Annotated in this window: 54 protein-coding genes and 3 tRNA genes; 28 read left to right on the top strand and 29 right to left on the bottom strand. The window is 41.9% G+C overall.

What is annotated here, in order from left to right; all coding sequences use genetic code 11:
• The first annotated feature begins 80 nt into the window (after nt 1–80).
• Together ACFQ3Q_RS12745 and ACFQ3Q_RS12740 are read left to right on the top strand one after the other, a co-directional pair.
• Nucleotides 81–1,724, top strand: coding sequence for an amidohydrolase (locus ACFQ3Q_RS12745; RefSeq protein ID WP_380746449.1), 1,644 nt, complete (start codon nt 81–83; stop codon nt 1,722–1,724).
• A 56-nt stretch (nt 1,725–1,780) separates the two neighbouring features.
• The gene (locus ACFQ3Q_RS12740) at nt 1,781–2,713 is read left to right on the top strand and encodes a peptidylprolyl isomerase (RefSeq protein ID WP_380746447.1); all 933 of its coding nucleotides are present in this window, start codon (nt 1,781–1,783) and stop codon (nt 2,711–2,713) included.
• 76 nt (nt 2,714–2,789) lie between these two features.
• On the opposite strand, the gene ACFQ3Q_RS12735 is transcribed toward ACFQ3Q_RS12740, so the two are convergent.
• Nucleotides 2,790–3,425 (bottom strand): peroxiredoxin, encoded by a 636-nt coding sequence (locus tag ACFQ3Q_RS12735; RefSeq protein WP_380746445.1) that lies wholly within the window; start codon nt 3,423–3,425, stop codon nt 2,790–2,792.
• Nucleotides 3,426–3,682: 257 nt separating this feature from the next.
• On the opposite strand from ACFQ3Q_RS12735, the gene ACFQ3Q_RS12730 reads away from it, so the two are divergent.
• Entirely contained in the window at nt 3,683–4,018 is a 336-nt protein-coding gene (locus ACFQ3Q_RS12730; protein WP_380746444.1) for a tRNA-binding protein, read from the top strand.
• 3 nt (nt 4,019–4,021) lie between these two features.
• On the opposite strand, the gene ACFQ3Q_RS12725 is transcribed toward ACFQ3Q_RS12730, so the two are convergent.
• From ACFQ3Q_RS12725 to ACFQ3Q_RS12705, 5 genes are all read right to left on the bottom strand, one after another.
• Entirely contained in the window at nt 4,022–4,729 is a 708-nt protein-coding gene (locus ACFQ3Q_RS12725; RefSeq protein ID WP_380746442.1) for a potassium channel family protein, read from the bottom strand.
• Between the two features lie 11 nt (nt 4,730–4,740).
• Nucleotides 4,741–6,531 carry a TrkH family potassium uptake protein gene (locus tag ACFQ3Q_RS12720; protein WP_380746440.1) on the bottom strand — a complete coding sequence of 597 codons (1,791 nt, stop codon included), beginning with the start codon at nt 6,529–6,531 and terminating at the stop codon, nt 4,741–4,743.
• A gap of 201 nt (nt 6,532–6,732) precedes the next feature.
• Complete coding sequence (locus tag ACFQ3Q_RS12715) at nt 6,733–9,243, bottom strand: M14 family metallopeptidase (protein WP_380746438.1); 2,511 nt, start codon at nt 9,241–9,243, stop codon at nt 6,733–6,735.
• 85 nt (nt 9,244–9,328) lie between these two features.
• Nucleotides 9,329–9,709, bottom strand: a complete 381-nt coding sequence (locus ACFQ3Q_RS12710; RefSeq protein WP_380746436.1) for a PUR family DNA/RNA-binding protein — start codon at nt 9,707–9,709, stop codon at nt 9,329–9,331.
• Between the two features lie 74 nt (nt 9,710–9,783).
• Nucleotides 9,784–11,541 carry an ABC transporter ATP-binding protein gene (locus ACFQ3Q_RS12705; protein ID WP_380746434.1) on the bottom strand — a complete coding sequence of 586 codons (1,758 nt, stop codon included), beginning with the start codon at nt 11,539–11,541 and terminating at the stop codon, nt 9,784–9,786.
• Between the two features lie 134 nt (nt 11,542–11,675).
• Between ACFQ3Q_RS12705 and ACFQ3Q_RS12700 the strand changes: the two genes are divergently transcribed.
• The 4 genes from ACFQ3Q_RS12700 to yajC all read left to right on the top strand — a co-directional run bounded on the left by ACFQ3Q_RS12700 (nt 11,676) and on the right by yajC (nt 14,628).
• Nucleotides 11,676–12,779, top strand: a complete 1,104-nt coding sequence (locus ACFQ3Q_RS12700; protein ID WP_380746432.1) for a Glu/Leu/Phe/Val family dehydrogenase — start codon at nt 11,676–11,678, stop codon at nt 12,777–12,779.
• A gap of 84 nt (nt 12,780–12,863) precedes the next feature.
• Complete coding sequence (nusB, locus tag ACFQ3Q_RS12695) at nt 12,864–13,808, top strand: transcription antitermination factor NusB (protein WP_380746430.1); 945 nt, start codon at nt 12,864–12,866, stop codon at nt 13,806–13,808.
• Nucleotides 13,809–13,858: 50 nt separating this feature from the next.
• Nucleotides 13,859–14,326, top strand: coding sequence for a DUF1573 domain-containing protein (locus tag ACFQ3Q_RS12690; RefSeq protein WP_380746428.1), 468 nt, complete (start codon nt 13,859–13,861; stop codon nt 14,324–14,326).
• Nucleotides 14,327–14,331: 5 nt separating this feature from the next.
• Entirely contained in the window at nt 14,332–14,628 is a 297-nt protein-coding gene (gene yajC / locus ACFQ3Q_RS12685) for a preprotein translocase subunit YajC (protein WP_380746426.1), read from the top strand.
• 70 nt (nt 14,629–14,698) lie between these two features.
• Here yajC and ACFQ3Q_RS12680 read toward each other — a convergent pair whose 3' ends face one another.
• Nucleotides 14,699–15,292, bottom strand: coding sequence for a YdeI/OmpD-associated family protein (locus ACFQ3Q_RS12680; RefSeq protein WP_380746424.1), 594 nt, complete (start codon nt 15,290–15,292; stop codon nt 14,699–14,701).
• Nucleotides 15,292–16,536 carry a peptidase T gene (gene pepT / locus ACFQ3Q_RS12675; RefSeq protein ID WP_380746422.1) on the bottom strand — a complete coding sequence of 415 codons (1,245 nt, stop codon included), beginning with the start codon at nt 16,534–16,536 and terminating at the stop codon, nt 15,292–15,294. The genes ACFQ3Q_RS12680 and pepT overlap by 1 nt, the downstream gene beginning before the upstream one ends.
• A 111-nt stretch (nt 16,537–16,647) precedes the next feature.
• Between pepT and ACFQ3Q_RS12670 the strand changes: the two genes are divergently transcribed.
• From ACFQ3Q_RS12670 to guaB, 8 genes are all read left to right on the top strand, one after another.
• A complete protein-coding gene (locus ACFQ3Q_RS12670) occupies nt 16,648–17,670 on the top strand; it encodes a quinone-dependent dihydroorotate dehydrogenase (protein WP_380746420.1) in 1,023 nt (340 codons plus the stop codon).
• 267 nt (nt 17,671–17,937) lie between these two features.
• The gene (locus ACFQ3Q_RS12665; protein WP_380746418.1) at nt 17,938–18,597 is read left to right on the top strand and encodes an HAD family hydrolase; all 660 of its coding nucleotides are present in this window, start codon (nt 17,938–17,940) and stop codon (nt 18,595–18,597) included.
• The gene (locus ACFQ3Q_RS12660) at nt 18,598–19,461 is read left to right on the top strand and encodes a hydroxymethylglutaryl-CoA lyase (protein ID WP_380746416.1); all 864 of its coding nucleotides are present in this window, start codon (nt 18,598–18,600) and stop codon (nt 19,459–19,461) included.
• A gap of 140 nt (nt 19,462–19,601) precedes the next feature.
• Nucleotides 19,602–20,813 (top strand): DUF4856 domain-containing protein, encoded by a 1,212-nt coding sequence (locus tag ACFQ3Q_RS12655; protein WP_380746414.1) that lies wholly within the window; start codon nt 19,602–19,604, stop codon nt 20,811–20,813.
• A 71-nt stretch (nt 20,814–20,884) separates the two neighbouring features.
• Nucleotides 20,885–22,009 (top strand): imelysin family protein, encoded by a 1,125-nt coding sequence (locus tag ACFQ3Q_RS12650; RefSeq protein WP_380746412.1) that lies wholly within the window; start codon nt 20,885–20,887, stop codon nt 22,007–22,009.
• A 16-nt stretch (nt 22,010–22,025) separates the two neighbouring features.
• The gene (locus tag ACFQ3Q_RS12645) at nt 22,026–23,390 is read left to right on the top strand and encodes an HTTM domain-containing protein (protein WP_380746410.1); all 1,365 of its coding nucleotides are present in this window, start codon (nt 22,026–22,028) and stop codon (nt 23,388–23,390) included.
• Nucleotides 23,371–25,845: a TonB-dependent receptor domain-containing protein gene (locus ACFQ3Q_RS12640; protein WP_380746408.1), complete on the top strand. Its 2,475-nt coding sequence runs from the start codon at nt 23,371–23,373 to the stop codon at nt 25,843–25,845. Before ACFQ3Q_RS12645 ends, ACFQ3Q_RS12640 begins: the two co-directional genes overlap by 20 nt.
• A 90-nt stretch (nt 25,846–25,935) precedes the next feature.
• Nucleotides 25,936–27,408 carry an IMP dehydrogenase gene (gene guaB / locus ACFQ3Q_RS12635; protein ID WP_380746407.1) on the top strand — a complete coding sequence of 491 codons (1,473 nt, stop codon included), beginning with the start codon at nt 25,936–25,938 and terminating at the stop codon, nt 27,406–27,408.
• A gap of 75 nt (nt 27,409–27,483) precedes the next feature.
• Here guaB and ACFQ3Q_RS12630 read toward each other — a convergent pair whose 3' ends face one another.
• Nucleotides 27,484–28,020 carry an OmpH family outer membrane protein gene (locus ACFQ3Q_RS12630; protein WP_380746405.1) on the bottom strand — a complete coding sequence of 179 codons (537 nt, stop codon included), beginning with the start codon at nt 28,018–28,020 and terminating at the stop codon, nt 27,484–27,486.
• A gap of 81 nt (nt 28,021–28,101) precedes the next feature.
• Entirely contained in the window at nt 28,102–28,548 is a 447-nt protein-coding gene (locus ACFQ3Q_RS12625) for an SRPBCC family protein (protein WP_380746403.1), read from the bottom strand.
• Nucleotides 28,549–28,736: 188 nt separating this feature from the next.
• Between ACFQ3Q_RS12625 and ACFQ3Q_RS12620 the strand changes: the two genes are divergently transcribed.
• From ACFQ3Q_RS12620 to ACFQ3Q_RS12600, 5 genes are all read left to right on the top strand, one after another.
• On the top strand, nt 28,737–29,603 hold the full coding sequence (locus ACFQ3Q_RS12620; RefSeq protein WP_380746401.1) for a peptidyl-prolyl cis-trans isomerase: 867 nt from the start codon (nt 28,737–28,739) through the stop codon (nt 29,601–29,603).
• Nucleotides 29,566–31,020 carry a peptidylprolyl isomerase gene (locus tag ACFQ3Q_RS12615; RefSeq protein WP_380746399.1) on the top strand — a complete coding sequence of 485 codons (1,455 nt, stop codon included), beginning with the start codon at nt 29,566–29,568 and terminating at the stop codon, nt 31,018–31,020. The genes ACFQ3Q_RS12620 and ACFQ3Q_RS12615 overlap by 38 nt, the downstream gene beginning before the upstream one ends.
• Nucleotides 31,021–31,028: 8 nt before the next feature.
• Nucleotides 31,029–31,982, top strand: a complete 954-nt coding sequence (locus ACFQ3Q_RS12610) for an AAA family ATPase (RefSeq protein WP_380746397.1) — start codon at nt 31,029–31,031, stop codon at nt 31,980–31,982.
• 259 nt (nt 31,983–32,241) lie between these two features.
• Nucleotides 32,242–34,509 (top strand): aconitate hydratase, encoded by a 2,268-nt coding sequence (locus ACFQ3Q_RS12605; protein WP_380746395.1) that lies wholly within the window; start codon nt 32,242–32,244, stop codon nt 34,507–34,509.
• 129 nt (nt 34,510–34,638) lie between these two features.
• Complete coding sequence (locus tag ACFQ3Q_RS12600; RefSeq protein WP_380746393.1) at nt 34,639–35,205, top strand: TlpA family protein disulfide reductase; 567 nt, start codon at nt 34,639–34,641, stop codon at nt 35,203–35,205.
• A gap of 1 nt (nt 35,206) precedes the next feature.
• Here the strand turns inward: ACFQ3Q_RS12600 and ACFQ3Q_RS12595 are convergent, their stop codons facing one another.
• From ACFQ3Q_RS12595 to ACFQ3Q_RS12560, 8 genes are all read right to left on the bottom strand, one after another.
• Nucleotides 35,207–36,343 (bottom strand): lycopene cyclase family protein, encoded by a 1,137-nt coding sequence (locus tag ACFQ3Q_RS12595; protein WP_380746391.1) that lies wholly within the window; start codon nt 36,341–36,343, stop codon nt 35,207–35,209.
• 30 nt (nt 36,344–36,373) lie between these two features.
• Nucleotides 36,374–36,823, bottom strand: a complete 450-nt coding sequence (locus tag ACFQ3Q_RS12590) for a sterol desaturase family protein (protein ID WP_380746389.1) — start codon at nt 36,821–36,823, stop codon at nt 36,374–36,376.
• A 12-nt stretch (nt 36,824–36,835) separates the two neighbouring features.
• Nucleotides 36,836–37,675, bottom strand: a complete 840-nt coding sequence (locus tag ACFQ3Q_RS12585; protein ID WP_380746387.1) for a phytoene/squalene synthase family protein — start codon at nt 37,673–37,675, stop codon at nt 36,836–36,838.
• Between the two features lie 4 nt (nt 37,676–37,679).
• Nucleotides 37,680–39,143, bottom strand: coding sequence for a phytoene desaturase family protein (locus ACFQ3Q_RS12580; RefSeq protein ID WP_380746385.1), 1,464 nt, complete (start codon nt 39,141–39,143; stop codon nt 37,680–37,682).
• Nucleotides 39,144–39,151: 8 nt separating this feature from the next.
• Nucleotides 39,152–40,045, bottom strand: a complete 894-nt coding sequence (locus ACFQ3Q_RS12575; RefSeq protein WP_380746383.1) for a MerR family transcriptional regulator — start codon at nt 40,043–40,045, stop codon at nt 39,152–39,154.
• Between the two features lie 290 nt (nt 40,046–40,335).
• A tRNA-Leu gene (locus tag ACFQ3Q_RS12570) sits at nt 40,336–40,419 on the bottom strand.
• 85 nt (nt 40,420–40,504) lie between these two features.
• Nucleotides 40,505–40,577 (bottom strand) — tRNA-Lys (locus tag ACFQ3Q_RS12565).
• 39 nt (nt 40,578–40,616) lie between these two features.
• Nucleotides 40,617–40,689: transfer RNA gene (locus tag ACFQ3Q_RS12560), tRNA-Lys, on the bottom strand.
• A 126-nt stretch (nt 40,690–40,815) separates the two neighbouring features.
• Here ACFQ3Q_RS12560 and ACFQ3Q_RS12555 point away from each other — a divergent pair.
• Nucleotides 40,816–41,337: a shikimate kinase gene (locus ACFQ3Q_RS12555; RefSeq protein WP_380746382.1), complete on the top strand. Its 522-nt coding sequence runs from the start codon at nt 40,816–40,818 to the stop codon at nt 41,335–41,337.
• Here the strand turns inward: ACFQ3Q_RS12555 and ACFQ3Q_RS12550 are convergent.
• Genes ACFQ3Q_RS12550 through ACFQ3Q_RS12540 form a run of 3 tightly spaced genes read right to left on the bottom strand, consistent with a single transcriptional unit; the run spans nt 41,329 to nt 42,813 of the window.
• Nucleotides 41,329–41,829 (bottom strand): phosphoribosyltransferase family protein, encoded by a 501-nt coding sequence (locus ACFQ3Q_RS12550; protein ID WP_380746380.1) that lies wholly within the window; start codon nt 41,827–41,829, stop codon nt 41,329–41,331. The genes ACFQ3Q_RS12555 and ACFQ3Q_RS12550 overlap by 9 nt on opposite strands.
• A complete protein-coding gene (locus tag ACFQ3Q_RS12545; RefSeq protein WP_380746378.1) occupies nt 41,829–42,416 on the bottom strand; it encodes a methyltransferase domain-containing protein in 588 nt (195 codons plus the stop codon). The genes ACFQ3Q_RS12550 and ACFQ3Q_RS12545 overlap by 1 nt, the downstream gene beginning before the upstream one ends.
• Nucleotides 42,403–42,813: an RNA-binding S4 domain-containing protein gene (locus tag ACFQ3Q_RS12540; RefSeq protein ID WP_380746376.1), complete on the bottom strand. Its 411-nt coding sequence runs from the start codon at nt 42,811–42,813 to the stop codon at nt 42,403–42,405. Before ACFQ3Q_RS12540 ends, ACFQ3Q_RS12545 begins: the two co-directional genes overlap by 14 nt.
• Before the next feature lie 79 nt (nt 42,814–42,892).
• On the opposite strand from ACFQ3Q_RS12540, the gene ACFQ3Q_RS12535 reads away from it, so the two are divergent.
• On the top strand, nt 42,893–43,789 hold the full coding sequence (locus tag ACFQ3Q_RS12535) for an FKBP-type peptidyl-prolyl cis-trans isomerase (RefSeq protein WP_380746374.1): 897 nt from the start codon (nt 42,893–42,895) through the stop codon (nt 43,787–43,789).
• Between the two features lie 67 nt (nt 43,790–43,856).
• On the opposite strand, the gene ACFQ3Q_RS12530 is transcribed toward ACFQ3Q_RS12535, so the two are convergent.
• The 3 genes from ACFQ3Q_RS12530 to ACFQ3Q_RS12520 form a co-directional block, all read right to left on the bottom strand.
• Nucleotides 43,857–44,453: an outer membrane beta-barrel protein gene (locus ACFQ3Q_RS12530; protein WP_380746372.1), complete on the bottom strand. Its 597-nt coding sequence runs from the start codon at nt 44,451–44,453 to the stop codon at nt 43,857–43,859.
• A gap of 123 nt (nt 44,454–44,576) precedes the next feature.
• On the bottom strand, nt 44,577–45,530 hold the full coding sequence (locus ACFQ3Q_RS12525) for a transketolase family protein (RefSeq protein WP_380746370.1): 954 nt from the start codon (nt 45,528–45,530) through the stop codon (nt 44,577–44,579).
• A 51-nt stretch (nt 45,531–45,581) separates the two neighbouring features.
• The gene (locus ACFQ3Q_RS12520) at nt 45,582–46,427 is read right to left on the bottom strand and encodes a transketolase (protein WP_380746368.1); all 846 of its coding nucleotides are present in this window, start codon (nt 46,425–46,427) and stop codon (nt 45,582–45,584) included.
• 174 nt (nt 46,428–46,601) lie between these two features.
• Between ACFQ3Q_RS12520 and tgt the strand changes: the two genes are divergently transcribed.
• The 6 genes from tgt to ACFQ3Q_RS12490 all read left to right on the top strand — a co-directional run bounded on the left by tgt (nt 46,602) and on the right by ACFQ3Q_RS12490 (nt 53,328).
• Nucleotides 46,602–47,732, top strand: a complete 1,131-nt coding sequence (gene tgt, locus ACFQ3Q_RS12515; protein WP_380746366.1) for a tRNA guanosine(34) transglycosylase Tgt — start codon at nt 46,602–46,604, stop codon at nt 47,730–47,732.
• Between the two features lies 1 nt (nt 47,733).
• Nucleotides 47,734–48,810, top strand: coding sequence for an LptF/LptG family permease (locus ACFQ3Q_RS12510; protein ID WP_380746364.1), 1,077 nt, complete (start codon nt 47,734–47,736; stop codon nt 48,808–48,810).
• A gap of 101 nt (nt 48,811–48,911) precedes the next feature.
• Complete coding sequence (locus ACFQ3Q_RS12505) at nt 48,912–49,865, top strand: acetyl-CoA carboxylase carboxyltransferase subunit alpha (RefSeq protein ID WP_380746362.1); 954 nt, start codon at nt 48,912–48,914, stop codon at nt 49,863–49,865.
• A 157-nt stretch (nt 49,866–50,022) separates the two neighbouring features.
• The gene (gene dnaB, locus ACFQ3Q_RS12500) at nt 50,023–51,585 is read left to right on the top strand and encodes a replicative DNA helicase (protein WP_380746360.1); all 1,563 of its coding nucleotides are present in this window, start codon (nt 50,023–50,025) and stop codon (nt 51,583–51,585) included.
• A gap of 61 nt (nt 51,586–51,646) precedes the next feature.
• Nucleotides 51,647–52,903, top strand: coding sequence for an asparagine synthetase B (locus ACFQ3Q_RS12495; protein WP_380746911.1), 1,257 nt, complete (start codon nt 51,647–51,649; stop codon nt 52,901–52,903).
• Nucleotides 52,903–53,328 (top strand): secondary thiamine-phosphate synthase enzyme YjbQ, encoded by a 426-nt coding sequence (locus tag ACFQ3Q_RS12490; protein ID WP_380746358.1) that lies wholly within the window; start codon nt 52,903–52,905, stop codon nt 53,326–53,328. Before ACFQ3Q_RS12495 ends, ACFQ3Q_RS12490 begins: the two co-directional genes overlap by 1 nt.
• Before the next feature lie 82 nt (nt 53,329–53,410).
• Here ACFQ3Q_RS12490 and rplT read toward each other — a convergent pair whose 3' ends face one another.
• The 5 genes from rplT to ACFQ3Q_RS12465 form a co-directional block, all read right to left on the bottom strand.
• Nucleotides 53,411–53,755, bottom strand: a complete 345-nt coding sequence (gene rplT / locus ACFQ3Q_RS12485; protein WP_380746909.1) for a 50S ribosomal protein L20 — start codon at nt 53,753–53,755, stop codon at nt 53,411–53,413.
• 129 nt (nt 53,756–53,884) lie between these two features.
• Complete coding sequence (rpmI, locus tag ACFQ3Q_RS12480; protein WP_011708523.1) at nt 53,885–54,082, bottom strand: 50S ribosomal protein L35; 198 nt, start codon at nt 54,080–54,082, stop codon at nt 53,885–53,887.
• A 32-nt stretch (nt 54,083–54,114) separates the two neighbouring features.
• Complete coding sequence (gene infC, locus ACFQ3Q_RS12475) at nt 54,115–54,666, bottom strand: translation initiation factor IF-3 (protein WP_380746907.1); 552 nt, start codon at nt 54,664–54,666, stop codon at nt 54,115–54,117.
• 22 nt (nt 54,667–54,688) lie between these two features.
• Nucleotides 54,689–56,635 carry a threonine--tRNA ligase gene (thrS, locus tag ACFQ3Q_RS12470; RefSeq protein ID WP_380746356.1) on the bottom strand — a complete coding sequence of 649 codons (1,947 nt, stop codon included), beginning with the start codon at nt 56,633–56,635 and terminating at the stop codon, nt 54,689–54,691.
• 317 nt (nt 56,636–56,952) lie between these two features.
• A partial coding sequence (locus ACFQ3Q_RS12465) for a hypothetical protein (protein WP_380746354.1) occupies nt 56,953–57,221 on the bottom strand: 269 nt, incomplete at its 5' end.

The following is a 57,221-nucleotide window of genomic DNA, read 5'->3' as shown; positions in this document are numbered from 1 at the left end:
TAAGAATAAATTTTATTAAAGCTTAAAAATGCGTCTTTATAAGGCGCATTTTTTATTTTTATGCTAAATCTCAAATCTTTATGAAAAAAATACTCCTCAATTTAAGCCTGCTGATCCTTCTGATCTCCTGTAAGGGGAACCAAAAAGAAGAGGCAGATCTTCTCGTGTTTAATGCTAATGTTTATACCGTAGATAAGGACTTCAGCAAGATAAGTGCTTTTGTGGTGAAGGATGGGAAATTTGTCGCAACCGGAACTAAGGAACAGCTTTCCGAAAAATATAATGCCGCTGAAAAACTGGATGCGGGTGGAAAAAGCATTTATCCCGGCTTCATTGATGCCCACGCTCATTATTATAATCTCGGGCTGCAGCAACAAAAGGTAGATCTTACCGGGACTAAAAGCTTCCGGGAGGTGGTAGCCAGGATCAGCGAATTTCAGAAAGAACATAATACCGGATTCATAACCGGAAGGGGATGGGACCAGAATGACTGGGAAGTAAAGGAATTCCCGAACAAGGATACCCTGGACCGGCTATTTCCGGAGACACCGATAGCGGTCACCAGGATAGATGGTCACGCCTTACTGGCTAATCAGGCAGCGCTTGATAAGGCCGGTATCACTGTAGACACCAAATTTGAAGGTGGTGATATTGAACAGAAGAACGGAAAACTTACCGGGATTATCGTAGACAACCCTATGATGCTTATTGAAAAAGCCGAACCTGAAGCCGATATCAAGACAAATACCGAAGCGCTGCTGGCTGCGCAGGAGATCTGCTTAAGCTATGGACTTACCACGGTTGATGACGCCGGGATAGACAAGGAGATCATTGATCTTATGGACAGCCTGCAAAAGCAGGAGGAACTCAAGATCAGGATCTATGCGATGATCAGCAATACTCCTGAGAATCTGGACCACTATCTTAGTCAGGGACCTTATAAAACCGACAGACTTAATGTGCGTTCCGTTAAATTTTACGGAGACGGGGCCCTGGGTTCCAGAGGGGCTGCACTTAAGGAGGAGTATTCTGACCGTCACGGCCATTTTGGAGCTTTGCTTTCTCCCATAAGTGAATTTAAAAAGACAGCAGAGCGGATTGCAAAAACCGAATTTCAGCTGAATACCCACGCGATTGGCGATTCTGCTAATTTTGTGGTGCTGAAGACTTATGATTCCCTGTTGAAATCTAACCAAAACCGAAGATGGAGGGTGGAACATTCGCAGGTAATAGATTCAGCCGATTTCCATTATTTCAGTAAGAATATCATTCCTTCGGTACAACCTACTCACGCAACAAGCGATATGTACTGGGCCGAAGACAGGCTGGGGAAAGAACGTCTCAAAGGGGCATATGCCTATAAAAGGCTTTTAGATCAGGCCGGGCTTGTAGCCCTGGGTACCGATTTTCCGGTTGAAAAGGTAAGCCCTTTCCTAACCTTTTATGCAGCGGTGGCAAGACAGGATACCGATAACTTTCCCGAAGGAGGATTTATGAAAGACCAGGCTCTTAGCCGGGAAGAGACCCTGAAAGGGATGACCATCTGGGCGGCTTACAGCAATTTTGAGGAAGAAGAGAAAGGAAGCATTGAACCCGGGAAATTTGCCGATTTCATTATCCTGGACCAGGATATTATGGAAATTCAGGAAGATGAGATTCCTGCCGTAAAGGTGCTGAAGACCTTTGTAGGCGGAGAAGAAGTATATACGGCTTCGAAGGAATAGCCCTGCTTTTAATGTTAAAAATAGGTATCTTTGCACCTCAATAAAATTTTAATAGAATGAACGAAGGATTATATGCTAAATTTCACACTACAAGAGGTGAGATTTTAGTGGAACTTGAATATGAAAAAGTGCCGGGGACGGTAGGAAACTTTGTTGGACTTGCGGAAGGGAACCTCGAAAATGAGGTTCTGCCCCAGGGTAAACCTTATTACGACGGACTTAAATTTCACCGTGTAATTCCTGATTTTATGGTACAGGGAGGGGATCCTAAAGGTACCGGTGTAGGTGGTCCTGGCTATAAATTTGATGATGAGATCCATCCGGACCTAAAGCACGATGCTCCGGGGAAATTGTCGATGGCCAATGCAGGCCCGGGAACCAACGGGAGTCAGTTCTTTATCACTCACGTAGAAACTCCCTGGTTGGATGGTAAGCACACCGTATTTGGAAGTGTGGTAAAAGGTCAGGAAGTGGTAGACAGCATCAAACAGGGCGATAAAATAGAGAAACTCGAGATAATCCGTGAAGGTGCCGATGCTGAGAATTTCAATGCTGTGGAGTCTTTCAGGCAATTTAACGGAGCCAAGCAGGAAAGAGAAGCAGCCGCTAAGAAAAGACAGGAAGAACTGGTAGGTAAATTATCTCAGGGCTTTGAAGTGACCAAAAGCGGACTTCGTTATAAGATCGAAAAAGAAGGTGAGGGAGCCAAAGCCGAAAAAGGAAAGACTGTTGCCGTTCATTATAAGGGAATGTTGGCTGACGGTACCGTTTTCGATTCTTCTTATAAAAGAAATCAGCCTATAGAATTTCCACTGGGTGTGGGCCACGTGATCTCGGGATGGGATGAAGGCATCCAGCTTCTAAAAGTGGGAAGCCAGGCCAGATTCGTTATTCCTCCGCACTTGGGTTATGGAGAAAGAGGCGCCGCGGGCGTAATTCCTCCTAATGCCACTCTTGTTTTTGACGTGGAACTTGTTGAAGTGAAATAAAATAAGAAGGCCTGTTTTTTACCTTGGGCATCGGATTGATGCTATTGGCAAAAACAGGCCTTTTCTTTTCAAAGTGTTATTCCGGCTGAGGGGTTAACCTTAAGTACGGTCTTACTTCTTTATAACCTTTAGGGAATAATTTGTCTGCCTCTTCATTGCTTAATGAAGGGCTTATGACCACTTCTTCCCCGTGCTTCCAGTTTGCAGGCGTCGCTACCTTCTTGTAAGCGGTTAACTGCAAAGAATCTATAACCCTTAACAGCTCATCAAAATTCCTTCCTGTACTTGCAGGATAGGTGATCATAAGTTTTATGGTCTTATCAGGTCCAATCACATATACCGAACGAACGGTAGCAGTATCGTCTGCTTTTGGATGGATCATTCCATAAAGGTCAGAGACCTTTTTGTCTTCATCTGCAATGATCGGAAAATTCACCTGCGTATTTTGAGTCTCATTAATATCCTCTATCCAGCCTTTATGAGATTCAAGTCCGTCCACACTTAAAGCCATTACTTTTACATTGCGCTTCTCGAATTCATCTTTATACTTGGCCACCGTCCCAAGCTCTGTAGTACAGACCGGAGTATAATCGGCAGGGTGGGAGAACAGGATTCCCCAGCTGTCCCCGAGGTAATCATAAAAATTTATTTTTCCTTCTGAGGTTTGAGCATCGAAATTCGGTGCTTTGTCTCCTAATTGTAATGCGCTCATAATTTTCGTTTTTTAGTGAAACAAGGATTAAAATTATATAAATCTAATTTTATATTCCTACTAAACCAATAGGAATAATATAGTATAATATAAAGCTTATTTATAATTTGCAGACTACCGGCTTCCCGGGAATCTCAAATAACCTATTTGGGGGGAGTTTTGGGGTATTCGCAGAGTATATTATTTTGCGCCTTTTAAAAATACAATATGTAAGCGATGCATCACAATTTTTTTTATTTTCAGATAAAAATTAACATATGGAGATTTCCTGGAGCGATTTCGAAAAAGTACAGATGCACGTTGGGACAATTCTGGAAGCAGAAGACTTTCCGGAAGCCCGAATTCCTGCCTATAAATTATTGATTGATTTCGGAGAAGAGATAGGCCGGCGCAAGACCTCGGCGCAAATCACCGATCTTTATAAAAAGGAAGATCTTGTTGGACATCAGGTGGTTGCCGTGATCAATTTTCCGAAGAAACAGATCGCCAATTTTATGAGTGAATGCCTTGTGCTGGGAGCCGTAGGAGCTAAAAAGGAGGTCACTTTGCTCCATCCGGGGCTTAAGGTGAAAAATGGACTCAGGATAAGCTAAGCTCTATAACTTGTCCTTCAGCTTTTCGTGATCATCAAGCAGGTTTTTAATATCCTTATTGTTGCCATAGATCACCATAATATCGTTTTCATACAGTTTTGTTTCAGAATTGGCCACTCCCTGAACGCTGGTGATTTCGTGGGAGGCTCCGAGCTCATTTTTTTGGCTGGAAATCTTCATAGTTGTCAGGACTATAAGGTTATATTTATCCCTGAAATCCAGTTCTCCAAGCGTCTTTTCTTCATATTCCTTGGGGACCTTGGTTTCTATAATGCTGAAATCGCCGTTTAGTTCGAATGAATCTACCACCCCGTGAAGGTTCAGTTTCTTAGACCAGCGTTCGGCCGTTTCTTCTTCGGGGTGTATGATCTCTTCGATACCCATTGCCTGCAATACCATTTCCTGTAAGGGATCTACGGCCCGACTGATCAGTTTTTTGACATGCATTCTTTTCATAAGGGCAGTGGTCATAATATTTGCACCTTTATCTTCTCCAATGGCAATAATGACAATATCTGTTTCTCGAAGCGGAAGGTTGGAGACCGCAGCGGGATCTGTAGCATCCAGGTTTACGGCGTGGGTGATCTTGTCCTTAATATGTTCTACCCGTTCCATTTTTATGTCGACACCAAAAACTTCATTGCCTTTTTCGGTAAGCTTTTCGGCTAAAGACGATCCAAAATGTCCTAGTCCAATAATGATATATTTCATAATAATAGCTTTTAGTTGATTAAGATTTCTTCTTTTGGGTATTGATAATTAAGGTGCTTTACTCTTCTTAAGAGCGCGATCAGTATGGTGAGCATACTTACCCTTCCTATAAACATAGTACAAATAAGAACCAGCTTTGAAGCTGAACTCAGGTTTGACGTAATTCCCAGGCTCAGACCCACCGTGCTATAGGCTGAAAAGCATTCGAAAGCAATGCTCAATAGGCTTTTGTCACTGTCAAAAGCAGCGATCATAAATATCGCCATCCCTATGACTGCCAGTGAAAGTGAAATTATAGAAAAAGCCCTTCTTATGGAAATCTGTGCAATCTCACGCTTGTAGATCTCTATACGGTCTTTTCCTCTGGCCAGGCTAAAGAAGTTAAAGGTGGCAATGGCAATTGTGCTGGTCTTGATACCACCTCCTGTAGAGACAGGGGAAGCTCCCACCCACATTAAGAAGAAGATCATCATAATGGTCGAAAAGTGCAGGCCTGAAGTTTCGACTACATTAAATCCCGCTGTTCTTGGGGTAGACGCACTGAAAAAAGCAGAGACTACTTTTCCAAGACTGCTATGCCCGGCCAGGGTATTATTGTACTCAAAAACATAGAAAATCACCGTTCCTACACTTGTAAGTATAATGCTGGTAATGATCACAATTCGGGTGTTAATGTTAATTACCCAGGGGTCATGCAGGGCTCTTTCTCCCTGTTTTATTCTAAGGACCTTATTTTTTACCAGGTATTTCAGGTATTTGGAAAGGTTGAATATGATTGGAAAGCCAAGTCCTCCAAGGATAAAAAGAACCGAGATTATAAGCTGAAGCGGATAATTGAAACGGAATGCGGGTTCATATAAACTATGTTGGAGTGTTGAAAAACCGGCATTGCAAAACCCGGATACCGTATGGAAAACAGAAAAGAAAAGCCTTTCGCCAAATTCAGGAATAACAGATTTTTCGAGGCTAAGGAAAATAAAGACCCCGCCAATTAATTCGATGGCGAAGGTGAGTAGGATGATCTTTTTAAGCACATTGAAAACTTCCCCTATTTTCTCAGAATTAGTGATGTCCTTGAGCATTAACTGGTTCTCATAAGAAGTCTTTCCTCTGAAAAAATAACTGAAATAACTCGCGAAGGTCATAATTCCCAATCCTCCCAGCTGAATTAAAATAAGAATAATGATTTGCCCAAATTCAGTGAAATAAGAGCCGGTGTCTACCACGATGAGTCCGGTAACACATACTGCACTGGTGGCCGTAAACAGAGCGTCCAATAATGAAATTCCTGCATGGGTTGCATTGGGGAGCAGGAGCAGGGCCGTTCCGGCAAGAATGATAAAAATAAAGCTGGAAATGAAGAGTTGTGCCGGGTTGAGGTAATCCCTGTCGAAATTTATGTTAATGACCGAAAGTTCCCTTATAAAATAGAGGCTTAAGGCAAGGTATACCCAGGCCATTTTATTGAAAAAGTCGGGCAAGGGCAGGAGTTTCCAAATGAAATCTATATGGATAATTAAGATTAAGCTGAATAAAATGAATAATATGGTGTCAAATATCTTAACCTTAAGTCCCAGCTTTTCTTTCTGCGCAAAATACCTGATGAGGATAGACGGAATCCCGATAAACAACACCAGGAAATAAAAGTCCTTGAGGGATTGGTTTAGACTCGGGGTTTGGTCAAAGCCTACATCATAGATAAGAATGATGGCGGTAATGAAACTTAGCCAAAATGAAAATTTTCTTATAGCGGTAAGCAGGGACGGATTACTCCAGATATCTTTCAACTGAAATTTACCCACATTGTAAAATTTTTATATAGTTTCTGTTTTAGGAGCAAGTATGCATTATTCTATTAAACTTAGGGTTAAAATACTCATAATAATTGGGAATAGCCACGAAATTGACTGGCTCTCGGCTTGTTGAAAATTAGAATAAAAAGATGATAAATAAAAAAGGATATGTCTTGACATATCCTTTTTCTTTCTTAAGCTTAACAAGAACTACATTTCATCTCCAAAGAAGATTACATTCATCAACAATTTGTTTGTCCCGTACCAGAATGCCCTGAAGTTGGTATTGTCAGTAAACAGCACGACATTTCCTTTGGCCATAGCCTTGTGTTTAAAGGGAACTGTTCCGGCAAGAGAGTCTAGATTAGGTTTACTTATGTACCCGCTTAGCAGCGGATCTTTAGTATACTTTATTGGGTTCTTATAACTCTGTTCATCGGCTTCCACAAAAATGGTGGTGTTTCTGAATAAGGCAATCTTATCATCGCTATATCCGAAGTTTACCGGGTGGGACCTGTCGATCTTTGCTTCAAATATGGCCCCGCCAATTCCCTGGGCACCTGTAAAATCACCACGATCCTCAAAACTTATATCTTCGGCTACAAGATCTGTTTCCTTGAACTTAAGGTCCAGAAGCTCATTTTTTTCGAGCCATTTCGCAACATTTCGATACCCTATAAGGGTACCACCGTCTTTGATCCATTCTTTTAATTTTTCAACAGCTTGTTGGTCTAGGGCATCGCCCCACATATTCGGAAGGATGATATCGGTATAAGGCTCAAGATCGGTTCTTTGCAAAGATCTTGTATCTAGCTTTGTGATCTTCATCTGGTAACGCTGGTCGAACAAGTGCCATACTTCTCCGGCATCGTAAGGTGTAATTCCGTCTCCTACGATCAATGCCACTTTCTGAGGTTCAAGCGCTCTGAACTGATTGCTTCCCAGGTTGATGCCACGGGTCATTCCGGTGCTTACAGCCTCTATCTTTACATTAGAAATTTCAGCCACCTCATTTAGAAAAGCCTGTAGCTCTTCCTTGTTGAGCTTTTGATTTTGTACCGGGATAAGGATGGTCCCGTAATCATATTTCTTATTTTCTGCCTTAAATGCCTGCATCCCTACTTTGGCCCTCAAACCTTTCTGAAGGATCATATTGAGCGCTTTTGGAGCATAGTAGTCGTGCCATTGCATGAGGTAGGCGTAGTCACTTTTTTGTACATCCGGTACTGAAGGTTTTGAAATTTCCTCCTCTGTGGCCGCAGGCTTTAAAGATGCGTCTTCGGTATAGTCAAGATTAAAGGCGAGTGGAAGGGTCCAGGCCGAAACATCATAAAAAAGGCTGTCTTCAAAACTTGTTCTCTTTTCGAACATAGCTTTAACCAACCTTTGCTGACGCTGATTTTTAGGGACAATATAGGAATAGCCTTTTCTGAATTGTTTTTCATCCGTCCTAAAATCCGTCTTGGTTCCATAGACTTCAATTTTGTGACGTTTAAGGATCTCTGCCAGATGGTAGGCTGAAGAGGCGTCGTTTTCACTACCAAAAGCATAAGCCCCGTTTGATGCATTCTTTCTGGAATTGTTGTAGAAATCGCGCTGATAATTAAGCAATTTAACCCGCATATTTTTGGCTGCCTCCAATGTGGATAGCGCTGCGGTAAACTGATTTCGAATGGTAAACGGGAAGGTGAGAAGTCCGTTGTCAGTTTCCTGGGCGTGCCCCCTGGAACTTCCCTGTTCAAAAAGAATTCCGATACTCCCGTTTACATCCGGGAACGTCGATCCTTTTCCGTAGTAGAAATCGTCATAATTCTCTTCAGTATAATAAAGCGAGCCGATCTCATCTAAAGCTGAAGCATGATAGGTCCCGATCTCTTTGGTAAGATCCTGGTTAAGCTCCGGAGTTAGCGGGTGCGTTCTGGATGGGATTCCTGGCTGGAAGAAAAAGGTGGAATTGGATCCCATTTCGTGATGATCTGTAAGAATGTTCGGGTACCATTTATGGAAGGTAGCGATCCTTGCTCTGGACTCGGGTAACTGCACCGGAAGCCAGTCCCGGTTCATATCGAACCAGTAATGATTGGTTCTTCCGCCCGGCCAAACTTCATTATACTCCCTGTCCTGCGGATCGGGATTGATGTTTGCACTTTTATTGGTGTTGGCCCAGTAGGAAAATCTTTGCAATCCGTCAGGGTTAAAAGAAGGATCAAAAAGGATAACGGTATTGTCTAAAAGATTCTGGATTTCAGGTCCTCCTGCAGCAGCCAGGTGGTATGCAACAAGCAGCGCCGCATTGGAGCCGCTGGGTTCGTTTCCATGTATGGAAAAGCCCTGGTTCACCACAACCGGCATATCCTCGGTATTTAAAGAAGCTGCATTTTCCTGGGTAAGAGCAATATGCTTCTTCCTGATCTCTTCAAGGTTTTTATGATTTTCTGCTGAAGTGATGGTGAGCAGGATAAGCGGCCGACCTTCAAAGGTACTGCCCCGGTTTTCTATGCTTATCCTCGGGGAACGGTCTGCAAGCTCCCGCACATAATTAAGAAGCTGGTCGTGAGAAACGTGCCATTTACCCGGAACATAACCCAGAACTTCCTGTGGTGTCGGGATCTCAGAATTATAAGTTACATCTTCGGGCAGGTAATAATCCAGGCTGAGATCTTCCTGAGCCTGAAAATTGTAAAAACTTAAACAAAGAATTAAGGTTAAAAGCTGTTTCATAGATTTATTTTGGGTTTTTCTGAATATAAAAAAACCGTTCAACATAAAGAAGAACGGTCTTTTATTAAATCAAGTAGTAGTGTTTTTAGATGTCATCGAAGCTTACATCAGTAAACTTTTCAGGAGAAGGAGAGTTTGCAGTCTCTTTATCATTGTTATCGTAGTCTTTGGTGAAATTTTTCTGATGACGTTCACTTATAACTTCTTCTCCTTTTTCCTCAAGAATGTAATCGGTCATTTCTTTAAGGATCTCGTTAAAACCTGCAAAGTCTTCTTTGTACAAGTAGATCTTATGTTTTTTGTAGTAAAAAGAACCATCGTCGTTGGTAAATTTCTTGCTCTCGGTAATGGTAAGGTAGTAATCGTTTGCTCTGGTGGCCCTTACATCAAAGAAATAAGTTCTTCTTCCGGCTCTTAACACTTTAGAGAATATTTCTTCTTTCTCCATCGTTCCCTTGTCACTCATAAAATAAATTCTTTAATGGTTTAGTTTTGTAGTACCCAAAAATCTAAAAAATTTTAACATCTCACAAAATTTTTTCACATTTCTTTTTCATTTAGTTGTTTAGCATAAAGTTCTTTGTAATAACCTGATTGGTTTATTAATTGGGAATGAGTTCCTTGTTGCACAATAGCTCCGTCTTCAAGAATGATGATTTTATCGGCATTTTTAGCCGAAGAAACCCGGTGACTCACAATGATTGTGGTTTTATCCTTAGAGATTTTGAAAAGGTTGCTGAGTATTTCTTCTTCGGTTTCGGTGTCCACGGCTGAAAGACAGTCGTCAAACAGAAGGATCTTAGGATCGTGGATGATCGCTCTGGCAATGGAAACCCTTTGTTTTTGTCCACCGGAGAGGGTTATACCGCGCTCCCCGAGTACTGTTTCATATCCTTTGCTGAAACCAACAATATTCTTGTGTACCGAAGCAGTTTTTGCCGCTTCATAGATCTCTTCATCGGTGGCATCGGTTTTTCCGAACTTAATGTTGTTCTTTATGGAATCACTAAAGAGGAAGGCATCCTGGGGTACATAACCTATACTTTTTCTCAGGCTTTCAAGATTTAGCTTATGTATTTCTTTATCGTCTATAGTGATCTTTCCCTGGTGAACATCATACAAGCGGCCAATAAGCTCCAGAATTGTGGATTTACCGGCTCCTGTTTTTCCGATGATGGCAAGGGTTTCTCCGCTTTTAACTTCGAAGGAAACATTCTTTAAGGCAGTGATATTGGTGTCTTCATAGGTGAAGCTCACATTTTTGAAGGCGATACTTCCATTTATTTCATCTTCGGTTTCTTTAGGGTTGGTGATCTCCGGTTTCTCCTGCAGGAATTCGTTAATCCTTTCCTGGGATGCTGCAGCCTGTTGCACAAGGGAAGTCACCCATCCGATGGAGGCTACCGGCCAGGTAAGCATATTCACATAAAGCAGAAACTCAACGATCACCCCGAGGTTCTCAATTTGCCCGGTAATATATTGTCTGCCTCCAACATAGATCACCAAAACATTGCTAAAGCCAATAAGAAGCACCATAAGAGGGAAAAAGAATGCCTGAACCTTCACCAAGTCTATATTTTTATCCCGGCTGCCGTTAGAAAGTTCTGTAAAGTTGGTGTTGGTTTGGTTTTCGAGGCCATAGGACTTTATAACAGCTATCCCGCTAAAGCTCTCCTGTGTAAAAGTATTCAGCTTAGACAAGTATTGCTGCACCACGGTACTTCTTTTATGAATGGCCACACTTAGTTTGTAAATAGCAAAGGACAGGATTGGCAAAGGAATTACCGTGTATAAAGTAAGCTCCGGGGCGGCCTCTATCATAAAGATAAGGACTACTACGGTAGAGGTGACGGTGGTAACACTGTACATAATTGCAGGGCCCAGGTACATTCTTACTTTGGTAACATCTTCACTTATCCGGTTCATAAGATCTCCGGTCCGGTTCTTTTTGTAGAAATTAAGGGAGAGATCCTGGTAATGGCGATATACCTCGTTTTTAAGGTCATATTCTATATGTCTGGAGACTACAATAAAGGTCTGTCGCATTAAGAAGGTCAGAAAGGCGGCCGCAAGGGTAGCTCCGATTATGAGCATAATATTGTAAGCCAGTTCATTCCTAACTACAGATATTTGAGTAACTTCGCCATTAATGTAATCTTCTATGATATTTGTGGAATTCCCAATAAGCGGCACATAGTAAAGGGCGAAGATTCTCGCACCAATAGTGATGATAAGCCCAAGGATAAGTTTCCATTTATATTTGTAGAAGTATTTATTGAGGTGCTTTAGTTGCTTCATTTACAATACGTTCAAATTTTACGGATTTGACATTTTAACAGGTCAAAAAAGCCGTATCATTAAAATATTCATTATTTTTGCCAATCGATTTTCGTAATAATTGAAAATCTTAAATTTTTAAAACAACACAAGTTATGCAAGTTGACGTTCTAAATGCTAAAGAACTTAAAAAAGCTGCGCCGGTATTCGGGCAGCTGTCATTCGACAATCATGAACAAGTAGTTTTTTGTAACGACAAAGATACGGGATTAAAAGCAATAATCGGTATTCACAACACGGTTTTGGGACCTGCTTTGGGAGGCACGCGTATGTGGAACTATACCAGTGAATGGGAAGCTGTTAACGATGTTTTGCGACTTTCCCGTGGTATGACTTTTAAAAGTGCGGTTACCGGATTAAACCTTGGAGGAGGTAAAGCCGTGATCATAGGAGATGCCAAGACCCAGAAAACTCCGGAACTTATGAAGAGATTCGGGGAATTTGTGCACTCTTTAAGCGGAAAATATATCACTGCTGAAGATGTGGGTATGGAAACTGCCGATATGGATACGGTAAGAGAAGTGACTCCTTATGTTACCGGTATTTCAGAATCAAAAGGAGGCTCAGGCAATCCTTCTCCTGTTACCGCTTATGGGGTATTTATGGGAATGAAAGCAGCCGCTAAATTCAAATTCGGGTCCGATGATCTTGAAGGAAGATCTGTACTTGTGCAGGGAATTGGTCACGTAGGAGAAACCTTGGTCGAGCACCTTACCCAGGACGGAGCTAAGGTATTTATCAGTGATATTAATGAAGAACGTCTGGAAGAGATCAAGAGAAAATACGGAGCTATAATCTTTGAGGAAAGTGATATTTATAGTGCCGATGTTGATATTTATGCTCCTTGTGCGCTTGGAGCCACAGTAAATGACGATACCGTAAACCGCATCAATGCGAAAGTGATCGCAGGTGCAGCTAACAATCAGCTGGCCGATGAGGTTGCTCACGGAAAGATCCTTAGAGAAAGAGGGATTGTTTATGCACCAGATTTCCTTATTAATGCCGGAGGTATTATCAATGTTTATGCAGAGCTTGAGAATTACGACCGTCAGGAAATTATGCGTAAGACAGAGAATATTTACAATACCACGCTTCAGATTCTTGAAAGCGCTGAGAAGAATGATATTACCACGCATTTTGCTGCTCTTAAAATCGCTCAACAGCGAATTGATGACAGAAAAAATCAGAATTTGAGGTAATCAGTTTCAAAAGTTTGATATTTTTGCAGGGCGGAAGAATTTTCTTCCGCCCTTTATAATTTCTAAAAAAGTTCTTTTACAATTATGTTGACCAGAAGACATATCAGGGTTAAAGTAATGCAGTCCCTATACGCATTTAACCACAGCCAAAATGATAAACTAGCTACTGAAGAAAAGTTTCTCCTGAAGAGTATGGAAGAAATGTATGATCTTTTTCTTCTTCAGCTAAGCCTGATACTTGAAATAAGAGAGCAGGCAGAAACTTTTTTAGAAAAATCCCAGCAAAAACATCTTGCCACAAGTGAAGATAAAGATCCTAACAGGAAGTTTGTCGATAATCGTGTATTCGAGATCCTTAGGGAGAACGAAAGTTTGCAGGATGCTTTGGAGCGACGTAAGATCAACCACTGGAAACACGACGATGAATATGTGAGTATTTTGTGGGAAGAGATCAGGAACAGCGAGGTGTATAAAGAGTATATGCAAACCCGCGAATCTGGCTTTAAAGAGGATAAGGATTTTGTGATCACCATCTTTAAGGAAATCATTGCTCCTAACGATAAGCTTTATGAGTATCTGGAGGATAAAAAGCTTACCTGGTTGGATGACCTGCCTCTGGTAAATACTGCGGTTTTGAAAATGCTTCAAAAGCTGAAAGAAAATTCTGCAGAAAAACTGAAGATCGCTAAACTTTATAAGAGTGAAGAAGATAAGGAGTTTGCTGTAGAACTATTCCGTAAGACTTATCTGAACGATGAGATGCTTGCCGAAGAAATGCTTGGGAAGACGCCTAACTGGGATAAAGACAGGATTGCTGAAGTGGATATGGTACTTATAAAAATGGCGATTTGCGAATTCCTTAAATTTCCTTCTATTCCGGTAAAAGTTACCATTAATGAATACCTGGAGCTTGCCAAGGAGTACAGTACCCCTAAGAGTAGTATCTTTATTAATGGAGTTTTAGATAAACTCTCTAAAGAATATAAAGGAGAAAACAAATTAAATAAAATGGGGCGCGGCCTTATGTAGTAAAGTTTTTTTCTTAATTTTATCCGTTAAATATTTAAAACATAATAATCATGAAAAAAGGACTTTTATTAGTAGCAGCGGTAGGGGCACTGCTATTTACTTCTTGTAAAGACAACAATAACGCCTCTGAAAAGGTAAAAGCCGAAAACGTGGACTCTGCAGCAGAGAGAGATGCTAAGGAGACTGTATATCCTGAAATGACTTTTGATGTAACAGAGCATGATTTTGGGAATATTCCACAAGGTGAATCTGTAGAGCACGTATTTAGTTTTACAAATACAGGAAAAGCTCCTTTGGTAATTACTAACGCAAGCAGTTCTTGTGGATGTACAGTGCCAAGTTACCCTAAAAATGAAACCATTGCTCCAGGAGAAACCGGAGAGATGACCGTAAAATTCAATGGTTCAGGTAAAGGTCAGGTAACTAAGACCGTAACAGTATCTGCTAACACCGAAAATGGTAAAGAGCAATTAAAAATTAAGGCTTTCGTAGAAACTGAAGAGAACGCCGGTAAATAATCTATATGGATAAATTAACACAGTTTGCCCCAATTATTTTAATGTTTGTGGTGGTCTATTTCTTTATGATCATGCCACAGATGAAAAAAGCTAAAAAAGAACGCAATTTTGCTGCTGAACTTAAGAAAGGTGACCGCGTGGTTACCAAAAGCGGAATGCATGGAAAAATTGTAGATTTTAGTGAAAAAAACAATGCGGTAATTATTGAAACCGGAGCGGGAAAAATAACTTTCGACCGTTCTTCCATTTCGATGGAAATGAGTCAGAAGTTAAATGCACCTGCCAAGGAAGAGAAAAAATAAGAGCCGATTCTTATAATTAAAAAAAAAGCCTTTCCGTCAGGAAAGGCTTTTTTTCTGCCTTTATCAAAAATCAACAATTCTTGTACTTCTCATACAGGCCTTTTCCTTCTAGGATCATCGGGATGATCTTTTTAAGGCGCTTCTGTTTTGTGGCTTCCTTTTTTGCTTCATTAATATAATCGGCATATTCCCGTTGTTTTCCGGTGGTAAGCTTATCGAATGCTTTGAGTAAAGCAGGATTCTTGTCCAATTCAGCCAAAAACTCCGGCGGGATGATCAGCTTTTTATTGGTGTTTGGCTTGATTTCTTTTCCTTCCCGCTGATTTTGGATCGCTTCGTTTACATAGTTTATCAAAATCTCTGGCCTGATCTTATCTTCTTTTGTAAACTTTATTTGCCGAAGGGCTTTTGTCTTTCCTTCCTGTGCATTTTGAAGCAGTGCTGTGTTTTGCTTTAAAAGCGCTCCGTTAAAGAACCACAGAGCACAATGGTTTTTAAAGGCTGCGATGCCTGCCACATTTTTACCATTAAGGCAATACACCGGGCCGCCCCATTTTATGGTTTCTTCTAAAGGCGTGTCCAGCATCATTTCACGCAGAATTTTCAATTCTTCCTGCCAGTTTGGGTGCCTGTCTATATATTCTTCAACATTCTTTACGGGCATCAGGATTCATATTTTTTGGCGGTTAACTCGGCAATCTTTACGATAACTTCTGTTGCCTTTTGCATATTTTCTACCGGCACATATTCATATTTCCCGTGGAAATTATGACCGCCAGCAAATATATTTGGGCAGGGAAGTCCCATATAACTGAGCTGGGCTCCATCGGTTCCCCCTCTTATTGGCCTTACTATGGGTTTTACATCAACCTCCTTCATCGCTTCTTCGGCCAGGTCAACAATATGCATCACCGGTTCTATTTTTTCCTTCATATTGAAATACTGGTCCTTGATCTCTACCGAAATACAATCGGTTTCGTACTGTTCGCAAATATCTGAAGTGAGGTTCTTCATCATTTCCTTCCTCGCTTCAAAATGCTCTTTATCGTGATCTCTTATAATATATTCCAGCTTGGTCTCTTCTACATTACCTTTAATATTGTTCAGGTGGAAGAATCCCTGGCGCCCCTCGGTATGTTCAGGAGTTTCCAGGCGGGGCAGGGAATTGATGAAATCCTGAGCAATATAAATACTGTTCACCATTTTATCTTTGGCGTAGCCTGGATGTACACTTTTTCCTTTTACGGTAACCACTGCCTGGGCCGCATTAAAGTTCTCATATTCCAGTTCTCCTATCTGGCTGCCATCCATCGTGTAGGCCCATTCAGCTCCGAATTTCTCCACATCGAATTTATGGGCGCCTCGGCCTATCTCTTCATCAGGGGTGAAGCAGATCCTGATCTTCCCGTGAGGAATGTCGGGGTTATCTATCAGGTACTGCATCGCCGTCATTATCTCGGTGATCCCGGCCTTGTCATCGGCCCCAAGTAAGGTGGTGCCATCTGTGGTGATCAGGGTTTTTCCCTTGTAAAGCAACAGGTCTTCGAAATAATCGGGGGAAAGGATAATGTTCTTTTCCTCATTCAGGACGATATCCTTTCCGTCGTAGTTCTCAACGATCTGTGGTTTTACGTTTGTTCCGGTAAAATCTGGAGAAGTGTCAAAATGAGATACAAAGCCTATAACCGGAACTTTATGGGCTACGGTTGCCGGCAGGGTGGCCATTACATAGGCATTTTCGTCTATGCTCACCTCCTGCATCCCCATTTCCTTTAATTCATCTACCAGCTTATTGGCCAGTTCCCATTGTTTTTCGGTACTTGGGGTAGAGTTGCTTTCAGGATCGCTTTGAGTGTCTATGGTAACATAACTGATAAAGCGGTCTATAATATGATGTTTATTGGTCATTTTTGGTGGTGTTTTTTCAAAAATAAACATTCGCTCTCCGGGTTCAAAACCTTTTATGAAATAGGCTGTAATTTTTATGAAATCCTTTACTTTTGCACAAACCAAGCGCTTATGTACAAGTCCTTTATTCGGCCCTTACTTTTCAAATTTGACCCTGAGAAGGTTCATTATTTCACTTTCAGTTTTCTAAAAAAAATCTTTAAAATTCCCGGGGTTAAGTCTTTTCTGCGGAAGAAATTTCAGCTGGAGGATCCTGCACTGGAGCGGGAGGTCTTTGGTCTTAAATTTAAGAATCCTGTTGGTCTTGCCGCAGGTTTCGATAAAGATGCCAAACTTTATAAGGAGCTTTCCGGCCTTGGATTTGGGTTTATTGAAGTGGGGACGGTAACTCCAAAGCCGCAACCCGGAAATGAAAAGAAACGACTTTTCAGGCTAAAACAGGATGAGGCTATTATCAACAGGATGGGTTTTAATAATGGCGGCGTGGAAGAGATGGTGGAAAGGCTGAAAAAGAATAAGGATGTACTGATAGGCGGTAATATCGGGAAGAACAAGATCACACCTAACGCCGATGCCGTGGAGGATTATAAAATATGTTTTGATGCCCTCTATGATTATGTGAATTATTTTGTGGTGAATGTAAGTTCTCCAAATACACCCAATTTAAGGGAGCTTCAGGATAAGGAGCCTTTGACCCGGCTTTTGAAGACGCTTCAGGAAATGAACGAGCAGCGTCCGCTTCACAAGCCTATATTGCTGAAGATAGCACCGGACCTAATAGATGAGCAGTTGCTGGATATTATAGATATTGTAAAAGAGACCCGAATTGCGGGAGTGATCGCTACCAACACTACTATTTCCCGGGAAGGGCTGAAGTCAGATAGCAAAAACGAGATGGGTGGTCTTAGCGGAAAGCCTCTTAAGAACAGGTCTACCGAAGTGATACGTTTTCTTTCTGAAAAGAGCGGAAAAGCATTTCCTATCATTGGGGTTGGCGGGATACATTCGGCAGATGATGCCATTGAAAAGCTAAAAGCCGGGGCCAGCCTCGTGCAGCTTTATACCGGTTTTATTTATGAAGGCCCGGCACTTATCAGGGAGATCAATAAGAAAGTACTTGAGTCTAATCTTTAAGTTTAAAGTTTGGATGAACAAGTAATCCTTTTTTGACTCGTTCCATCCTTCTTACATTTCTTAAGCGTCCGGTATCATTTTATGTTATACTGCGGGGAATCACCAACAGAAATAGGCGCGGATTTTTCGCCTCGCCCGGTCCCGGGAAGAGAATTTGGATGATTTCGGTCTTGTGTTATTTGTGAGGATAGGACTCTGTCTACTTTTTGTGTGAAATTGAAAATTCTTTAATTATTCTGCTATCTTTACGCAAAATCTCAGTTTTTAATGCCTAAAAATGTTATTTTCGATATGGATGGGGTGTTGGTAGACAGCGAACCCTTGCATACAGAACTGGAAGTAATTCTCTTCGAAAAACTTGGCATTAATATCACTTCAGCTTATCACGACCAGCTAAAAGGAATGTCTCCTTTTGGAATGTGGAAAAAGATCAAAAAGGATTTTGGTTTGAAAACTCCTGTAGAAGAGTTTCTTGAGCAGGAAGAACAACTTAAGACTTCAGAGATAAGGAAAAGGGATATTAATACGAATCCCGGTGTATCTGAGCTCGTCAGGAATTTATATGAAAGTGATTTTCGGCTTTCGGTAGGTTCTTCTTCGCCAAGGGAGATCATTAGCTTGTTTATGGAAAAATCGGGACTCACGGCCTATTTTGATCACTTTGTGAGCAGTGAGGATGTGGAGCACGGGAAACCTGAACCCGATATCTTTCTGAAGATCTCAGATCTTTATAAGATAAGTTCTTCGCAATTTGTTGTTATTGAAGACAGTCATAATGGAGTGCTGGCGGCCAAAGCTGCAGGGATGAGCTGCGTGGGATACAGGAACCTAAATTCAGGAGAACAGGACCTTTCTTCAGCCGATCTTGTGATCGATGATTTTGAAGAACTGACGCCTGAGATCCTTCGGAAATTAAATCAGAAGTAAATGGAGAAAGTGAAACTTATAGAATGCCCCCGTGATGCCATGCAGGGTATCCGGGACTTTATTCCAACCGAAAAAAAAGCCCAGTACATTCAGTCACTGTTGCGTTGTGGTTTTGATACCATAGACTTCGGAAGTTTCGTTTCCCCAAAGGCCATTCCTCAAATGTCTGATACTGCTCAGGTGCTGGAGAAACTGGACCTGTCTAAAACCGAAAGTAAACTGCTGGCGATCGTTGCCAACACGCGAGGTGCAAACGATGCCTCGGTACATGAACAGATAGACTACCTGGGGTACCCGTTCTCTATTTCTGAGAACTTTCAAATGAGGAATACCCATAAGACAATTGAACAATCTGTTGAGATCCTGAAAGAAATTCTGGAAATAGCCAATAAGTCTGATAAAGAAGTGGTGGCCTATCTTTCTATGGGTTTTGGAAACCCCTACGGAGATCCGTGGAATGTTGAAATAGTAGGGGAGTGGACCGAAAAGCTTTCGGCTATGGGGGTGAAGATCCTTTCTCTTTCAGATACTATTGGTACATCTACCCCCGATATTATTGAATATCTTTTTTCAAACCTTATTCCGAAGTATACCGAAATAGAATTCGGTGCGCATTTACATACCACGCCTTCCAAATGGCACGAAAAGGTAGATGCTGCCTACAAGGCCGGGTGTCGTCGTTTTGATGGTGCGGTGCAGGGCTTTGGAGGCTGTCCTATGGCCAAGGATGAACTTACCGGAAATATGCCTACCGAGAAGATGCTTTCTTATTTTAACTCCAAAAAGGCCGACACCAATATTAAAATGACCAGTTTCGAGTCTTCATTCAATGAAGCCTCCAAGATCTTTTCTCAGTACCATTAAGCTTGTTTATGGAATTCCAAAACTTCATTATAAAACTTTATTTAAATTTAATCTAAATAAAGTTGCGGCACTGATCATGCCTTTCTATATTTGTTGCCGAATTTTAAACTACTATTTTAAACAAGTCTAAATAAACAATAATGAAAAGAATTCTTTTTGGATTAGCATTGGGAAGTTTAAGCCTTGCATCCTGCTCATCAGACGACGATAACATCAATCCAACCCCGGAACTCAATGTTCCTTCAACTTATACCTTCGAGAGAAATTCAAATTCAACCGTTAGTTATTCAGGCCAGACCCTGAGGTTGAGAATGACAAGTGAGCTTCTTTCTTCCTTCAACGATTTTGACAACCAGACCCAAGAGAGTCTTTCCAATATGTTTTCTAATGAGAACAATCCTTTTTCTGAAGCAGATCTTAACGAGACCTCTAAAAGTGTAAAGTCTAAGGTAGCTGCTTCACAACTTTATTTTTCAACGAATACCGTAGAGAGCAATGAACTGAAAGCTGATTTCGAATCTTATATCGATCAGCAAATGGGAGAAGTCAAGGCAAACCGCAATGAATTAGCCGCAGCGGGACAGGCCGGTCAGATCGCCGATGGTTCCAAGACCCGTTACGTGAATGCTAAAGGGCTGGAGTTGGACCAGGCTTTTGCAAAAGGTCTTATAGGAGCTCTATTAGCCGATCAGATGCTGAATAATTATCTTTCTTCAGCAGTGCTTGATGAAGGTGATAATGTAGAAAACAACAATAATAATGTAACCGAAGAAGGAGCCAGTTATACCACTATGGAACACAAGTGGGATGAGGCTTACGGATACCTTTACGGCGATCCTTCAATTCCTGCTGAAGACCCTAACTCGGTATTGAATGAAAGTGACGACCATTTGCTTTTCAATTATCTGGGAGAGGTTGATGCCGATTCTGATTTTGCCGGGATTGCTGAAGAAACCTTTGAAGCCTTTAAAAAAGGTAGAGCTGCGATAGAAGCCGGTGATTACGAGTTACGTGATGAGCAGGCCAATATCATTAGAGAGAATATCTCTAAGGTGATTGCTGTTCGTGCCGTTCACTATCTTGCCGAAGGAGCAGCATCTTTGGAAGAAGGAAATAATATGGGAAGCACCTTCCACGAACTTTCTGAAGGTTATGGATTTGTGTATAGTTTGAGATTTACCCATAACCCTGAGACCGGAGCGCCTTATCTTTCAGCTGAAACTGTAAAATCTTTCAGGGAACAGATGATGAACGAAAATGGATTCTGGAGTGTAAGTCCGGAAACTCTTGAGGGAATTGCTCAGGAGATCGCTGCCGAATTCGGATTCAGCGTAGAGATGGCTGCAGAATAAATTTGTTGAATTGCTTATATAATAGCCAGGGCTGAAGTATCTTCGGCCCTGGTTTTACTAATATTACGATTATGAAGAACTTTCTGAAATTAATGTTTTTACCGGTACTGCTTTTTGTGGCAGGCTGTAGCAGCAATAGCGATGATACCCCGGGTGGTGGAAATACCGATGATTTTGATCGTGGGGCAATGCTCAAGAATTGGTCAGATAATATAATTATCCCTTCTTTCGAGAATTTTTCTGTTGAAGTACAGACCTTGGAAGAAGTAAGCCTGAAGTTTACCCAGGATCCAACCGAGGCCAATCTTGCAGACTTGCGTTCGGCGTATAAAGAAGCATATATCCAGTTTCAGACGGTTTCGCCATTTGATATCGGGAAAGCTGAAACGCTTAATTACCGGAATAATTTAAACACCTATCCCGTAGACGCTGCTGCGATGGAAGAAAAGATTCAGGCCGGAGAATTCAACCTGGAATTGCCTTCTGCTATGGACGAGCAGGGGTTCCCCGCGCTGGCTTACCTTCTTTACGGCCTGGGCGATACAGATGCTGAAATAATAGCACATTACACTTCTAATGCCAATGCCGCAACCTATAAAAATTACCTGAATGCTGTTTCGGTACGTGTAAATTCCCTTACTTCTGAAGTGCTTAGTGACTGGAAGAACAATTTCAGAGATCAGTTTGTAAATAATACCAGCTCATCAAGCACCGGTTCTGTAGATCGTTTAACCAACGATTACATTATGTATTACGAGAAGTTCCTTAGAGCGGGGAAGATCGGTATTCCTGCAGGGGTTTTCAGTGGAAACCCTGTTCCTGAAAATGTAGAGGCTTATTATTCTGCGGAGCTTTCTAAGCAGTTATACCTGAAATCTGTGGAGACGGTTCATAACTTCTTTGTAGGGAATTATTTTGGAGAGGACAGAAAAGGACTGAGCTATGTGGACTATCTTCGATACCTTAATACCATTAAGAATGGTGATCCGTTAGGAGGCCTTATCAATGGTCAGTTTAATAATATCAGAATGCAGGCTGATGAACTTGATGCGAATCTTGTTAGCCAGATAGAGAGCGATAATACCAAGATGCTTGCAGCATATGACGAATTGCAGAAGAATGTAGTGCTGCTTAAGGTAGATATGGTTCAGGCATTATCAGTAAGTATAGATTATGTAGATTCTGACGGAGATTAATCTCAGAACTTTTTAAATGGGAAGAAGTTTCTCTTCATACCTTAATAAAACCACCGATGCCGCGCCCCTGGCAGTTTTCAGGATACTCTTCGGGCTGATGATGTTTATCAGTATCGTGAGGTTCTGGCTTAACGGCTGGATAGAGAAACTGTATATAAACCCCGATTTCTCATTTTCATATTATTTATTTGAATGGGTGAAACCTCTTGGAGGTTTCACCTATTTTATTTTTATCTTCTGTGGAATTTCGGCCCTGCTGGTAGCTTTCGGGTATAAGTACAGGCTGGCGATCATCGCTTTCTTTCTCAGCTTTACTTATATCGAGCTGATGGATAAGACCACGTATCTTAATCACTACTATTTTATAAGTATTCTTAGCTTTTTGATGATCTTTTTGCCAGCTAATGCCTACTTTTCGGCAGATGCCTGGAAGAACAGGGCGAAGCGTTTTCAGCAGGTCCCTGCCTTGTGCATAGACAGCATAAAACTGCTGATTGCCATAGTTTACATATATGCGGGTCTTGCAAAGATAAATTCTGACTGGCTTTTAAGGGCTATGCCTTTAAAGATCTGGCTGCCTTCAAAATATGACATCCCTCTGCTGGGAGACTTTTTGCAGCAGGAGTGGATGCATTATGCTTTCAGCTGGAGCGGGATGCTCTACGACCTTTTAATTCCTTTTTTGCTTATTTACAGAAGAACAAGATTGCTGGCATTTTTCCTGGTAGTCATCTTTCACGTGCTCACAAGGGTTTTATTTCCTATCGGGATGTTCCCGTATATTATGATCGTGAATGCTTTCATTTTCTTTGATGCCGGGTTCCATCATAGAATTCTTGGGTTTATCTCCAGAATGATGAAGCTGAACAAGGAAAAATTCGACACCGGAATGAGGCTGAGGTTCACTGAAACAAGGCGTAAGCTTAGCCTTTCAGTTCTAGGTGTCTTCTTTGCGATCCAGCTGTTATTTCCCTGGAGATATCTGCTGTATCCCGGTGAACTTTTCTGGACCGAAGAAGGCTTCAGGTTCAGCTGGCGGGTGATGCTGATGGAGAAGGCCGGTTATGCGCAATTCAAGATCGTAGACGGAAAGACCGGAAAGAGGTTTTATGTGGATAATTCCGATTTTTTAACTCCCTTTCAGGAAAAACAGATGGCTTTTCAGCCCGATTTTATATTGCAGTATGCCCATTACCTGGCCGATCATTTCAGAAAAGACGGTCATAAAAATATAGAGGTATACGTAGAAAGCTATGTGGCCCTTAATGGCCGCAAAAGCAAACCCTATATAGATCCTGAGGTAAACCTTCTGGAGCATAAGGATTCATTTAAACACAAAACATTCATTTTACCCTTCAACGATGAAATTAAAGGTTTATAGTTTTTTAATAACACTGGTCTGTACAATCGGACTTGCGAATGCCCAGAACTCGCTTAGCGGGAGGGTGATCTCTGCACAGGATAATTCTCCGGTGGCTTTTGCTGAAATTTACAACAAGACCACGGGTGATCTGGAACTTACCGACGAATCGGGGAATTTCAGAATAGAGGGTCTGGACAACAGTACCTATTTGTTTGTTGTTTACAGTCACCAGTACCAGATCCTGGAGCAGGAGGTTGCGGTTTCGGGGGAAACAGAAGTTACTTTCAGTATTGCCCCGCTTGCCGAAAACCTTTCCGAAGTGGTGCTTACCCAACGCAGGGAAAAGCTGTTCGCGCTTAGGAAATTGAGAAAGGTTGAAGGGACGGCCATTTATGCCGGGAAGAAAAGCGAAGTGGTAGTGATGGATAAGGTTACCGGAAACCTGGCGGCTAACAATGCCCGGCAGATTTACAATCAGGTGGTTGGACTTAATATTTACGATAACGGAGATGCCGGACTTCAGCTGAATATTGGAGGGCGCGGGCTGGATCCTAACAGAACACAGAATTTTAATACCCGCCAGAATGGCTACGATATCTCAGCCGACGTGCTGGGATACCCCGAAAGCTATTACACCCCTCCGGCAGAAGCTTTGAGTGAGATCCAGGTAGTACGCGGAGCTGCTTCTTTACAATATGGAACCCAGTTTGGAGGGCTTATCAATTTTAAATTTAAAGAACCGCCAAGAGATAAGAAATTTGAGCTGGTGTCAAGGCAATCTGCAGGTTCCTATAATTTGTTCACCAGTTTTAACAGTGTAGGAGGAACCATTGGGAAGTTCAGTTATTATACCTGGTATAATTATAAAACCGGAGAGGGCTTCAGACCGAATTCTGAATACGAGTCTAACAACTTCTTTTCTCATCTGGGGTGGAAGTTCAGTGAAAGGACCAATGTAAGCTTTGAGTTCACTTATCTGGATTATCTCGCACAACAGCCGGGAGGGCTAACCGATGAACAGTTTTATCGTAACCCGGACTACAGTAACCGAAGCCGAAACTGGTTTGATGTCAACTGGAAACTGTATGCCCTGAAACTGGAACATAAATTTTCCAAAAAAACCGATTTCAGCCTGAATTTATTCGGACTTGATGCTTCCCGAATGGCTATCGGGTATAGGGAGAATAGGGTGTCTCAACCCGATGACCTGACAGCGCCCAGAGAATTGCTTGCCGATCATTTTAATAACTGGGGTGCTGAAGCCAGATTACTAACCCGCTACGATCTTTTGGGGGAGGAGTCAGTATTGCTTCTGGGGAGTAAATACTATGACGCCCGTAACAAACAGAGGCAGGGGCCGGGAAGTGCCAATGCTGATGCCGATTTCCGGTTCAGGAATGAGCAATACCCAAATTATCCGCGACAGGCCGAATTCGAATTTCCGAATAATAATCTGGCTTTCTTCGGGGAGAATATCTTTAATATCACTAATAAATTGTCGTTGACCCCGGGTTTTCGCTTTGAATATATAGATACCCAAAGTGAAGGTACTTATAAGGATATCTTCACAGACCTTGCCGGGAATGTTTTAAAAAACGAAACTATAACAGATAATCGCCAATTTGAACGAAGCTTCTTGTTGTTAGGTCTGGGGGCAGGCTATAACCTGACGCCAAGCACCGAGATCTATGCAAATTTCTCTCAGAATTACCGGTCGGTTACCTTTAATGATATCAGGGTGATCAATCCGGTATTCCAGGTAGACCCTGATATCACCGATGAGGAAGGCTTCACTTCGGATATCGGGATAAGAGGGCGATGGAAAGATGTGTTGTCCTTTGATGCCAGTGTGTTTGCCCTTAAATATGATAAGAGAATAGGGGAGATCCTGAAACCTGAAGTGCGTAATAATGCCCAGGGAGAACAGGAAGAAACAGGAAGGCTAATCCGTTTCAGGGGGAATATTGGGGATGCTTTTATCTATGGCTTAGAAACCTTTGCCGACTGGAACCTGAGAAATACCTTCTTTAAGCAGAATGAAGATTTTATTGCCGGGGTTTTCGTGAACGCTGCCTTTACGAATTCAGAATATATTTCTTCCCAGGAAACCAATGTTGAAGGGAACCAGGTGGAATTTATCCCGGAGGTAAACCTGAAGACGGGACTGGATTTCGGGTATAAGAATTTTCTAGGAAGCCTTCAGTATACTTACCTGTCAAAACAATATACCGATGCGACCAATGCGCCTCAGGATGTTAATGATTCTCAACGGGGAATCGAAGGGGCGATCCCTGCATATGGGATCCTGGATTTCTCGGCTTCCTATAGTCTTGGGAAATTTAAACTGGAAGCAGGGATCAATAATTTGTTAGATAATTCCTACTTTACAAGGAGGGCTACAGGTTACCCGGGCCCCGGTATCATTCCTGCACAGCCATTAACCTGGTATACAAGTCTTCAGTTTAAGCTGTAAAAATAAAAGATAACATAGAGTTAAATCGGGATAACTCCTTTTATCTCAGTTTTTAGCCTTATATTTGCACGCAATTAAATCTTAATTGCTATGACCGCACACGATTCAAAAATCCTTGGAGAAGGACTTACCTACGACGACGTACTTCTTGTCCCTGCTTATTCAGAAGTCTTACCTCGCGAAGTGGATACCAGAACTAGATTCACCCGAAACATCAGTATCAATGTACCTATAGTCTCAGCGGCTATGGACACGGTTACCGAATCTCGTATGGCTATTGCCATTGCTCGAGAAGGGGGGATTGGAGTATTGCACAAGAACATGACTATCGAGCAGCAGGCCCTGAAAGTCCGTAAGGTCAAAAGAGCTGAAAGCGGAATGATCATAGATCCGGTTACTTTGCCGCTTACCGCTAAGGTGAAAGACGCGAAAGCCTATATGGCCGAGCACAGTATAGGCGGGATCCCGATTATTGACGATGAAGGGAAGCTGGCAGGTATCGTTACCAACCGTGACCTGAGATTCGAAAAGAACCTTGAGAGACCTATCACCGAGGTGATGACCTCAGAGAATCTTGTAACGGTTTCTGAAGGAACGGTACTCGATGATGCCGAAGAGATACTTCAGGAGAACAAAATTGAAAAATTACCCGTAGTGAATAAGAGCAACAAACTTGTTGGGCTTATTACTTTCAGAGATATTACCAAACTTACCCAAAAGCCTAATGCCAATAAGGACAGTTTCGGAAGGCTTCGTGTTGCTGCTGCTGTTGGTGTAACAGGAGATGCCGTAGACAGGGTTGAAGCCCTGGTGAATGCTGGAGTAGATGCGATCGTGATCGATACCGCCCACGGGCATACCAAAGGCGTGGTGCACGTTTTAAGAGAAGTGAAACTGAAGTTCCCGGAACTGGAAGTGGTTGTTGGAAATATCGCGACGGCTGAAGCTGCAAAATACCTGGTTGAAGCCGGAGCCGATGCTGTGAAGGTAGGAATAGGTCCCGGTTCTATCTGTACCACAAGAGTGGTTGCCGGAGTTGGATTTCCTCAATTTTCAGCCGTGCTTGAGGTAGCTGCGGCTATTAAGGGTTCGGGAGTGCCGGTGATCGCTGATGGCGGAATAAGATATACAGGTGATATCCCAAAAGCTATCGCGGCGGGAGCTGATTGTGTGATGCTTGGGTCATTGCTTGCCGGAACCAAAGAATCTCCGGGAGAGACTATTATTTACGAAGGAAGAAAGTTCAAATCTTACCGCGGAATGGGATCTGTGGAAGCTATGGAAAAAGGTTCAAAAGATCGTTATTTCCAGGATGTGGAAGACGATATTAAAAAGCTTGTTCCTGAAGGAATTGTTGGGCGAGTGCCATATAAAGGCGAGATCCAGGAAAGTATACACCAGTTCTTAGGCGGCCTTAAAGCCGGTATGGGTTACTGTGGAGCAGGAAACATAGAAGAGCTTAAGGAGCGTGGTAAATTTGTTAAGATCACCTCTTCAGGAATTCACGAAAGTCACCCTCACGATGTGACCATTACCAACGAATCTCCTAATTACAGCAGATAATTACTTGATCATTTATAACAAAAAAAGCCCGGTTCGATGATCCGGGCTTTTTTTATGTTTATTTCTGAAGCTTTTTTAGTTTTCTGAAGCTTCCGGTTTTGGTTGTTCAGGAATTTCGATCCCCAGCTTTTTCATTACTTTTTCGGTAATATCAAAGCGCTGATCGGCAAAGGCAAGGGCATTTCCTCCGGCGTGAAGTATTTGAGTGAATCCTTCCTCCTTGATCACTTCCAGCATTGCTTTATCGATCTTCTCATATAAGGGCTGAGAAAGTTTATTCCTTCTCATCTGGATCATTACAGAGGCCCTCTGACGGAAATTCTTGATCTCATTTTCCAGTGCTATGATTTCACTTTCTTCTTTTTTTCTTTCCTCATCTGTGAACTCGGTGCTTTTTTCCTGGTAATTTTGAACAAGGCTGTCATACTTTTTTATGGTAGCTTCCATATCGCTCTTAAGGTTAGCGTTGTATTCCTCAATTCCTTTATTTACCTCGCTTATCTCTGGCATTTGAGATAAGATGTAATCGGCGTCAATGGTTCCTACTTTAGTTTGTGCAGTGGTCATTAATGAAAAGCACAAAAGAGCTAAGACTAAACTTAATTTTTTCATTTTTTGTCGTTTTTTGGCAAATATAACAGGGAGAAGCAATTAAACACAGATTTTAATTAAAAAATTGCCAGCAAATTGGTTTTAATAAAGACTTTTTCCGGTTTCAGCAAATTTCTTGAAGTCTTGCATGTATTGGTAAGTTTGTTTCTTAAAAGCGCCGGGCATCAGCCAGCCCATCAATTTCATAAATCCGCTGAATTCAAATTTATTTCTGGAGGTCCACATCGTATGGTTTCGCGGCGTTTCCTCAAAAATGTTTTTCTGGATATTGTAAACCCCTTTGGCATTGTAACTGGCAGATAATTTTAGGGGGAGCTCCTTTTTTGTAATAGTTTCAGTCATTTCAATTTCCCTTTTGCCCATTTTGTAGATAAGCCTGCTCTCTGCACCTTCCTCCCCGGGTTCACCGTTAAGGTGTTCCTTGGAAACAAAACCTTTTTGCCAATGCTTTAGATTATTGGGGTTATATAGTTTTTTAAGCACTTCTTCCCTGGGTAACCTGATCTCTATTTCGGTGGTATATTTCATAATCGGGAAATTTTATCCTATTAAAGATACTTCAGAAATAATAAAACCAGAAATTTATATTTTTACCGTAAGATAATCCTTTAGGCTTTATCTTGCAGAACCTGAACTAATTCTTATTTTTGCTCGCATGTAACGTGTGCCAAAACAGTGATTCTGTTTGGTATATAAATTGCAAGCCAACTCTACAAATGAAGTTGAAATTTAATTTTTATCATCTCGGTTTCCTTTTCCTTGTTCCAATGGTATTGGGCTGTGACTATTTTGAAAAGACGGAGGAACAAAAAGCCGTGGTGAGAGTGAATGATACTTATCTCTATGAAGATGACATCAGAGGGTTGCTTAATGCGAATACTTCAGCACAGGATAGTGCGCTTATAGTTTCTAATTACATTACCCGTTGGGCGACCCAGCAGTTACTTATAGATAGGGCAAAGCTTAACCTGTCGCAGGAGAAGCAAAGGGAGTTCAGAGACCTTGTTGAAAATTACCGCAATGAGCTATATACTAATGCTTATACTGAGGCCGTAGTATCCCGTGAGCTTGATAGTACATTGAGTGAGGAGGAGATCAAGGCTTATTATGAAGAGCATAAGGAAAACTTCAAACTGAATGAAGATTTGGTGAAGTTGCGCTATGTAAAGCTGGATGAAAATAACACCAATATCGACCAGATCAAGAAGCGTCTGGTAAGGTTTGAAGAAAAAGATAAGGATGAACTGGAAAGGAAAGCTCTTCAGTTTAAAAATTACTCGTTAAATGATTCGGTTTGGGTGCGTACCAAATCGGTGTATGAGAAAATAAAGCCGCTGGCTATAGAGGATAGGTCACGCCTGTTAAATAAATCAAACTTTATGCAACTTGAAGACTCTTTAGGAGTATATTTGGTTTATGTGAAGGATGTTTTAATCCGAAATGAGCAGGCCCCGCTGGAATATGCTTCGGCAACCATTAAGCAGATCCTGCTTAATAAACGCAAACTAAATTTAGTAAAAGAACTTGAAAAAGATATTACGAAAGATGCAATTAAAAACAATCAATTTGAGATCTACGATTAAATCAGCGGTATTTATGCTGGGCTTATTTATCGCTTCCGGAGCCTTTGCTCAGGAGGTTGTTGTTACTGACAGCACTGCCATTCAGCCTGAAGAGGAGCTTGCCAAAAGCGTTGAGGAAGAGGATGGGAACCAGCGCCGTAAAGTAGACGGGATTGCTGCCGTGGTCGGAGATTTCATTATTCTGGATAGTGACATCGATATGATGTATAAGGATATGCAGAGCCAGGGAATGTCTACTGCCGATGTTACCGACTGCCAGCTTGCAGGTTCACTTATGGAGAATAAGCTTTATGCCCACCAGGCAATTCAGGATAGTGTAATTGTGATGGATTCCGAGATCAACAACTACATAGATCAGCAGATCTCACAAATGGTGAGCCAGGTAGGTTCTATGGAAAAGGTTCTTGAGTTTTATAATAAAGACAGTGAAGCTGAATTCAGGCAGGAGCTTTTTGAGCTGAATAAACAGCGTCAGTTGTCCAGCCGTATGCAGCAGAAGATCATTGAAGATGTAGAGATCACTCCTGAAGAGGTGAGAGCTTATTTTGAGGATATACCAAAAGACTCCCTGCCAATCTTTGGAGATGAGGTAGAGCTGGCGCAGATCGTGGTTAAGCCTGAGATCCCTGAAAGTGAAAAGGAGAAAGTAATTGAGCGGCTTAACGAATTTAAGGCCGATGTTGAAGATAACGATGCAAGTTTTGCTACCAAAGCTGTGCTTTACTCCCAGGATCCAGGATCGGCTTCAGACGGAGGAAAGATCACTCTTGGAAGAAAAGACAATTTCGTGAAGGAATTTAAGGATGTTGCCTTTAGCCTTCAGGAAGGAGAAGTGAGTGAGCCTTTTGAGACCGAATTCGGATATCATATTATTCAGATTGACCGTATACGAGGACAAAAACTTGATCTTAGGCATATTCTTCTAATTCCGGATGTTACCAATGCTACCGTTGAAGAGGCAAAAGCCAAGATAGACAGCATTAGAAAAAGAGTGAACGAAGGAGTACTTGATTTTGCTGAAGCGGCAAGGGAATTCTCTGATGAAGAGGAGACAAAAAGTGACGGAGGAAAATTAATTAATCCTACTACAGGAGACACGCGTTTTGAACTTTCAAAAATAGACCCTAAATTGTATGGGCAGGTACAAAACCTTAAAGAAGGTGAACTTTCAAGAAGGCTAACCGAAAGGGATCGTACAGGCCGACCGGTCTTCAAGATCATTAAGGTGACCAAAAGAATCCCTGAGCATGAGGCGAATTATACGACCGATTATGCTAAAATTAAAGAACTTGCCCTACGCGATAAGCAACTGGAAGCCATAAAAGAATGGCAGGAAGAAAAGATCCAGGAGACTTATATCAAAATAAATGGTAAATTCCGTAACTGTGAATACAACAGTAACTGGCTAAAAAAATAAATATATAAATGTCTGATGTTGCTTTAATAGAAAATCTTGTCGGGAAGAACCGTCAATTGAAAAATGAGATTGCTAAAGTAATAGTCGGACAGGAAAAAGTCATCGACCAGATATTGCTCTCCGTCTTTTCCGGAGGGCATTCTTTGTTAATAGGGGTGCCCGGCCTGGCCAAGACACTAATGGTGAATACCATCGCTCAGGCTCTTGGACTCGATTTTAAACGCATTCAGTTCACTCCGGATCTTATGCCCAGTGATATTCTGGGAGCAGAGATCCTTGATGAGAACAGACAGTTTAAGTTCATTAAAGGCCCGGTCTTCTCAAATATCATCCTGGCCGATGAGATTAACCGGACTCCTCCAAAGACACAGGCGGCTTTGCTTGAAGCTATGCAGGAACGTGCGGTAACTGTGGCAGGACATCATTACAAACTCAGCCTGCCTTACTTTGTGCTTGCAACCCAGAACCCGATAGAGCAGGAGGGAACTTACCCTTTGCCTGAAGCTCAGCTGGACCGTTTTATGTTCGCCATAAAACTTGATTACCCAAGTTTTCAGGAGGAAGTAGATGTGGTGAAGAGCACAACATCAGATGAACAGGCTGAAATTTCGCCTTTGTTTACGGCGCAGGAGATCACCGATATTCAGCACGTAATAAGAAGGATTCCTGTTGCCGATAATGTTGTGGAATATGCCGTAAATCTGGTGAGTAAGACCAGGCCGGAGGGCGATAAGGCCACCGAACTTATACGCAACTATGTGGATTGGGGCGCAGGGCCAAGGGCTTCACAGAACCTCGTGCTTGCGGCAAAATCTCACGCCGCGGTGAATGGTAAGTTCTCCCCCGATATTGAGGATATTCAGGCAGTCGCTATTGGTATCCTTAGACACCGTATCATTAAGAACTATAAGGCGGAAGCCGAAGGGATTTCAGAAGAAGAGATCATTAGGAAGTTGTTCTAATCCCGGGATTTATCTTATAATTTTCCTAAAACCAGCCTCTTTCGGGCTAAGAACCGGACTTTTTTACTTCACAGAAATCTTAGTTATTATCAAAATCGCAATATTTGCCCTATTTTTTACTTTTTACTGATTTTTTTAAACTTAAAATTGCCAAATAGAAAATTATTTCTATCTAATTTTGAATATTGTCAGTAATTTTTAAAAGTGGTCATAATTTCTTAATTTTGCGAGACTTTTTTAGAACAAAAAATACACTAATATGGCGTACGATATTGATATGATCAAAAAGGTTTACAGCCAGATGGCCGAAAGGGTAAATACTGCCCGTGAAGTTGTTGGCAAACCTTTGACACTTTCAGAAAAAATTCTTTACTCACACCTTTGGGATGGGAAAGCTAAAGATGCTTACCAGAGAGGAAAAGATTATGTAGAATTCGCTCCGGACAGGATCGCCTGCCAGGATGCGACAGCCCAAATGGCCCTTCTGCAGTTTATGCAGGCAGGGAAGGACAAAGTAGCCGTTCCTACAACCGTGCACTGTGATCACCTGATCCAGGCAAAGATGGGAGCTGCTATAGATTTACAGGCTGCGAATAAGACCAGTAGTGAGGTTTTTGATTTTCTGGAGTCTGTATCAAACAAGTACGGAATAGGTTTCTGGAAACCGGGTGCAGGTATTATTCACCAGGTAGTTCTTGAAAACTATGCATTCCCTGGAGGAATGATGATCGGTACCGATTCGCATACCGTTAATGCCGGAGGACTTGGAATGGTCGCGATTGGTGTTGGAGGTGCAGATGCAGTAGACGTGATGGCCGGAATGCCGTGGGAGCTTAAATTCCCGAAACTAATTGGTGTGAAGCTAACCGGAGAACTTTCCGGATGGACAGCGCCTAAAGATGTGATCCTTAAAGTTGCAGGTATCCTTACCGTAAAAGGAGGTACCGGAGCAATTATTGAATATTTTGGCGAAGGAGCCCGTTCTATGTCCTGTACCGGTAAAGGTACAATTTGTAATATGGGAGCTGAAGTTGGTGCTACCACTTCAACTTTCGGTTACGACGACTCAATGGAGCGTTACCTGAAAGCCACTAACCGTGCTGATGTTGCTGAAGCTGCAAATGAAGTTAGAGAGCACCTTACAGGAGATGATGAGGTTTATGCTAATCCTGAGCAGTATTTTGATGAGGTGATCGAGATCAACCTTTCCGAATTGAAGCCTCATCTTAACGGACCGTTTACGCCAGACCTTGCTACGCCAATTTCTGAAATGGCTGAAAAAGCCAAGGAAAATGACTGGCCTATTAATGTAGACTGGGGTCTTATCGGTTCCTGTACCAACTCTTCTTACGAAGACCTTACAAGAGCGGCTTCCATAGCAAAACAGGCGGTAGATAAAAAGATAAAAGCAAAATCAGATTTCGGTATCAACCCGGGATCAGAGCAGATCAGGTTTACTGCAGAGAGAGACGGATTGCTTAAGATCTTTGAAGATCTTGATGCCACAGTATTTACCAATGCCTGCGGACCTTGTATAGGTCAGTGGGACAGGAGTGACCGCAAAGGAGAAGAGAAGAACACCATTGTTCACTCTTTTAACCGTAACTTCTCTAAGCGTGCCGATGGTAACCCAAATACTCACGCCTTTGTAGGATCTCCTGAAATGGTGGCTGCGATCGCGATCTCAGGTCGTCTTGATTTCGACCCGACCCGTGATAAGCTTCTGAATGAAGATGGAGAAGAGGTAATGCTTGATGAACCAACAGGAATTGAACTTCCAACTAAAGGATTTGCTGTAGAGGATGCAGGTTATATTGCACCTAAAGAAGACGGTAGAGATGTGGAAGTGAAAGTTGCAGAAGACAGTGAAAGACTTCAGCTGCTTACTCCTTTTGAGCCTTGGGATGGTAAGAACCTTACCGGAGCCAAATTGCTGATCAAAGCTTTCGGAAAATGTACTACAGACCATATTTCTATGGCCGGGCCTTGGTTGCGTTACAGAGGTCACCTGGATAATATCTCTAATAACTGTCTTATTGGAGCGATAAATGCCTTCAATAAAAAGACCAATTTCGTAAAGAACCAGCTTACCGGTGATTACGACGGAGTTCCTGCTGTACAGAGAGAGTACAAGAAGGCCGGAATTCCTACGGTTGTAGTAGGTGACCATAACTATGGTGAAGGTTCTTCCCGTGAGCACGCGGCTATGGAGCCAAGACACCTTGGGGTGAAAGTGGTGCTTGTAAAATCTTTTGCGCGTATCCACGAAACTAACCTTAAGAAACAAGGTATGTTAGGATTGACTTTCGATAATGAGAATGATTATGATCTTATTCAGGAAGACGATACCTTCAACTTTATTGATCTTGAGGACTTCGCTCCGGACAAGCAAATTACAATAGAAATTGTACACGCTGATGGCAGCAAGGATACCATAAAGGCTAACCATACTTATAACCAGCCTCAAATTGAGTGGTATAAGCACGGTTCAGCACTTAACCTTATCAAAAAGCAGAATGCTGCTTAAGCATTATTGGATATAATTCTTATAAAACTCCCGCATAGTGCGGGAGTTTTTTATTTTGCCTAATTTTGCTGCACATTCGAATTGTTAAGTCTCATAGGATTATTCGTCTAAGTCATCAAACTACTCTTAATGAAGAAGCTTTTTAAAAATCAGTGGTCTAACATCATTTTTGGTGTATTGATCCTTATCCTGATCATACCTCAAACCCGTAAGCCGGTACAGATCTTCGTAAATAAGATCCTTTCATTCAGTCCTTCGGTTACCGAGGAGGAAGACAGGGAGCAACTTGCCGATTATAATTGGGTGCTTGAAAACACCAATGGGAAACGTGTTAATTTTGCTGATTCTAAAGGAGAGGTGATCCTTGTGAATTACTGGGCTACCTGGTGTCCGCCCTGTATCGCTGAAATGCCTTCCCTGCAGAAGTTGTATTCAAAATACGAGGGAAAGATGGATTTCTATTTTGTTTCTGGTGAAGACCACGAAACAACATCTAATTTTATGAAACGAAAGGGGTACTCTATGCCTTCCTACAGGATGCTGAGTGCAGACCCGAAGCCTATGGATGGCTATACCTTACCTACCACATATTTGATCGATAAGAAGGGTAATATTGTTATTCATAAAGTTGGAGCTGCCGACTGGAACAGTGAAAGGACCAGAAGTATCATCAATTCACTTTTAATGGAAGAATAGCCTAGAATCCTTTTCTTAGAAAAGATTTGATGAATTGAAAATTATAAAGGGAAAGCATTATTTTCAGGTCTTCTGAAAAGCTGCTCTCTTCGTCCAGATATGCAAAGATCTCTTCCGGGCTGTTTTTGGTGTAGAATTTTGTGAAAATCTCTTCTCCCAGTTCATTGTTTCGGTAAAGTACATCAAGGAAGATCCTGTCATACCTTCTGAATTTATAGTTGATAAGATTAGATCCCGGGCTCACGCCGCTTTTGATGTTGTCTACTATTTTCTCTATTTTTTTCTCTGTATTTTTAAAGGAATAACCTGTGGAAGCCTTAACCCAGCCCCCACCGGTGCCTATTTTGGTGATCTTGGTTGTATTTCCGGATTCAAAGGGAAAATCGGTCATAGGGATGATTCCCGACTCGGTGCTTAGGGTTTCGTATTTTCCGGGTTTTAGATATTTTGAAATATATTCGTCCAGGAGCTCATCATATATCTTTTCTTCGGTCAGGAAAGGTGTAAAAAAGGTATATTCTACAAGAGCTTTCGTCCGGGATAGGGGAAGAATGTAAGTAAAGCTGGTAGAATCTTTGTATTTGAGCCTGAAATCCATCATTGTAAATTCAGAAGAGTTGAATACGGGTTTTTCAGTTTCGATAAGACGCCCTTTAAAATGCTGGTAGATTCTGGAATGCTTTTCAGTTTCCAGGTAACCGGAAGTGACCCTGCTGTCAAAGAAATGTGTAGCGGTATATTCGCCCTTATCCCCGGTAGCTTTCCGGGTGACAGGGTCTATTTCCTGAATTTCATCTTTTATAAAAGTGATCTCTTCAGATTTCTCCAGTTCCTGTTTTATATAGGTGTAGAAGTCAATAGACTTCAGCATTTTATAATAGTAAGGGGAAAGCTCGAAGTTATGATCTATGTCTTTTGAAATAAACTTACCGCGACTCCATTCGTGGGTGACCAGATGATCCCAATGGCCATTCCCTTTTTCCCAGAAGCACCAGGTTTTATCGTTCTTTTCTTTCGGGTCGGGATCAATTATCGCAATCGATTTGCCCTTGAAGAATATATCCTTGCTGAGTTTTAGCGCGAGCTGTAATCCGGCCAAACCACCACCAACAATAATATAGTAATAGTTCTGGACCATAGAAGAAGGGGTTGTTTTGCCTTAAAGATATTACTTTTTAAAGAACTTGAAGGGCACCAGTAACATTCCGAAACATTCCCCGTCCTCTTTACCGAGATGTTTGTGATGCATTTTGTGTGCTCTTCTTATACCCCGCGCATACCAGTTATTGGCATTTCTAAGAAATTTAAACCGCTGATGGATAAAAATATCGTGAACCGTAAAATAAGTGATCCCGTAAGCAAGGATCCCGAGTCCTATAGGTAGCCCTATCCATAGACCATCATATCTCCAGAGCAGAAAAAAGCTTATGCTTACAATAGCGTAGAAAATAAAGAACAGGTCGTTTCTTTCCCACCAGTGGCTGTGATCTTTTCTGTGATGGTCTTTATGAAGCTTCCAAAGGAAACCGTGCATAATGTATTTATGAGTGAACCAGGCCATCCCTTCCATTCCTATAAAAGTGCCCAGGAAAACTGCTATCCAAAGTAAGGTCTGCATTTTTAATGCTGTTTAAATTAATTTCAGTCTGTAAGAAATATACGATTTTGCCAGGAGACCTGCTTTTTCATAATCAGGCACTCTTATTCTTCGGCTTTTGATCTCTAAAGAAGGTACTTTTTTAAGCTTATGCAAAAGTTTTCGATAATAAATATAGGCGGTGTATACTCCTAATTTCGCTTCTACGGGTAAGTGGGCAATACCTTTTAAACCTTTTTTGAAATCGGACTCTATCTCGTTTATGATTCGTTCTTTACTGTTTTCATCAAGTTCGGCAAGGTTGGCATTAGGGAAATAACTTCGGCTCAGGTCTTCAAAATCTGCTTTAAGGTCACGTAAAAAGTTTACTTTCTGAAATGCGGAACCAAGGCTCATCGCCGAATCCTTTAATTTATCATATTTTTCAGGATCTCCTTTCACAAATACCTTCAGGCACATCAGGCCAACAACATCTGCACTCCCGTATATGTATTCCTTGTATTCTTCTATGCTAAGGTAATTCGATTTATGAAGGTCCAGGCGCATACTTTTCATAAATGCCCTGTAAAGGGATTCGTCAATATTGTATTTATGAACGGTTTCCTGAAAAGAATTCAGGATTGGGTTCATACTTATTTTTTGATTTACGGACTTGTGGAGTTCTTGCTCAAAATCATTAAAGAGTTTTTCTTTGTCATAATCGTGAAAACTGTCCACGATCTCATCGGCAAGCCTTACAAAACCATAGATGTTATAAATATCCTGCCTTATAGATGGGGCAAGAAGCTTTGTGGCGGTAGAAAATGAAGTACTGTACGCATTCGTTACCGTTTTGCTGCAGGACCGGGAAACTAGATCAAAAATTTCTTTCATAGCATTAGTTTTTTGATTGGTGAATAAGCTCGGCTGCCAATTTTCCCGAAATCAGCGAAGGAGGAACTCCGGGTCCGGGAACGGTAAGCTGACCGGTAAAGTAAAGATGGTCTACTTTTTTACTTTTTAGCTTAGGTCTTAAAAATGCGGTCTGGAAAAGCGTATTTGCCAGTCCGTATGCATTTCCTTTATATGAATTGTATTCTTTCTTGAAATCGTTAACGCAAAAGGAGTCCTTGAAGAGTATTTCCTTTTGTACTTCCTGTCCTGTTAAATTTTCCAGTCTTTGTATGATCTTCTGAAAAAACTTCTCTCTAAGTTCCGGGGTGTCCTGCAAGTCGGGGGCCAGTGGAATAAGGAAAATTCCGGCTTCCTTGCCTTCAGGGGCTGTAGAGGCATCTGTTATGGAAGGAAAGCTGGCGTAGAATAGCGGATCATTCGGCCATTTCGGGTTGTCATAAATAGCTTCAGCGTGTTTTCCAAAGTCGGTATCAAAGAAAAGGCTGTGGTGAGCCACGTTCTTAAGCCTTTTGTTGAAACCAACATAAAACAGAAGGGAAGAAGGGGCAAAGTCCTTTTTGTTCCAGTAGGATTCGGAATATTGCCTGCTTTCTTCCGGGAGAAGACTTTCGGTGTGATGATAATCGGCACCGCTTAGAACAATATCAGATTCCACTAACTTTCCATTCACTGTAATAGAGGTGGCCTTTTTGTTATGAAGGTTTATTTTTTCGACGGAAGCATTAGTGGTGAAATCTACTCCCAGAGATTCAGCCAGTTCTTTTATGCCTTTAATTACGCTATACATTCCGCCTTCGGGGTGCCAGGTACCAAGGCCAAAGTCGGCATAATTCATAAAGCTGTAAAAAGCAGGAGTATTACTTGCTTTAGCGCCGAGAAACAAGACCGGAAATTCAAGGATCTGGATAAGTTTTTCATTGCTGAACTCTTTACGCACCTCTTTGGAGATCGTGCTAAAGAATTGTCCGAGTTTGGTAGCCGTTGTTGGAGTGATCAGTTCAAGTGGAGAAACTCCCGGCCTGTATACAAGATCTTTTATAGCGATGTCATAATTTTCCTGGGCCCTCGAAATGAATTTTTTCAGTTTAGCTGAACTTCCCGGCTCTTCCTTTTCAAAAGCCGCATATATCTTTTCAAGACTGTCTTCAATACTTATCGTATTACCATCCTCAAAAAACACCTTGTAGGCAGGGTTGAGTTTCTGAAGGCTGTAGTAATCTTTTGGGGTCTTGCCGAAGTCGGCAAAAAAGCGTTCAAAGACATCTGGCATCCAGTACCAGGTAGGGCCGATATCGAAGGTAAAGCCTTCCTTTTTTAGCTGTCGTGCACGTCCGCCAACTTCCGTATTTTTCTCAAATACCTGCACCTGGTAGCCGTCTCTTGCCAGATAGCAGGCTGCAGCCATAGACGCAAAGCCTGAACCTATTATGGATACTCTTTTTTTCATTTTTGGTCTTATAAACTTTTAATAAAAGGCACCAGGGAGTTGAAAGCTTTAATGTTCGGGGATAGAGTGGATTTATCTATCTCTCTGGCTTTTTTTCCGAAGAGGTAGAATTCTCTTATTTTATCTTCCGAAAGTTCATCGTTGAATTCCTGGAGATATTTGTCCATATCTTCAGGCTGAGTGGTGAGATAACTTATAAAGGCAACATTGTCGTGAAGCTCCAGTAAGTAATTCATATCGCTCAATGGCAGACTGGGGCCTAAGTAAATTGCACTCCTGTTGTGATTCAGTAATTCATAGTATAAATAAAGAATTCCCACATCGTGGATCTCGTTATCCGGAAGAAAAAGTACGAAAAGGGTATCTCCGTTCATTTCTTTCTCTTCTTTTAGTAAGCCGATATTTAAATAGACCTTTTGTTTGATAAGGTCTACGATATAGTGTTCGTGAATGGGTTTTATAGTATCGGTTTGCCATAAGACCCCGATCTCTTCCAGCAGGGGTAAGAAAACCTCCAGAAAGATCTCTGTAAAAGACTTCCTCTTTTTAAGTTCGTTATAAGTCTTGCTGAAAAGAGCCTCATCAAAATTCAGCATTGCAAGCTTCAGGGAAGTTATGGCTCGTGTCTCTTCACTGGAGGAGGTGTTCACCCCGCGAACCATATCTGATATCTCCTCATCAGAGAGTTTGGAGATCCTGGAGATCTTGTATCCGCTTTCATTTAAAAAAGCAATATTCAGTATTTTCTGAAGACTGGAAATATCATAGGTTCTGATATTTGTTGAAGTTCGGTCCGGCGATAGGATATTATATCTTTTCTCCCAGATCCTGATGGTGTGAGCCTTGATGCCACTAAGGTTCTCAAGGTCTTTTATACTGAAGGTTTGCTTTATATATTCCATGTTGTAAATCAAGATAAACAAATCTAAATAATTAAAGCTTTGTAAAACTATACCAATATGTTAAAATGTCTAACATAATAGTTAAAAGATTAAACAAAGTTATTTTAATGCAGAATTGTATGCTGATGGCAAGTGATTTTTATCAAATGCTTTTGGTAAGATGAAGCAGGTGTAAAATGAATAACGGGAATTCGTTAAACAAGGATATTATTGAAACTCAACTCAGAGTGGTTTCATTCAGAATTAAAAGTAAAAATTACAAAATAAGAATTGATAATATAGAAAAGAAGTGCCCGAGGCGGGAGTCGAACCCGCACGCCCTAATGGACACATGGCCCTCAACCATGCCTGTCTACCAGTTCCAGCACCCGGGCGGCTTAAGCACGATTAGAAATTGGATTTCCAAAGGGCTGAATAATAAGTGATTTCAATAAGATTTGAAATATGAACTTAAAAAAGTGATCTGGCTGGGGCTCGAACCCAGGACCCTCTCCTTAAAAGGGAGATGCTCTACCAACTGAGCTACCAGATCGGTTTTTGAAGAATGTATTTAAAGAACTTAAAAAAGTTGTGATCTGGCTGGGGCTCGAACCCAGGACCCTCTCCTTAAAAGGGAGATGCTCTACCAACTGAGCTACCAGATCTTTCAAAAGCACTCAACGTTTCTGCGAATGCGGGTGCAAATATAATATCATTAATTTATTTTTCAAGCCTAAATTGACATAAATTTGTAATTGTTTTTAATTCACCTAAAAATAAGCGTTTTATATATGAAAATTTTTATTGCAGGATATATGGGTTCGGGAAAATCGGTAATTGGAAAGCAACTTGCCGAAGCGCTGAATATCAATTATGTAGATCTTGACAACCAGATAGAAATCATTGAAGGAGAGGATGTTAATGGAATATTCGAGGAGAAAGGAGAGTTGTACTTCAGGAAACTTGAAAGCAGGATCCTGCAGGATATACTAAATGATCCTTCAGATATGGTGGTGTCTCTGGGAGGCGGAACACCTTGTTACGGAAATAATTTTGACGCTATTAAGGATTCAGAAGATACCACTACCATATACCTTAAAGCTTCGGTGGAAACCTTAACGGCAAGACTTGCGTACGAAAAAGTGCACAGGCCGGTAATCAGTCATCTCGAGACCAAAGAGCAGCTTGAAGAATTTATCAGGAAACACCTTTTTGAAAGGGCTTTTTACTATAACCAGTCAGATTACATCATAGATGTGAACAATCTTGACCCCGAAGAAATTGTAGGCAGGATTCTGAAGAAACTAGACTAGTTCTGCCTTTTCTTCATTCTCTCTAAGACTTACTTTTACAGTTTCATTTAACGAGGTAGAAAGTGAGATTCCTTTAAAATCAGCCTTTACAGGATATTTTTTATGACTTCTGTCTACGAGTACTGCCGTTTGAAACTGTTTCAGGGGAACTTCCAGAAAGTGACGCACCCCATAGATAAGAGTGGTGCCCGAGTTTAGCACATCGTCAACAAGAACTACCGACTTATCCTTATAGGTATTTTTCTCCAGAGAAGTGCTTATAGGGTTAAGCGGTTCTTTTTTGTTGATCTTTACTTGGCATAGTTCTATCCTGAGAGGCGAGATGGATTCGAGCTCTTTTTTAAGGAGCTTGGCAAACCTGTATCCGTTATCGGCAATTCCTGCCAGGATGATCTCATTTTCGTTGATATTGCTTTCGTAGATCTGGTAAGCAATTCGCTTTACTTTATGCTTTATCTGCTCGGTGTCGAGAATCAATATATTTTCTTTCATTATTCCGGTTTTCTGAATTTGAAGAAGAGTTCATTTCCCTGTCTTGGAGGGATAGAATTGTAGCAGTCTTCAAAGATCTTAATCTCAAAATCTTCACTAAAATACGTCAAATATTCTTCTTTGCTGCCTCCAAAAGGCGGGCCATCTTCGGTAAGTTCAAATTTGAACAGCACTCCGGCAATTTTAGCTCCGGGTTTTAGTAGGTCGAATACTTTTTTTGCGTAAGCCTGTCTTTTTTCAACGGGTAAAGCACAAAAGAAGGTTTGTTCCAGGATCAGGTCGAATTCGTCCTTGATTTCAAAAAAGTCTGTGTTTAGCATTTGTTCCTCGGGGAACCCGGGAACTCGTTCCCTGAAGTTTTTCAGCGGTTCCTCGGCAATATCTGCAATAAATATATTTTTAAAGCCTTTGTGGAACAGGTATTCGGCTTCATAAGAATTTCCTGCGCCGGGGATAAGGATTTTCAGGTCTTTGTTTTCCAGCTGATCTATATAAGCTTTCAACGGCGTAGAGGCATAGCCTATATCCCAGCCGGTTTGTTGGCTTTTGTAACGTTGTGACCAGAATTCCTTGTTAAGATTCGTCATTTTTTTCCTTTTTTATACCGGGATCTGTTCCTGCATTATCGAACCAGTCATCAATATCCCGCCTGTCCTTTTTGGTAGGCCTTCCGGCTCCTTTTTTTCTGTAGTAATCTTTGGAATATTTTAAAAGTTCCAGTTTTTCAAAGGCCTCTTTGGGAGTGACATCGTGTACATACAGGTTTACCAGTTTGGCGCCCACCCGGCTTGGCGGAAGGTCGAGGACCTCGATCTCGTAATCTATCTGGTTCTTTCTTACCTTAAGTTTGTCTCCCGGAAAAACTTCTTTTGAAGGTTTCATACTATCGCCGTCAAGTTTCACTTTTCCCTGCTTACAGGCGTTGGTAGCTATACTCCTGGTTTTAAAATACCGAACACACCATAAAAATTTATCAACTCTCATATTTGGTCTTTAAAACTGGTTTAATCCTTAAGCAAAAATACAAGAATATTGTATCTTGCGCCCCTAAAAATAAGATACAATGAGATTGAACAAATTTTATATTCTTCTATTAACCGGTCTGAGTCTTTTTTCCTGTAAGGAAGATGACGATACTCCGCAGTTTGAGGAACGGGACAGAGCTGAACAGGCAATCGCCGACGACGAGGCTATCCGTGAGTTCCTGGAAACTCATTATTATAACTATGAGGAGTTTGAGAATCCACCTGAAGACTTCGATTATACCGTAAGATTCGACAGTATTAAGGATGATAATGCCGATAAGACAGCGGTAATAGATTCTGATAAACTGATGGTGAAATCCGTAACCCGGGATGATGTGGAATATAATCTTTATATCCTGAGAGTGCGCGAGGGTGAAGGAGTAAGTCCTAAAATTGCCGATTCCACTCTTGTGAGCTATCAGGGAGAATTATTGAACAATTCTACATTCGATAATTCAACCTCACCTGTCTGGTTTGACCTTACGCGTCTTATCTCTGGTTTTTCTGAAGGAATTGTAGAGTTTAAAGGTGCTTCGGGTTATACCGTGAATTCTGACAATACAGTAACCTGGAATAACGATTTTGGAGTAGGAGCGATTATTATTCCTTCCGGACTTGGATATTTTTCAAGCCCTCAGGAGGCTATACCTTCTTACAGTCCCTTAATTTTTAATGTGAACCTCTACAGGGTGAATGAAGCCGATCACGATAATGACGGGATTGCTTCTTATCTGGAAGATCTTGACGGGGATGGCGTAGTGATGAACGATGATACCGATGAAGATACCAGGCCAAACTACGTTGATAGTGACGATGATGGAGATGGTACACCAACCCGTGATGAGATCATCATTAACGAAGACGGAACAGTAGAATTCCCGGATAGTAATTCAAACGGTACTCCGGATTATCTGGATCCTGATACCTTCCAGTAAGGAACAGCGAAAAGCATAAAAAAAGCCCCGGAATTCCCGGGGCTTTTTATTTTTAATGAACTTTCTGTTATAGCTTGTAAGACAAGCTCAGGATCCATTGTGATGGTCTTGAATCTAAAGTAAACTGCTCTGATGCGGTGTCTACAAAAGCTGTGTTTTCGCTAAAAGCGCCTTCATATCTTACGTCAAAACCAAGTCGACCAAGATCCACTCCGGCTCCAAGCTGGTAACCAACGGTGATATCATCAGCAACATCGCCCACCGAGTAGTCCTCATTGTCAATATCATTGTTCAGCACATACTGGAATGATGGTCCCGCCTTAATATTCAGCGGACCTAATACATTAAGACCTACAAGAACAGGCGCATCGATTTTGTTCAGTTTATATTCGAAATTGGTGTATTCGGTCTTTAAGCTTGTATACATCAGCTCAGGCTGAATAAAGATGCCAAGAAGCTCAAATTTACCGTATGCACCTAAATGATATCCTGTCTTGTTTTCTCCTTCTTCGAATGAGCGCTGGAAATCTGCAGCTCCGTCATTTACGTTTTCATAGTCTCCGGTAGCCCCGTAGTTAAGTCCTCCCTTAAGTCCAAACTCCGCATTCTGGGCGGTCATTGTTGCACCTGTAATTAAAAGGGCCATTAACATCAGTTTTTTCATAGTATTCATTTTTGAGTTAGGTTTTAATAACGTGAATGTACTTACTTTATTTCTGCGGATAAAAAAAGCCCTTCGGAAAAACATCCGAAAGGCCTCATTTTTAACTCTTATTAAGTTAAGTTTTTATTTTCTTTTGATGACTTTCTCGGTCGCCTTGATGATGGCATCGGCGTTAAGACCGTATTTTTCCATCAATTGGGCCGGAGTTCCGCTTTCACCGAAAACATCCTGGGTAGCCACGAATTCCTGGGGAGCCGGGTGGTTTACGGCAAGGGTTCTTGAAACGCTTTCTCCAAGGCCTCCAAGGAAATTGTGCTCTTCAGCAGTTACCACGCAGCCTGTTTTCTTAACCGAATTCAGGATAGCTTCTTCGTCAAGCGGTTTAATGGTGTGGATGTCCAGTACATCGGCACTGATGCCTTTTTCTGCAAGTTGCTCGGCAGCCTGAAGGGCTTCCCAGACCAAATGTCCGGTAGCGATAATGGTCACATCGCTTCCTTCCTGCAGCTGAACCGCTTTCCCGATCTCGAACTTCTGGTCTTCAGGAGTGAAATTGGCAACTTTCGGTCTTCCGAATCTAAGGTAAACAGGCCCGTCGTGCTCGGCGATCGCGATAGTGGCAGCCTTGGTCTGGTTGAAGTCGCAAGGGTTGATCACGGTCATTCCCGGTAACATCTTCATCAATCCAAGATCTTCGAGGATCTGGTGAGTCGCTCCGTCTTCGCCAAGGGTAACTCCGGCGTGAGAAGCACATATCTTTACATTCTTACCTGAATAGGCGATGCTTTGTCTTATCTGGTCGTAAACTCTTCCGGTAGAAAAGTTGGCGAATGTTCCGGTGAAAGGAATTTTGCCTCCAATGGTCATCCCTGCTGCGATGCCCATCATATTCGCTTCTGCAATTCCCACCTGGAAAAACCGCTCCGGATGGTTTGCTTTGAATTCGTCCATTTTTAAAGACCCGGTAAGATCGGCACAAAGCGCAACTACATTTTCATTGCTCTTGCCCAATTCGGTCAAACCGGCTCCAAAACCTGAACGCGTATCTTTTTTTCCTGTATCTGTATATTTTTTCATTGTAATCTTGTTTGTAGGTGAGCGGGCCAAAACCCGGTCACTGAAATCTTTTTAATAGTCGCCTAAAGTTTCCGGATTCTGAGAAAGTCCTGTTTCCAGTTGCTCATCGTTAGGAGCTTTACCGTGCCACGCGTGGGTATGCATCATAAAGTCTACCCCGTGTCCCATTACGGTGTGCATAAGTACACAAACCGGGCGGCCTTTCCCCGTGCGGGTCTTGGCTTCGTTAAGACCGTCAATAACCTGCTTCAGGTCATTTCCGTCAGCGATCTCCATCACATCCCATCCGAAAGCTTCGAATTTTGCTCTAAGATTACCAAGAGGCAATACGGTTTCGGTGCTTCCGTCAATTTGCTGTCCGTTCAGATCTACAGTAGAGATCAGGTTGTCTACCTTGTTGGCGGCAGCATACATAATTGCTTCCCAGTTTTGTCCTTCCTGAAGTTCCCCGTCTCCGTGCAGGGAGAATACAAGTTTTTCATCCTTGTTCAGTTTCTTGGAGAGGGCGGCACCAATGGCAACCGACATTCCCTGTCCTAAAGAACCTGAAGCGATCCTTATTCCGGGTAAACCTTCGTGAGTGGTAGGGTGTCCCTGTAGTCTGGAATCTATAAGTCTGAAGGTGTTCAGCTCCTCCACAGGAAAATATCCGCTTCTCGCAAGTACACTGTAAAATACAGGAGAGATATGACCATTGGAAAGGAAGAAAAGATCTTCGTTCTTTCCGTCCATATCAAAATCTGTATTGTGGTCCATCACTTCTTTATAAAGTGCTGTAAAGAACTCGGTACAACCTAAAGACCCCCCGGGGTGACCGGAATTCACTTTATGTACCTGCCTTAAAATGTCCCTGCGCACCTGGGTGGCAAATTTTTCTAATTCTTGAATGTTTGGCATTACTTAATTGTGTTGTTATTATAATCGCCGCAAAAATAGGTTTTTAAAAAGCTTTCTCAAAGCCAGAAGAGGCCAGTTATCAACGATTTATCTGAAAAAGCTAACAATTTGGCTTTTCAGGTTGCTTTAATTTGATATTTAGTTAAGTATCTTTGCAGCTACTGAAAAAGAACTATGAAATTTGAACATTTAACGACCGATCCGGGCAGCAAAGCCAGGGCCGGGACTATTACCACAGATCACGGAAAGATTGAAACCCCCATCTTTATGCCCGTTGGTACGGTGGCCTCGGTTAAAGGAGTACACCAGAGGGAACTGAAAGAAGACATCAATCCCGATATCATCCTTGGAAATACCTATCACCTGTATCTAAGACCCCAGACCGAGATTCTTAAAAAGGCGGGCGGCCTTCATAAGTTTATGAACTGGGACCGTAATATCCTTACCGATAGCGGGGGCTACCAGGTATATTCACTTTCCGAAAGAAGAAAGATCAAGGAAGAAGGGGTGAAGTTCAAGTCTCATATTGACGGTTCTTACCATACTTTTACTCCTGAAAATGTAATGGAAATTCAGCGTGCCATCGGGGCCGATATTATTATGGCTTTTGATGAATGCACGCCTTATCCCTGTGACTATAAATATGCCAAGCGGTCTATGCATATGACGCACCGCTGGCTGGACCGTTGTGTTAACCATCTGGAAAAGGTGGAGCCTTATTACGGGTACAACCAGACCTTGTTCCCGATCGTTCAGGGGAGCACTTATAAAGATCTTAGAAGGCAGTCGGCTGAATATATTGCTTCGGTTGGAGCCGAAGGAAATGCTATTGGCGGACTTTCTGTTGGAGAGCCTGCTGAAGAAATGTATGCGATGACCGAAGTGGTTACCGAGATCCTTCCGGAGGATAAGCCGAGATATCTGATGGGAGTGGGAACACCTATTAATATCCTGGAAAATATCGCGCTGGGAATAGATATGTTCGATTGCGTAATGCCTACCAGGAATGCCAGGAACGGGATGCTCTTTACGGCCCACGGGACCATTAATATCAAGAACAAAAAGTGGCACGACGATTTCTCTCCTATAGACGAAATGGGGATTACTTACGTCGATACCTATTATTCCAAGGCCTATCTTCGTCATTTATTCACGGTAAATGAGATGCTTGGCAAACAAATTGCTACCGTTCATAATCTTGGGTTTTACCTGTGGTTGGTTCGCGAGGCCAGAAAGCATATCTTAGAGGGCGATTTTACCACCTGGAAGAATAAGATGGTTAAACAAATGGATAAGAGGTTATAGGTTGAAGATACTTGACTGGTACATATTAAAGAGATACCTGGGCACCTTCGGGTTGATGTTACTCCTGTTCATTCCTATTGGGATCACGGTGAATCTTGCGGAAAAGATCGATAAGATCCTCGAAAATGAGGTCCCTTTTATTGAAGTTGCCTATTACTACCTTGATTTTACCATTTATTTTGCCAACCTGCTTTTTCCCTTATTCCTGTTCCTTTCGGTAATTTGGTTTACTTCAAAACTCGCTAATAATACCGAGATCATTGCATTTTTAAGTAGCGGGGTCTCCTTTTGGAGGTTTCTCAGGCCTTATCTTATTGGGGCGACCATAGTCTGTCTGGGGGCGCTTGTGCTTAGTATGTTCCTTGCGCCTAAGGCCAGTAAAGGATTCAACGAATTTAAATACCAATATTTAAAGAAGGGGCAGCAAACCCAGGAAACCAGTGATGTTTACCGGCAGATCAATGACGATGAGTTCATTTATGCCAGTCACTTTCAGCCCAAATCAAAGTCTGCGAGGAACTTTACCCTTGAGCATTTTAACGGGAACGAGCTGGAATTCAAGATCAGTGCTTCCAGGTTGCAATTCAATGAAGAAGACACCACTTACACCTTGACCAATGTCGATAAGCGGATCGTGGGGGAGGATGAAGATATTATTCTGAAGGAAAGAAAACTCGATACCATCCTTCCATTCGAGTTTGATGAGCTAACACCTGAATCTTATATTGCCGAAACGCTGAACTACTCAGAGCTTAACGAATTTATAGAGACCGAAAAACGCCGGGGATCGGGGAATATTAACCGATATATGGTGGTGGCCTATAAAAGATGGAGTATTCCGGTATCGGCATTTATCCTTACCATTATAGCCGTGGCTGTTTCTTCAATGAAAAGAAGAGGGGGGATGGGAGTGAATCTCGCCCTTGGGATCACCCTCGCCTTTATCTTTATTTTCTTCGACAAGGTTTTTGGGACTATGGCAGAGCAATCGGCATTTTCTCCATTGATAGCAGTTTGGTTTCCAAATATAACTTTCGGAATATTAGCCATTTACCTTCTGTTTAATGCTAAAAGATAAGAATTTAAATTTCTGAGAAATTATTGTCGATTCTTGCAAAATCTTCCTTTTAAACTTTCTTATATTTGTAGGCTAACAAAAAACACCCATAACTACTTATTATGGAATATTTAGATTTTGAATTACCCATTAAAGAGTTAGAAGAGCAGTACCAAAGGGCCTGTAATATAGGAGAAGAGAGTAATGTAGATGTTACGGCCACCTGTAAACAGATAGAGAAAAAACTTGCCGAGACCAAGAAGGAAATATATAAGAACCTTACTGCCTGGCAGAGAGTTCAGCTTTCAAGGCATCCTAACAGACCTTATACTTTAGATTATATCAAAGCGATTTGCGGCGATACTTTTCTGGAACTTCACGGAGACAGAAATGTAAAGGATGATAAGGCGATGATTGGCGGTCTTGGAAAGATCGGCGACCAGAGCTATATGTTCGTGGGCCAGCAAAAGGGATATAATACCAAGACAAGACAATACAGGAACTTTGGGATGGCAAACCCTGAAGGTTATAGAAAAGCCCTCCGTTTAATGAAGTCGGCTGAGAAATTTGGTCTGCCTGTGGTGTGTTTTGTTGATACTCCCGGGGCGTATCCGGGGCTTGAAGCCGAAGAACGCGGACAAGGTGAGGCAATCGCGAGAAATATTCTTGAAATGACCCGTCTTAAGGTGCCTATCATCGTAGTGATTATTGGTGAAGGAGCCAGTGGTGGTGCTCTTGGAATTGGAGTAGGAGACAAGGTAATGATGCTGGAGAATACCTGGTATTCGGTTATTTCTCCTGAATCCTGTTCATCCATCTTGTGGAGAAGCTGGGAGTATAAAGAGGTTGCCGCAGATTCCCTTAAGCTTACCGCTACAGATATGAAGAAGCAGAAACTTATTGATGAGATCATTAAGGAGCCGCTTGGGGGAGCCCATAGTAATAAAGAGGAAGCTTTTGCAACGGTTAAAAAAGCAATTTCTGATTCTTATGAAGACTTTAGAAACTTATCACCAGAAGAATTGGTTGAGAAGCGAATGGATAAATATTTAGGTATGGGAGTGTTTAAAGGTTAAGCCCTTTGATACCATATACTGTAAAAAAATCCGAAGCCTGAAGTTTCGGATTTTTTAATCTTATCAACAGAAAAACCGAGTTTTCAACATATTGATTGTTGATTATCGAAGCCCGCAAATTTAAGATTGCCTTAACAAATTTATTTACTTTCGTGATATGGAAAAAATGACCGCCCCCCAAAATTTCGGATACCAGAAAAGTAACGTAATTAATCTAGAAAAAGGAAAAATACCCCCGCAAGCTGTTGATTTAGAAGAGGTTGTTCTCGGGGCTATGATGATAGATAAGAAAGGTGTCGATGAGATTATAGACATTCTTCATCCCGATGCTTTCTATAAGAATGCTCATAAACTTATTTATGAAGCGATCTATAAGCTCTTCGAGAATACCGAGGCGATCGACTTATTAACCGTTTCTAATCAATTAAAGAAAGATGGTCATTTTGAAAAGATTGGGGGCGATTATTACCTGATTCAGCTTACACAAAAAGTATCCTCTTCGGCGCATATTGAATTCCACGCCCGTATCATTCTCCAGAAATATATTCAGCGTAGCCTGATTAAGATTTCCAGTGAGATCATTGAAGAATCTTACGATGAGGGGACAGATGTATTCGATTTACTGGATTCGGCGGAAGCTAAACTATATGAGGTAACCCAGGGGAATATTAAAAAATCTACTGAAACGGCTCAGAGCCTTGTGATCCAGGCAAAGAACAGGATCCAGGAGATCTCTAATAAAGAAGGTCTTAGTGGGGTGCCTTCAGGTTTCGAAAAACTTGACCAGTTAACTTCAGGTTGGCAGCCTTCAGATCTTATTATCGTGGCAGCAAGACCGGGTATGGGTAAAACCGCACTTACCTTGTCTATGGCACGGAACATTTCTGTGGGACAGGGAATTCCTGTTGCGTTCTTCTCACTGGAGATGAGTTCGGTGCAGCTGATCACGCGTTTGATCTCTTCCGAAACCGGTCTTTCTTCAGAAAAACTTCGTACAGGGAATCTTGAAAAACACGAATGGGAGCAGCTTAACGTTAAGGTGAAAGACCTGGAAAAAGCTCCGTTATTTATTGATGATACGCCGTCTCTGTCGATTTTCGATTTAAGGGCGAAGGCAAGACGTCTTGCTTCACAACACGGGATCAAGCTTATCGTGATTGACTACCTGCAGCTTATGACCGCCGGAGGAACGCAAAAAGGCGGGAACAGAGAGCAGGAAATTTCAACAATTTCACGTAACCTTAAGGCGCTTGCAAAGGAACTCAATGTTCCGGTAATTGCACTTTCACAGTTGTCCAGGGCAGTAGAGACCAGGGGAGGAAGCAAAAGACCATTGCTGTCTGACCTTAGGGAATCTGGAGCGATCGAGCAGGATGCCGATATTGTATCCTTCATCTACCGTCCTGAATATTACAAGATCGATGAATGGGATGATGAAGAACGTTCTCCAACCGAAGGGCAGGGGGAATTCATCGTGGCTAAACACCGTAACGGTGGTTTGGAGAATATCCGTCTTAAATTTATTGGACATCTTGGTAAATTTGATAACTTAGAAGAGTTCGATTCTCCTTTTGAGTTCCATTCAAAAATGAATGATGGAGGCGATGACGGGCAGGATTTCGGGTCACAGAATTTACCTAATCCAAGCGCTAACGAAGCCTTTGGAAGCTCAATGAATGATGGTTTTGGCAATGATGACGATAACGACGTGCCGTTCTAAAATATATGGCCGGTACCTGGAAAATGGTGCCGGCAAACTTTCTGCATTCAATTTCAGCCCCCTGAAAGGCCTCTTTTTCTTACTTTTTTTTCTTTCAGCAATTAGCTTAAAGGCTTCCAGTATCCTTATTCCTATGGATGCCGAAACTCAGGTGAATCATCTTAAAGCATACGGGATCACCTATTTTGCTTTAGAACAAAAGCTTGAAGTTCGCTGGTTGCTTAATTATAGAGGAGGTTCCTTTTTAATTTCAGATAATGAGCAATTAAGGCGGGAATGCAAGATTCGCGGGGTTTCCTTTGAAATCATTAGCGATGCTAAGACCGGGGAGATTTTGGAGGAGATCAGTAGTCCTTCCAGAAATATGGAAACAGTGGTCCTGGAGAAGGCCCCAAAGATTGCTGTCTATTCTCCGCAGGGAAATAAACCTTGGGACGATGCGGTGACTATGGCACTTACCTATGCAGAAATTCCCTACGAGACTATTTATGATGAAGCCGTGCTGAATGATGCTTTGGTCTTATATGACTGGTTGCATCTTCACCACGAAGATTTTACCGGACAATATGGAAAATTCTACCGTGCATTCCGGACTACGCCCTGGTATATTAAGGACAAAGAGGAAGCTGAAGCTTTGGCTGCCAAACTTGGTTATGATAAAGTTTCGAAAGAGAAGCTGGCTGTGGCCCTTAAAATTAAGGAGTATGTGGTTGGTGGCGGCTTTATGTTCGCAATGTGCAGTGCTACTGATAGTTTTGATATAGCTCTGGCGGCTGAAGGGACCGATATTGCCGAACCGATGTTTGATGGTGACCCAAGTGAGCCCGGGTACCAATCTAAACTGGATTATAGCAGAACTTTTGCTTTTACCGATTTTATCCTGGAGCGTAGCCCGATGATCTATGAATTTTCATCTATAGATATGACCGCTTCCAGGCAGATAAATCAGGAATCCGATTATTTTACGCTGATGGATTTTTCGGCGAAATGGGATATCGTTCCTACTATGCTTACCCAGAATCACACCAGGTTGGTAAAGGGGTTTATGGGGCAGACTACGGCTTACAACCCTGATAATATAAAGGCTAATGTGCTGGTGATGGGGGAGAATAAGCTGAATGGGGAAGCACGTTATATTCACGGGATAAAAGGGAAGGGGTTTTTTACCTTTTATGGTGGCCACGATCCCGAAGATTATCAGCACAGGGTAGGGGATCCCAAGACTGAACTGGAGCTTCATCCAACCTCTCCCGGATACCGCCTGATCCTTAATAATGTTCTTTTCCCTGCAGCAAAAAAGAAAAAACAAAAGACATAATGAAAATTTTTCAACAGGAAGTAAAGCTGAGAGCCCGTAACAGAGGATTTCATCTTGTTACCGACGAGGTCTTGGAGGGAATACCTGAGATCACGAAAATTAAGACCGGGTTTTTACAGGTGTTTATAAAGCATACTTCCGCAGGGCTTACCATAAACGAAAATGCCGACCCAACGGTTAGAGAAGATTTTGAAAGCCATATGAACAAAATGGTTCCGGAAAATCAGCCTTATTATAAGCATACATTGGAAGGACCTGACGATATGCCCGCCCATATTAAGGCTTCCTTAATGGGAACTTCCCTGAATATTCCTGTTACAAATGGCAGCTTAAATCTTGGAACCTGGCAGGGGATTTATTTGTGCGAGGCCAGAAATCACGGAGGAGCCAGGAAACTGGTACTTACCTTATATGGTGAAGGATGAGTTTCTGAAAATGCTTTTAAATAAAAAAATCCGGTGCGCAAGCACCGGATTTTCATTATAAGAGAGTATAATTAGTTTGTAATTATTTTACTTTTTCTACAATTGCTTTAAAAGCATCTGGGTGGTTCATTGCTAAATCTGCTAAAACCTTACGGTTAAGAGCGATTCCATTAGCTTTTACACCTCCCATAAATTGAGAATAAGACATTCCGTTTGCACGGGCTGCAGCATTAATACGCATAATCCATAATGAACGGAAATTACGCTTCTTTGCTTTACGGTCTCTGTATGCATAAAGCATAGCTTTGTCAACCGCATTTTTTGCTACTGTCCAAACGTTCTTACGACGTCCGAAGTAACCTTTTGCTTGCTTAAGAACCTTCTTTCTTCTGGCTCTCTTCGCAACTGAATTTACTGATCTTGGCATTTCTTTTAATTTTTTTGTAGCAGGCGGCTGCTGATGCAGCACTTCTAAAACCACAGAAAATCACATTTCTGATTCTGTTTTGCCCAACTCCAGGGTTTTTAAATTGTTTAAACCGTTAAGAGCTTCAAATTACTTTAAACGTAATTGAAGTTTAACATTGTCCTTATCTGCATCATGTACCAAAGTACTGTGCGTTAAGGCTAGCTTACGTTTTTTAGACTTCTTTGTTAAGATGTGGCTTTTAAACGCGTGCTTTCTTTTAATTTTACCGGTACCGGTTAGCTTAAATCGCTTCTTGGCACTGGATTTCGTCTTCATTTTAGGCATGCTGTCCTTCTTTTATAATTAACTCTCTTATTCTATTTAGTCTTCTTTGGCGCCATAAACATTGTCATACGTTTACCTTCCAGCTTTGGCATCTGCTCCACCTTTCCGTGTTCTTCCAGGTCTTGGGCTAAGCGAAGTAAAAGTATTTCCCCTTTATCCTTAAATACGATAGACCTACCTTTAAAGAATACGAATGCCTTTAGTTTAGCTCCTTCCTTTAGGAATTTTTCGGCATTACGTTTCTTGAATTCGTAGTCGTGATCGTCGGTGTTAGGTCCAAATCTTATTTCTTTTACAACAACCTTGCTCGCTTTGGCTTTCATTGCCTTTTCACGCTTCTTCTGCTCGTAAAGAAACTTCTTGTAATCCATCGCTTTTACAACCGGTGGCTTGGCTTTTGGGGAGATTTCCACCAAATCCAGCCCCAGGTCTTCTGCGATGTTTAAGGCTTTTTTTACCGGGTAAACACCCATTTCCACATTATCACCTACAAGGCGAACTTCTTCGGCCTTGATCTTATGGTTGATTCTGTGTTGATCTTCTTTAACTGCTCTAAGCGGTCGCTTCGATTTTTTTCTACGTATTGCTATGGCTATCTAATTTTAGTTAAACTTCAAACGCTTTTAGCGTCTTTTTTATCTCTTTATTTATTATTTCGGCAAAAGCTTCAACTGACATACTGCCAAGATCGCCTTCCCCGTGTTTACGTACAGAAACCGTACCATCTTCGGCTTCCTGCTCACCAACGATCAGCATATAAGGATATTTCTGAACTTCGGCTTCACGGATTTTCTTCCCGATGGTCTCATTTCGGTTATCCACCAAGGCGCGAATTTCGTGATTTTCTAGCAAAGTTAAAACTTTTTGGGAGTATTTTTCATACTTCTCGCTGAGCGACAGGATGATAGCCTGTTCAGGCATTAACCATAACGGGAAGTTCCCCCCTGTATGTTCTAAAAGTATGGCTACAAAGCGCTCCATACTGCCAAATGGGGCACGGTGGATCATAACTGGCCTGTGACTTTCATTATCGCTGCCTTTATAGGTAAGGTCGAAACGCTCGGGTAAATTATAATCTACCTGGATGGTTCCAAGCTGCCAGCTTCTTCCAAGGGCATCTTTTACCATAAAGTCAAGTTTTGGTCCGTAGAAGGCGGCCTCTCCGGTTTCCACCACATAATTCAGTCCTTTTTCCTTGGCCGCGTTAATGATGGCGTTTTCGGCCTTTTCCCATACTTCGTCCTCTCCTATGTACTTTTCTTTGTTTTCAGGGTCTCTTAAGGAAACCTGGGCAGTGAAGTTTTCGAAACCTAAGGAATCGAATACATATAAGGTAAGGTCTATTACTTTTTTGAATTCTTCGTCCAGCTGATCTGGGGTGCAAAAAATATGCGCATCATCCTGGGTAAAGCCTCTTACTCTTGTCAGCCCGTGTAGTTCCCCGCTTTGCTCGTACCGGTATACGGTGCCGAATTCTGCAAAACGTTTCGGCAGGTCACGGTAGCTCCAGGATTTGGCGTTGTAGATCTCGCAGTGGTGTGGGCAGTTCATAGGTTTCAGCAGAAATTCCTCTCCTTCATTAGGAGTGTGGATGGGCTGGAAACTGTCTTCCCCGTATTTGGCATAGTGCCCTGAAGTCACATATAGTTCTTTCTGACCAATATGAGGGCTTACCACCATCTCATAACCCGCTTTCTGCTGGGCTTTTTTCAGAAAGTTTTCCAGGCGCTCTCTTAAAGCCGCACCTTTGGGAAGCCATAATGGCAGTCCCTGGCCAACTTTCTGGGAGAAGGTGAACAGTTCCAGTTCTTTTCCCAGTTTTCTGTGATCTCTCTTTTTTGCTTCCTCAAGCAGTTCAAGATATTCTTTTAGTTCTTTCTGTTTAGGGAAAGAAACTCCGTAAACCCTCGTTAATTGAGGTTTGTTTTCATCACCGCGCCAGTAGGCTCCGGCAACGCTCATTAGTTTTACCGCTTTTATGAAACCGGTGTTCGGGATATGTCCTCCGCGGCAGAGGTCTGTAAATGTATCGTGATCACAAAAAGTGATCTCTCCGTCTTCAAGGTTTTCGATTAGTTCTACCTTAAAAGGGTTGTTTTCTTGCTTGTAATAGGCGAGCGCGTCAGCCTTGGAAACCTCACGCATTTTAAAATCGTGTTTTCCGCGGGCGATCTCAAGCATTTTCTTTTCGATCTTTCCGAAGTCGTTTTCAGAGATCTTATGTTCTCCAAAATCAACATCATAATAGAATCCGGTCTCAATTGCGGGTCCTATGGTAAGTTTGGCTCCCGGATATAGTTCCTCAATAGCCTGGGCCATAACGTGAGAAGTAGAGTGCCAGAAGGCTTTTTTACCTTCCTCATCTTTCCATGTATATAAGGTAAGGCTGCCATCGGTGGTAAGTGGGGTGGCGGTTTCAACGATCCTGTCATTGTATTTCGCCGAAATCACGTTTCTGGCCAGCCCTTCGCTAATGCTCCTGGCAACCTCCATAGGAGTTGTTCCCTTTTCGAATTCCTTGATACTGCCGTCAGGCAAAGTTACCTTAATCATGTGTTCTCTTTCGTTTAATTTAAGCGACAAAGATAAGATGTTGAAATTGGTTGCGCAATATGAAGCCTGTATAAAAATAATAGTTTGGGCGTTGCCGTTCCTTAGGGTCACGGCCGGGCTCTTCGCTGTATCTTATAGCTGAAAAGGTCTTTTGGGAGATGGTTTGAAAAAGAATACTTATACCTTATTATATAGGCGCAAAAAACAAACCGCTATAAGGATGCCGCTGCGATCCCTAACGCGGTAAAAAAAGTTTAGTTCTAATTGGTGTTGAATCAGGCTTTTAAAGATTAACCAAAAATAAACTTAAAGAAATCTCAAATTAAAGCTTGCCAGAGTAAAAAAGCCTTGTATATTTGCAGCCGCTTAGGCGCTGAGGGCTTGCTCTCGGGGGTAAGGCGGAAGTTCATTGAGAGTCTTGTTTTTTTCGGATAGTAGGGGTGATTTGCTCTGAAAAGTTCTTCAAAAATTTTCAAAAAAAGTTTTGCGGGATTCGAAAAAAAGCCTGTATATTTGCACCCGCTTTGCGCGGCAGCAAATAAGGCTGAGCGCAGGGCGCCACGTTCTTTAAGTACTGTAATTTTTT

Origin of the sequence: Salegentibacter chungangensis (assembly GCF_042678405.1) — a bacterium.
GTDB lineage: Bacteria > Bacteroidota > Bacteroidia > Flavobacteriales > Flavobacteriaceae > Salegentibacter_A > Salegentibacter_A chungangensis.
Note: the sequence above shows the minus strand (reverse complement) of the source record. Positions and strands in the feature narration are given on the sequence as shown.

Coding starts and splice junctions, on each gene's coding strand:
- ACFQ3Q_RS12745 (WP_380746449.1), top strand. CDS start 81: ATGAAAAAAATACTCCTCAATTTAAGCCTGCTGATCCTTCTGATCTCC.
- ACFQ3Q_RS12740 (WP_380746447.1), top strand. CDS start 1,781: ATGAACGAAGGATTATATGCTAAATTTCACACTACAAGAGGTGAGATT.
- ACFQ3Q_RS12735 (WP_380746445.1), bottom strand. CDS start 3,425: ATGAGCGCATTACAATTAGGAGACAAAGCACCGAATTTCGATGCTCAA.
- ACFQ3Q_RS12730 (WP_380746444.1), top strand. CDS start 3,683: ATGGAGATTTCCTGGAGCGATTTCGAAAAAGTACAGATGCACGTTGGG.
- ACFQ3Q_RS12725 (WP_380746442.1), bottom strand. CDS start 4,729: ATGAAATATATCATTATTGGACTAGGACATTTTGGATCGTCTTTAGCC.
- ACFQ3Q_RS12715 (WP_380746438.1), bottom strand. CDS start 9,243: ATGAAACAGCTTTTAACCTTAATTCTTTGTTTAAGTTTTTACAATTTT.
- ACFQ3Q_RS12710 (WP_380746436.1), bottom strand. CDS start 9,709: ATGAGTGACAAGGGAACGATGGAGAAAGAAGAAATATTCTCTAAAGTG.
- ACFQ3Q_RS12705 (WP_380746434.1), bottom strand. CDS start 11,541: ATGAAGCAACTAAAGCACCTCAATAAATACTTCTACAAATATAAATGG.
- ACFQ3Q_RS12700 (WP_380746432.1), top strand. CDS start 11,676: ATGCAAGTTGACGTTCTAAATGCTAAAGAACTTAAAAAAGCTGCGCCG.
- nusB (WP_380746430.1), top strand. CDS start 12,864: ATGTTGACCAGAAGACATATCAGGGTTAAAGTAATGCAGTCCCTATAC.
- ACFQ3Q_RS12690 (WP_380746428.1), top strand. CDS start 13,859: ATGAAAAAAGGACTTTTATTAGTAGCAGCGGTAGGGGCACTGCTATTT.
- yajC (WP_380746426.1), top strand. CDS start 14,332: ATGGATAAATTAACACAGTTTGCCCCAATTATTTTAATGTTTGTGGTG.
- ACFQ3Q_RS12680 (WP_380746424.1), bottom strand. CDS start 15,292: ATGCCCGTAAAGAATGTTGAAGAATATATAGACAGGCACCCAAACTGG.
- pepT (WP_380746422.1), bottom strand. CDS start 16,536: ATGACCAATAAACATCATATTATAGACCGCTTTATCAGTTATGTTACC.
- ACFQ3Q_RS12670 (WP_380746420.1), top strand. CDS start 16,648: ATGTACAAGTCCTTTATTCGGCCCTTACTTTTCAAATTTGACCCTGAG.
- ACFQ3Q_RS12665 (WP_380746418.1), top strand. CDS start 17,938: ATGCCTAAAAATGTTATTTTCGATATGGATGGGGTGTTGGTAGACAGC.
- ACFQ3Q_RS12660 (WP_380746416.1), top strand. CDS start 18,598: ATGGAGAAAGTGAAACTTATAGAATGCCCCCGTGATGCCATGCAGGGT.
- ACFQ3Q_RS12655 (WP_380746414.1), top strand. CDS start 19,602: ATGAAAAGAATTCTTTTTGGATTAGCATTGGGAAGTTTAAGCCTTGCA.
- ACFQ3Q_RS12650 (WP_380746412.1), top strand. CDS start 20,885: ATGAAGAACTTTCTGAAATTAATGTTTTTACCGGTACTGCTTTTTGTG.
- ACFQ3Q_RS12645 (WP_380746410.1), top strand. CDS start 22,026: ATGGGAAGAAGTTTCTCTTCATACCTTAATAAAACCACCGATGCCGCG.
- ACFQ3Q_RS12640 (WP_380746408.1), top strand. CDS start 23,371: ATGAAATTAAAGGTTTATAGTTTTTTAATAACACTGGTCTGTACAATC.
- guaB (WP_380746407.1), top strand. CDS start 25,936: ATGACCGCACACGATTCAAAAATCCTTGGAGAAGGACTTACCTACGAC.
- ACFQ3Q_RS12630 (WP_380746405.1), bottom strand. CDS start 28,020: ATGAAAAAATTAAGTTTAGTCTTAGCTCTTTTGTGCTTTTCATTAATG.
- ACFQ3Q_RS12625 (WP_380746403.1), bottom strand. CDS start 28,548: ATGAAATATACCACCGAAATAGAGATCAGGTTACCCAGGGAAGAAGTG.
- ACFQ3Q_RS12620 (WP_380746401.1), top strand. CDS start 28,737: ATGAAGTTGAAATTTAATTTTTATCATCTCGGTTTCCTTTTCCTTGTT.
- ACFQ3Q_RS12615 (WP_380746399.1), top strand. CDS start 29,566: ATGCAATTAAAAACAATCAATTTGAGATCTACGATTAAATCAGCGGTA.
- ACFQ3Q_RS12610 (WP_380746397.1), top strand. CDS start 31,029: ATGTCTGATGTTGCTTTAATAGAAAATCTTGTCGGGAAGAACCGTCAA.
- ACFQ3Q_RS12605 (WP_380746395.1), top strand. CDS start 32,242: ATGGCGTACGATATTGATATGATCAAAAAGGTTTACAGCCAGATGGCC.
- ACFQ3Q_RS12600 (WP_380746393.1), top strand. CDS start 34,639: ATGAAGAAGCTTTTTAAAAATCAGTGGTCTAACATCATTTTTGGTGTA.
- ACFQ3Q_RS12595 (WP_380746391.1), bottom strand. CDS start 36,343: ATGGTCCAGAACTATTACTATATTATTGTTGGTGGTGGTTTGGCCGGA.
- ACFQ3Q_RS12590 (WP_380746389.1), bottom strand. CDS start 36,823: ATGCAGACCTTACTTTGGATAGCAGTTTTCCTGGGCACTTTTATAGGA.
- ACFQ3Q_RS12585 (WP_380746387.1), bottom strand. CDS start 37,675: ATGAAAGAAATTTTTGATCTAGTTTCCCGGTCCTGCAGCAAAACGGTA.
- ACFQ3Q_RS12580 (WP_380746385.1), bottom strand. CDS start 39,143: ATGAAAAAAAGAGTATCCATAATAGGTTCAGGCTTTGCGTCTATGGCT.
- ACFQ3Q_RS12575 (WP_380746383.1), bottom strand. CDS start 40,045: ATGGAATATATAAAGCAAACCTTCAGTATAAAAGACCTTGAGAACCTT.
- ACFQ3Q_RS12555 (WP_380746382.1), top strand. CDS start 40,816: ATGAAAATTTTTATTGCAGGATATATGGGTTCGGGAAAATCGGTAATT.
- ACFQ3Q_RS12550 (WP_380746380.1), bottom strand. CDS start 41,829: ATGAAAGAAAATATATTGATTCTCGACACCGAGCAGATAAAGCATAAA.
- ACFQ3Q_RS12545 (WP_380746378.1), bottom strand. CDS start 42,416: ATGACGAATCTTAACAAGGAATTCTGGTCACAACGTTACAAAAGCCAA.
- ACFQ3Q_RS12540 (WP_380746376.1), bottom strand. CDS start 42,813: ATGAGAGTTGATAAATTTTTATGGTGTGTTCGGTATTTTAAAACCAGG.
- ACFQ3Q_RS12535 (WP_380746374.1), top strand. CDS start 42,893: ATGAGATTGAACAAATTTTATATTCTTCTATTAACCGGTCTGAGTCTT.
- ACFQ3Q_RS12530 (WP_380746372.1), bottom strand. CDS start 44,453: ATGAAAAAACTGATGTTAATGGCCCTTTTAATTACAGGTGCAACAATG.
- ACFQ3Q_RS12525 (WP_380746370.1), bottom strand. CDS start 45,530: ATGAAAAAATATACAGATACAGGAAAAAAAGATACGCGTTCAGGTTTT.
- ACFQ3Q_RS12520 (WP_380746368.1), bottom strand. CDS start 46,427: ATGCCAAACATTCAAGAATTAGAAAAATTTGCCACCCAGGTGCGCAGG.
- tgt (WP_380746366.1), top strand. CDS start 46,602: ATGAAATTTGAACATTTAACGACCGATCCGGGCAGCAAAGCCAGGGCC.
- ACFQ3Q_RS12505 (WP_380746362.1), top strand. CDS start 48,912: ATGGAATATTTAGATTTTGAATTACCCATTAAAGAGTTAGAAGAGCAG.
- dnaB (WP_380746360.1), top strand. CDS start 50,023: ATGGAAAAAATGACCGCCCCCCAAAATTTCGGATACCAGAAAAGTAAC.
- ACFQ3Q_RS12490 (WP_380746358.1), top strand. CDS start 52,903: ATGAAAATTTTTCAACAGGAAGTAAAGCTGAGAGCCCGTAACAGAGGA.
- rplT (WP_380746909.1), bottom strand. CDS start 53,755: ATGCCAAGATCAGTAAATTCAGTTGCGAAGAGAGCCAGAAGAAAGAAG.
- rpmI (WP_011708523.1), bottom strand. CDS start 54,082: ATGCCTAAAATGAAGACGAAATCCAGTGCCAAGAAGCGATTTAAGCTA.
- thrS (WP_380746356.1), bottom strand. CDS start 56,635: ATGATTAAGGTAACTTTGCCTGACGGCAGTATCAAGGAATTCGAAAAG.